Source organism: Cryobacterium sp. Y50, assembly GCF_002929805.1.
Lineage (GTDB): Bacteria > Actinomycetota > Actinomycetes > Actinomycetales > Microbacteriaceae > Cryobacterium.
This window is the reverse complement of record NZ_PJJM01000082.1, coordinates 1-57,671: the sequence shown is the minus strand read 5'-3', so window position 1 is coordinate 57,671 and position 57,671 is coordinate 1. Positions and strand designations below refer to the sequence as shown.

Annotated in this window: 53 protein-coding genes and 2 pseudogenes (1 of these 55 running past the window's edge); 42 read left to right on the top strand and 13 right to left on the bottom strand. The window is 63.7% G+C overall.

All coding sequences use genetic code 11. The annotated features are described in order from the left end of the window. From CXY73_RS07240 to prfA, 7 genes are all read left to right on the top strand, one after another. Nucleotides 1–178: the 3' end of a DUF2993 domain-containing protein gene (locus tag CXY73_RS07240; RefSeq protein ID WP_104139978.1), read on the top strand. Its footprint begins 605 nt before the window's first position; only the last 178 of its 783 coding nucleotides appear in the window; the start codon falls outside the window, past its left edge; its stop codon occupies nt 176–178. A gap of 138 nt (nt 179–316) precedes the next feature. Then, nucleotides 317–1,744: a diaminopimelate decarboxylase gene (lysA, locus tag CXY73_RS07235; RefSeq protein ID WP_233198194.1), complete on the top strand. Its 1,428-nt coding sequence runs from the start codon at nt 317–319 to the stop codon at nt 1,742–1,744. Continuing rightward, nucleotides 1,741–3,078, top strand: coding sequence for a homoserine dehydrogenase (locus tag CXY73_RS07230; protein ID WP_233198193.1), 1,338 nt, complete (start codon nt 1,741–1,743; stop codon nt 3,076–3,078). Before lysA ends, CXY73_RS07230 begins: the two co-directional genes overlap by 4 nt. Nucleotides 3,079–3,128: 50 nt before the next feature. Next, nucleotides 3,129–4,205, top strand: a complete 1,077-nt coding sequence (gene thrC, locus CXY73_RS07225) for a threonine synthase (protein WP_104177308.1) — start codon at nt 3,129–3,131, stop codon at nt 4,203–4,205. Beyond that, nucleotides 4,202–5,161: a homoserine kinase gene (gene thrB / locus CXY73_RS07220; RefSeq protein WP_104177299.1), complete on the top strand. Its 960-nt coding sequence runs from the start codon at nt 4,202–4,204 to the stop codon at nt 5,159–5,161. The genes thrC and thrB overlap by 4 nt, the downstream gene beginning before the upstream one ends. Nucleotides 5,162–5,443: 282 nt before the next feature. Further along, complete coding sequence (gene rho / locus CXY73_RS07215) at nt 5,444–7,924, top strand: transcription termination factor Rho (RefSeq protein WP_104177298.1); 2,481 nt, start codon at nt 5,444–5,446, stop codon at nt 7,922–7,924. Beyond that, a complete protein-coding gene (gene prfA / locus CXY73_RS07210) occupies nt 7,924–9,003 on the top strand; it encodes a peptide chain release factor 1 (RefSeq protein ID WP_104139966.1) in 1,080 nt (359 codons plus the stop codon). The genes rho and prfA overlap by 1 nt, the downstream gene beginning before the upstream one ends. Nucleotides 9,004–9,050: 47 nt before the next feature. Here prfA and epsC read toward each other — a convergent pair whose 3' ends face one another. Both epsC and cysK read right to left on the bottom strand, forming a co-directional pair. Next, nucleotides 9,051–9,638 carry a serine O-acetyltransferase EpsC gene (epsC, locus tag CXY73_RS07205; protein WP_104139963.1) on the bottom strand — a complete coding sequence of 196 codons (588 nt, stop codon included), beginning with the start codon at nt 9,636–9,638 and terminating at the stop codon, nt 9,051–9,053. 33 nt (nt 9,639–9,671) lie between these two features. Beyond that, entirely contained in the window at nt 9,672–10,607 is a 936-nt protein-coding gene (gene cysK / locus CXY73_RS07200) for a cysteine synthase A (RefSeq protein ID WP_104177297.1), read from the bottom strand. A gap of 105 nt (nt 10,608–10,712) precedes the next feature. On the opposite strand from cysK, the gene prmC reads away from it, so the two are divergent. From prmC to CXY73_RS07135, 13 genes are all read left to right on the top strand, one after another. Next, nucleotides 10,713–11,597 carry a peptide chain release factor N(5)-glutamine methyltransferase gene (gene prmC / locus CXY73_RS07195; RefSeq protein ID WP_369831223.1) on the top strand — a complete coding sequence of 295 codons (885 nt, stop codon included), beginning with the start codon at nt 10,713–10,715 and terminating at the stop codon, nt 11,595–11,597. Between the two features lie 88 nt (nt 11,598–11,685). Continuing rightward, entirely contained in the window at nt 11,686–12,507 is an 822-nt protein-coding gene (locus CXY73_RS07190) for an L-threonylcarbamoyladenylate synthase (RefSeq protein WP_104177295.1), read from the top strand. Nucleotides 12,508–12,510: 3 nt separating this feature from the next. Beyond that, entirely contained in the window at nt 12,511–13,872 is a 1,362-nt protein-coding gene (locus CXY73_RS07185; protein WP_104139951.1) for an MraY family glycosyltransferase, read from the top strand. After that, on the top strand, nt 13,869–14,345 hold the full coding sequence (locus tag CXY73_RS07180) for a hypothetical protein (protein ID WP_104139948.1): 477 nt from the start codon (nt 13,869–13,871) through the stop codon (nt 14,343–14,345). Before CXY73_RS07185 ends, CXY73_RS07180 begins: the two co-directional genes overlap by 4 nt. A 195-nt stretch (nt 14,346–14,540) precedes the next feature. Beyond that, nucleotides 14,541–15,329, top strand: a complete 789-nt coding sequence (atpB, locus tag CXY73_RS07175; RefSeq protein ID WP_233198197.1) for a F0F1 ATP synthase subunit A — start codon at nt 14,541–14,543, stop codon at nt 15,327–15,329. Nucleotides 15,330–15,382: 53 nt separating this feature from the next. Then, nucleotides 15,383–15,619: an ATP synthase F0 subunit C gene (gene atpE, locus CXY73_RS07170; protein ID WP_104126466.1), complete on the top strand. Its 237-nt coding sequence runs from the start codon at nt 15,383–15,385 to the stop codon at nt 15,617–15,619. A gap of 29 nt (nt 15,620–15,648) precedes the next feature. Further along, nucleotides 15,649–16,209: a F0F1 ATP synthase subunit B gene (locus CXY73_RS07165; protein ID WP_104140062.1), complete on the top strand. Its 561-nt coding sequence runs from the start codon at nt 15,649–15,651 to the stop codon at nt 16,207–16,209. A 3-nt stretch (nt 16,210–16,212) separates the two neighbouring features. Then, on the top strand, nt 16,213–17,010 hold the full coding sequence (locus CXY73_RS07160) for a F0F1 ATP synthase subunit delta (RefSeq protein WP_104177293.1): 798 nt from the start codon (nt 16,213–16,215) through the stop codon (nt 17,008–17,010). Nucleotides 17,011–17,123: 113 nt separating this feature from the next. Further along, complete coding sequence (atpA, locus tag CXY73_RS07155; protein WP_104140059.1) at nt 17,124–18,761, top strand: F0F1 ATP synthase subunit alpha; 1,638 nt, start codon at nt 17,124–17,126, stop codon at nt 18,759–18,761. A gap of 61 nt (nt 18,762–18,822) precedes the next feature. Further along, nucleotides 18,823–19,725, top strand: coding sequence for a F0F1 ATP synthase subunit gamma (locus CXY73_RS07150; protein WP_104139939.1), 903 nt, complete (start codon nt 18,823–18,825; stop codon nt 19,723–19,725). 17 nt (nt 19,726–19,742) lie between these two features. Further along, nucleotides 19,743–21,206, top strand: a complete 1,464-nt coding sequence (gene atpD, locus CXY73_RS07145) for a F0F1 ATP synthase subunit beta (RefSeq protein ID WP_104177292.1) — start codon at nt 19,743–19,745, stop codon at nt 21,204–21,206. A 2-nt stretch (nt 21,207–21,208) separates the two neighbouring features. Then, nucleotides 21,209–21,478 carry a F0F1 ATP synthase subunit epsilon gene (locus CXY73_RS07140; protein ID WP_104177291.1) on the top strand — a complete coding sequence of 90 codons (270 nt, stop codon included), beginning with the start codon at nt 21,209–21,211 and terminating at the stop codon, nt 21,476–21,478. 17 nt (nt 21,479–21,495) lie between these two features. Continuing rightward, a complete protein-coding gene (locus CXY73_RS07135) occupies nt 21,496–22,311 on the top strand; it encodes a YaaA family protein (protein ID WP_104177290.1) in 816 nt (271 codons plus the stop codon). A gap of 24 nt (nt 22,312–22,335) precedes the next feature. On the opposite strand, the gene CXY73_RS07130 is transcribed toward CXY73_RS07135, so the two are convergent. Beyond that, entirely contained in the window at nt 22,336–22,833 is a 498-nt protein-coding gene (locus tag CXY73_RS07130; RefSeq protein WP_104139927.1) for a methylated-DNA--[protein]-cysteine S-methyltransferase, read from the bottom strand. Between the two features lie 134 nt (nt 22,834–22,967). Between CXY73_RS07130 and CXY73_RS07125 the strand changes: the two genes are divergently transcribed. The 4 genes and pseudogenes from CXY73_RS07125 (at nt 22,968) to CXY73_RS07110 (ending at nt 28,958) form a co-directional block, all read left to right on the top strand. Continuing rightward, nucleotides 22,968–23,930 carry an aldo/keto reductase gene (locus tag CXY73_RS07125; protein ID WP_104139925.1) on the top strand — a complete coding sequence of 321 codons (963 nt, stop codon included), beginning with the start codon at nt 22,968–22,970 and terminating at the stop codon, nt 23,928–23,930. A 188-nt stretch (nt 23,931–24,118) separates the two neighbouring features. Continuing rightward, a pseudogene (locus CXY73_RS07120) lies at nt 24,119–25,697 on the top strand (ABC transporter ATP-binding protein). Nucleotides 25,698–25,762: 65 nt separating this feature from the next. Continuing rightward, nucleotides 25,763–27,554 (top strand): annotated as a pseudogene (locus CXY73_RS07115) (ABC transporter ATP-binding protein). Between the two features lie 93 nt (nt 27,555–27,647). Beyond that, on the top strand, nt 27,648–28,958 hold the full coding sequence (locus CXY73_RS07110; protein WP_104177289.1) for a DUF4192 domain-containing protein: 1,311 nt from the start codon (nt 27,648–27,650) through the stop codon (nt 28,956–28,958). A 70-nt stretch (nt 28,959–29,028) separates the two neighbouring features. Here CXY73_RS07110 and CXY73_RS07105 read toward each other — a convergent pair whose 3' ends face one another. Together CXY73_RS07105 and CXY73_RS07100 are read right to left on the bottom strand one after the other, a co-directional pair. Next, a complete protein-coding gene (locus CXY73_RS07105; RefSeq protein WP_104139919.1) occupies nt 29,029–30,459 on the bottom strand; it encodes an aspartate aminotransferase family protein in 1,431 nt (476 codons plus the stop codon). A gap of 5 nt (nt 30,460–30,464) precedes the next feature. Then, on the bottom strand, nt 30,465–30,947 hold the full coding sequence (locus CXY73_RS07100) for an Lrp/AsnC family transcriptional regulator (protein ID WP_092448738.1): 483 nt from the start codon (nt 30,945–30,947) through the stop codon (nt 30,465–30,467). Between the two features lie 123 nt (nt 30,948–31,070). On the opposite strand from CXY73_RS07100, the gene CXY73_RS07095 reads away from it, so the two are divergent. Together CXY73_RS07095 and CXY73_RS07090 are read left to right on the top strand one after the other, a co-directional pair. Beyond that, complete coding sequence (locus CXY73_RS07095) at nt 31,071–32,507, top strand: gamma-aminobutyraldehyde dehydrogenase (protein WP_104139916.1); 1,437 nt, start codon at nt 31,071–31,073, stop codon at nt 32,505–32,507. 106 nt (nt 32,508–32,613) lie between these two features. Continuing rightward, nucleotides 32,614–33,417 (top strand): protein phosphatase 2C domain-containing protein, encoded by an 804-nt coding sequence (locus tag CXY73_RS07090; RefSeq protein ID WP_104177288.1) that lies wholly within the window; start codon nt 32,614–32,616, stop codon nt 33,415–33,417. A 25-nt stretch (nt 33,418–33,442) separates the two neighbouring features. On the opposite strand, the gene CXY73_RS07085 is transcribed toward CXY73_RS07090, so the two are convergent. Continuing rightward, nucleotides 33,443–34,300, bottom strand: coding sequence for a PhzF family phenazine biosynthesis protein (locus CXY73_RS07085; protein ID WP_104139911.1), 858 nt, complete (start codon nt 34,298–34,300; stop codon nt 33,443–33,445). Between the two features lie 342 nt (nt 34,301–34,642). Here CXY73_RS07085 and CXY73_RS07080 point away from each other — a divergent pair, with 342 nt between their 5' ends. The 6 genes from CXY73_RS07080 to CXY73_RS07055 all read left to right on the top strand — a co-directional run bounded on the left by CXY73_RS07080 (nt 34,643) and on the right by CXY73_RS07055 (nt 39,524). Further along, nucleotides 34,643–35,041, top strand: coding sequence for a PadR family transcriptional regulator (locus tag CXY73_RS07080; RefSeq protein WP_104139908.1), 399 nt, complete (start codon nt 34,643–34,645; stop codon nt 35,039–35,041). Next, on the top strand, nt 35,038–35,478 hold the full coding sequence (locus CXY73_RS22660; protein WP_104139905.1) for a hypothetical protein: 441 nt from the start codon (nt 35,038–35,040) through the stop codon (nt 35,476–35,478). Before CXY73_RS07080 ends, CXY73_RS22660 begins: the two co-directional genes overlap by 4 nt. A 31-nt stretch (nt 35,479–35,509) precedes the next feature. Continuing rightward, nucleotides 35,510–35,854: a zinc ribbon domain-containing protein YjdM gene (locus CXY73_RS22655; RefSeq protein ID WP_104139902.1), complete on the top strand. Its 345-nt coding sequence runs from the start codon at nt 35,510–35,512 to the stop codon at nt 35,852–35,854. Nucleotides 35,855–35,946: 92 nt separating this feature from the next. Further along, nucleotides 35,947–36,444 carry an FHA domain-containing protein gene (locus CXY73_RS07065; RefSeq protein WP_233198192.1) on the top strand — a complete coding sequence of 166 codons (498 nt, stop codon included), beginning with the start codon at nt 35,947–35,949 and terminating at the stop codon, nt 36,442–36,444. 108 nt (nt 36,445–36,552) lie between these two features. After that, the gene (locus CXY73_RS07060; RefSeq protein WP_104177287.1) at nt 36,553–38,199 is read left to right on the top strand and encodes an FtsK/SpoIIIE domain-containing protein; all 1,647 of its coding nucleotides are present in this window, start codon (nt 36,553–36,555) and stop codon (nt 38,197–38,199) included. Next, nucleotides 38,196–39,524: a hypothetical protein gene (locus CXY73_RS07055; protein WP_104177286.1), complete on the top strand. Its 1,329-nt coding sequence runs from the start codon at nt 38,196–38,198 to the stop codon at nt 39,522–39,524. The genes CXY73_RS07060 and CXY73_RS07055 overlap by 4 nt, the downstream gene beginning before the upstream one ends. On the opposite strand, the gene ald is transcribed toward CXY73_RS07055, so the two are convergent. After that, nucleotides 39,521–40,636, bottom strand: a complete 1,116-nt coding sequence (gene ald, locus CXY73_RS07050; RefSeq protein ID WP_104177285.1) for an alanine dehydrogenase — start codon at nt 40,634–40,636, stop codon at nt 39,521–39,523. The two genes, CXY73_RS07055 and ald, sit on opposite strands and share 4 nt — an antisense overlap. A gap of 220 nt (nt 40,637–40,856) precedes the next feature. Here ald and CXY73_RS07045 point away from each other — a divergent pair, with 220 nt between their 5' ends. The 4 genes from CXY73_RS07045 to CXY73_RS07030 are packed head-to-tail and all read left to right on the top strand — an operon-like array spanning nt 40,857 to nt 45,025. Further along, a complete protein-coding gene (locus CXY73_RS07045; RefSeq protein ID WP_104139894.1) occupies nt 40,857–42,071 on the top strand; it encodes a PotD/PotF family extracellular solute-binding protein in 1,215 nt (404 codons plus the stop codon). Next, nucleotides 42,071–43,270, top strand: a complete 1,200-nt coding sequence (locus CXY73_RS07040; RefSeq protein ID WP_104177284.1) for an ABC transporter ATP-binding protein — start codon at nt 42,071–42,073, stop codon at nt 43,268–43,270. Before CXY73_RS07045 ends, CXY73_RS07040 begins: the two co-directional genes overlap by 1 nt. Nucleotide 43,271: 1 nt before the next feature. Beyond that, a complete protein-coding gene (locus tag CXY73_RS07035) occupies nt 43,272–44,222 on the top strand; it encodes an ABC transporter permease (RefSeq protein ID WP_104177283.1) in 951 nt (316 codons plus the stop codon). After that, entirely contained in the window at nt 44,219–45,025 is an 807-nt protein-coding gene (locus CXY73_RS07030) for an ABC transporter permease (RefSeq protein WP_233198191.1), read from the top strand. The genes CXY73_RS07035 and CXY73_RS07030 overlap by 4 nt, the downstream gene beginning before the upstream one ends. Before the next feature lie 283 nt (nt 45,026–45,308). Here the strand turns inward: CXY73_RS07030 and CXY73_RS07025 are convergent, their stop codons facing one another. Both CXY73_RS07025 and gabT read right to left on the bottom strand, forming a co-directional pair. Further along, complete coding sequence (locus CXY73_RS07025; RefSeq protein WP_104177282.1) at nt 45,309–46,301, bottom strand: asparaginase; 993 nt, start codon at nt 46,299–46,301, stop codon at nt 45,309–45,311. Between the two features lie 4 nt (nt 46,302–46,305). Next, a complete protein-coding gene (gabT, locus tag CXY73_RS07020) occupies nt 46,306–47,694 on the bottom strand; it encodes a 4-aminobutyrate--2-oxoglutarate transaminase (protein WP_104177281.1) in 1,389 nt (462 codons plus the stop codon). Between the two features lie 107 nt (nt 47,695–47,801). On the opposite strand from gabT, the gene CXY73_RS07015 reads away from it, so the two are divergent. The 4 genes from CXY73_RS07015 to CXY73_RS07000 all read left to right on the top strand — a co-directional run bounded on the left by CXY73_RS07015 (nt 47,802) and on the right by CXY73_RS07000 (nt 50,869). After that, nucleotides 47,802–48,284 carry an OsmC family protein gene (locus CXY73_RS07015; RefSeq protein ID WP_104139879.1) on the top strand — a complete coding sequence of 161 codons (483 nt, stop codon included), beginning with the start codon at nt 47,802–47,804 and terminating at the stop codon, nt 48,282–48,284. Nucleotides 48,285–48,399: 115 nt separating this feature from the next. Continuing rightward, nucleotides 48,400–48,759: a PadR family transcriptional regulator gene (locus CXY73_RS07010; protein ID WP_104177280.1), complete on the top strand. Its 360-nt coding sequence runs from the start codon at nt 48,400–48,402 to the stop codon at nt 48,757–48,759. Continuing rightward, on the top strand, nt 48,756–49,898 hold the full coding sequence (locus CXY73_RS07005) for a hypothetical protein (RefSeq protein WP_104177279.1): 1,143 nt from the start codon (nt 48,756–48,758) through the stop codon (nt 49,896–49,898). The genes CXY73_RS07010 and CXY73_RS07005 overlap by 4 nt, the downstream gene beginning before the upstream one ends. Before the next feature lie 164 nt (nt 49,899–50,062). Continuing rightward, nucleotides 50,063–50,869: a hypothetical protein gene (locus tag CXY73_RS07000; protein ID WP_146071673.1), complete on the top strand. Its 807-nt coding sequence runs from the start codon at nt 50,063–50,065 to the stop codon at nt 50,867–50,869. A 117-nt stretch (nt 50,870–50,986) separates the two neighbouring features. Here the strand turns inward: CXY73_RS07000 and CXY73_RS06995 are convergent, their stop codons facing one another. Together CXY73_RS06995 and CXY73_RS06990 are read right to left on the bottom strand one after the other, a co-directional pair. Next, on the bottom strand, nt 50,987–52,333 hold the full coding sequence (locus CXY73_RS06995) for an aminotransferase class III-fold pyridoxal phosphate-dependent enzyme (protein ID WP_104177277.1): 1,347 nt from the start codon (nt 52,331–52,333) through the stop codon (nt 50,987–50,989). 41 nt (nt 52,334–52,374) lie between these two features. After that, nucleotides 52,375–53,202 carry a lysophospholipid acyltransferase family protein gene (locus tag CXY73_RS06990; protein ID WP_369831222.1) on the bottom strand — a complete coding sequence of 276 codons (828 nt, stop codon included), beginning with the start codon at nt 53,200–53,202 and terminating at the stop codon, nt 52,375–52,377. Nucleotides 53,203–53,269: 67 nt separating this feature from the next. Between CXY73_RS06990 and dxr the strand changes: the two genes are divergently transcribed. Beyond that, nucleotides 53,270–54,352, top strand: coding sequence for a 1-deoxy-D-xylulose-5-phosphate reductoisomerase (gene dxr / locus CXY73_RS06985; protein ID WP_104177276.1), 1,083 nt, complete (start codon nt 53,270–53,272; stop codon nt 54,350–54,352). A gap of 8 nt (nt 54,353–54,360) precedes the next feature. Here the strand turns inward: dxr and CXY73_RS21915 are convergent, their stop codons facing one another. Next, on the bottom strand, nt 54,361–54,828 hold the full coding sequence (locus CXY73_RS21915) for a mucin-associated surface protein (RefSeq protein ID WP_158254059.1): 468 nt from the start codon (nt 54,826–54,828) through the stop codon (nt 54,361–54,363). Then, nucleotides 54,825–56,105, bottom strand: coding sequence for a serine/threonine-protein kinase (locus CXY73_RS06975; protein WP_233198190.1), 1,281 nt, complete (start codon nt 56,103–56,105; stop codon nt 54,825–54,827). The genes CXY73_RS21915 and CXY73_RS06975 overlap by 4 nt, the downstream gene beginning before the upstream one ends. Before the next feature lie 110 nt (nt 56,106–56,215). On the opposite strand from CXY73_RS06975, the gene CXY73_RS06970 reads away from it, so the two are divergent. Next, nucleotides 56,216–57,595 carry an RIP metalloprotease gene (locus CXY73_RS06970; RefSeq protein ID WP_104177274.1) on the top strand — a complete coding sequence of 460 codons (1,380 nt, stop codon included), beginning with the start codon at nt 56,216–56,218 and terminating at the stop codon, nt 57,593–57,595. Nucleotides 57,596–57,671: the final 76 nt, after the last annotated feature.

The window sequence follows — 57,671 nt, the reverse complement described above, 5'->3', positions numbered from 1 at the left end:
CGTCAATCTCATCTTGCAACAGGCCCCGATTGGAGTTTGCGTGGCCAGTTATCTGCCCGAGGGAGTCGAGCTGAGCGATGTCGACATTTCACCAGAGCGGGCACGGGTTACGCTGGAGTCGAGCACTTTACGGCTCACAGTGCAGTCGCTGACCACCCTTGGCAGCTGCTCCAGTTAATTCGAACGTCGCCACCCGCGACGGTAGAATACGCGTCAGGCACGCCCGCTCCCTGTGGGCTGACCAATTTTCCGGCTTCAGGGACCAATCCGGGTTCGCTCGCTGAGATTCCCCTTCGACTCTCGTGAGGTACTTCCCGTGACGACACGCTCCTTAGAAGGCTTGCCCAACCCCCTGGCCCCCGACTGGCTGTGCGTCCCCGCCGACGCCAACGCGCTCGCACCTGGGCTCTGGCCGACTTCAGCGACCCGCAGCCCTGGCGGAGAATTGTCCATCGGCGGTGTCACCGCAGCGGCCCTCGCCGCCGAATTCGGCACTCCTCTGTATGTCATCGATGAAGCGGATGCCCGAGCTCGCGCCGCCGAGCTGCTCACCGTGTTCCAGGCCGAGTTCGCCCGTATCGGCACGAGCGTCAAGGTGTACTACGCCGGCAAGGCTTTTCTCTCGACCGAGGTCGTGCGCTGGGTCAGCGACGCCGGCCTGAACATCGACGTCTGCAGCGGCGGAGAACTCGCCGTCGCGCTGGCGGGCGGTGCCGACCCGGCAAGGCTCGGCTTTCACGGCAACAACAAATCACTCGCCGAACTCGACCAGGCCACGCGGGTGGGCGTCGGTACGATCGTCATCGACAGCGAGGTTGAAATCGGTCGCGTCGCCGAAGCCGCCGCGCGCCACGGACGCGCGCAGAACGTGCGCCTGCGTGTGAACAGCGGAGTGCACGCCCATACCCACGAATTTCTGGCAACCTCGCACGAAGACCAGAAGTTCGGCATCGTGCTCACCGACGCGCCGAGGCTGGTCGCGCTGATTCGGGCCGAGCCCGCGCTCAACTTCGTTGGTCTGCACTGCCACATCGGCTCTCAGATCTTTGGTGCAGACGGATTCGCCGAGTCGGCCGCCCGGTTGCTCGACCTGCACGCCGTCCTGCTCGCCGGCGGCCCGGTCCCCGAACTCAACCTCGGCGGTGGCTTCGGCATCGCCTACACGAGCGCCGACGAACCCACGCCGATTCGCGAGCTCGCCGTGGCCCTGGCCGACATCGTCGCCACCGAGTGCGCCCGACTGAACATTCCGCTGCCGGTCGTCGCGTTCGAACCGGGCCGCGTCATCATCGGTCGGGCCGGCGTGAGTCTCTACCGTGTCGGCACCACCAAAGCCGTCGATGTGTCGGGCAGGCAGCGCCTCTACGTCAGCGTCGATGGCGGCATGAGCGACAACGTTCGCCCGGCCCTGTACGGCGCCGATTATGCGGTGCGCCTCGCCGATCGCACGTCGACCGCCGAGCCCGCGCTCGTTCGCATCGCCGGCAAGCACTGCGAGAGCGGCGACATCGTCGTCGACGCCGACTATCTGCCGAGTGATGTGACCCCCGGCGACCTGCTCGCCGTGCCGGCTACCGGAGCGTACTGCTGGGCGCTGTCCAATAACTACAACTACCAGGGCCGCGCGCCCGTCGTTGCCGTATTGAATGGTTCCGCGCGCGTGCTCGTGCGCGGCGAAACGATTGCGGACCTGCTCGCGCGGGATGCCGGGGCACAGCAGCCCTTCAATGGAGGAGAATCTTGAAGATCGAATACCGCAATCTGCGCGTCGCGCTCCTCGGCGGTGGCAACGTGGGCGCCCAGGTGGCCCGCCTCTTGCTGGAACAGGGCCTTGAACTGGCCAACCGCGTCGGCGCCACCCTCGAACTGGTCGGCATTGCGGTGCGCGACGTGAACGCGGAGCGCACGGTCGACCTGCCCCGCGAACTGTTCACGACCAACGCCGAAGAGCTCATTCTCGGCGCCGACATCGTGATCGAGCTGATGGGTGGCATCGAGCCGGCTCGCAGCCACATTCTGCTGGCGATCAATAGTGGAGCGGATGTTGTCACCGCCAACAAGGCGCTCCTCGCCCAAGCCGGACCCGAGTTGTTTGCGGCCGCCGATCAGGTCGGTGCCCAAATCAACTACGAGGCCGCGGTTGCCGGGGCCATCCCCATCGTGCGCCCGCTGCGCGAAAGCCTCGCTGGCGACCAGGTCAAGCGCATTCTCGGCATCGTCAACGGCACCACGAACTTCATTCTCGACCGGATGGATATCGACGGGTCCAGTCTCAAAGACGCGCTGGCCGAGGCGACCGCGCTGGGTTACGCCGAGGCTGATCCGACCGCAGACATAGGCGGATACGACGCGGCGCAGAAGGCGGCCATTCTGGCGAGTCTGGCGTTTCATACGACGGTGCCGCTGGCATCCGTTTATCGCGAGGGCATTGAATCAGTCACACCGGCGCAGATCGAATCGGCCCGCAAGGCAGGCTACGTCGTGAAGCTGCTCGCCATTTGTGAGCGGGTCATCGATGAGAATGGTGTCGACGGTGTGTCGGCGCGGGTCTACCCGGCAATGGTGCCGCGCAGCCATCCGCTGGCCGCGGTACACGGCGCCAACAATGCAGTCTTCGTCGAGGCGGAATCCGCTGGCAGTCTCATGTTCTACGGCGCCGGAGCCGGGGGAGTGGAGACGGCCTCCGCTGTGCTCGGCGACGTTGTTTCTATTGCGCGTCGTCACGTCGCCGGTGGGCCAGGCGTCGCCGCCTCGACCTACGCCGAACTGCCCATCTTTGATATCGGCCGGGTCACCACCCGGTACGCAGTGACTCTCGAGGTCACCGACGAACCCGGCGTGCTCGCGACCATCGCGAGCGTCTTCGGCCAACGCAACGTGTCGCTCGCGCTCGTGGAACAGTCCATGACGCCGGCCGTGATGGCAACGAAGAGTCGTGCAGCCCGTTCGGCCACGGCTACCCTAGTGATCGGGACCCATGACGCAACGGAGGCCGCACTCGCCGCCACCGTGCGAGACCTGGCCACCAACAGTGTTGTTACCGAAGTCGCATCCGTTTTGAGAGTTGAAGGAGTCTGATGTTTAGCCCAAGCGAGACCAGTACCAACCTGACCAAGCCCGGCGCGATCATTAGCCGCCAGTGGCGCGGGGTGCTGAACGAATACTCCGATCGACTGAATATCTCCGAGAAGACTCCGATCATCACCCTCGGTGAGGGCGGCACGCCGCTCATTCCGGCCGCTGCGCTCTCCGCGCGCACCGGCGCCAAGGTGTGGATCAAGTTCGAGGGCATGAACCCGACCGGTTCGTTCAAGGACCGCGGCATGACGATGGCCATCTCCAAGGCCATGGAAGACGGCGCCAAGGCCGTCATCTGCGCCTCGACCGGAAACACGAGTGCTTCCGCCGCCGCCTACGCGACTCACGCCGGCATCACCGCCGCCGTGCTCGTGCCCGAGGGCAAGATCGCCATGGGCAAGCTCAGCCAGGCCGTCGCCCACAACGCGCAGCTGCTGCAGGTGCAGGGCAACTTCGACGACTGCCTCGACATCGCCCGTGACCTCGCCACCAACTACCCGGTGCACCTGGTCAACTCGGTCAATCCTGACCGCATCGAAGGCCAGAAGACCGCCGCCTTCGAGGTCGTCGAGGTGCTCGGCGACGCCCCGGACTTTCAGTTCGTTCCGGTCGGTAACGCCGGCAACTACACCGCCTATTTTCGCGGTTACAGCGAAGAGGTCGCCCGCGGCGCCACCACGAAACTGCCGCGCATGTTCGGTTTCCAGGCCTCCGGCAGCGCCCCGATCGTGCTCGGCCACCGGGTCGAGAACCCCGACACCATCGCAAGCGCTATCCGCATCGGCAACCCGGCCTCGTGGGACCTTGCGCTGAACGCGCGTGAGCAGAGCGATGGCTATTTCGGTGCCATCACAGATGCGAAAATTCTTGAAGCGCACCGCATTCTTTCGGCCGAGGTCGGGATTTTCGTGGAACCGGCATCCGCTATTGGAGTGGCTGGTCTGCTCGAGCGCGCCGAGGCCGGATTCATTCCCAAGGGCTCGACCGTCGTGATCACCGTCACCGGCCACGGTCTGAAGGACCCGAACTGGGCGCTGCGCACCGCCGACGGTTCCGACGTCGTGCCCACCATCGTTCCGGTCGACACCGCCGAAATCGCCAGCGTGCTCGGCCTGGGCAAGGCATGACCAGTCCTGTCTCGCTGATCGGGCGCGCCGTCTCGGTGCAGGTTCCGGCCACCACGGCCAACCTCGGCCCAGGTTTCGACACGCTCGGCCTCGCGCTGGCCAAGTACGACCAGCTCGAAGTCACCGTGCGCAGCGAACCCGGCGTCTTCGTCGAGGTGCACGGAGTGGGTGCCGGTGAGGTACCCACCGACGAGAGTAATCTCGTCGTGCGTGCGATCATTCATACCTTCGAGGCAGTGGGTCAGCCCATGCCCGGGCTCAACATCGTCGCGCATAACGTCATTCCGCACGGGCGCGGCCTCGGCTCCTCCGGTGCGGCCATCGTGTCGGGCATTATGGCGGCCAAGGGACTGCTCGAGGGCGTGGTCGACATCGACGCCGAAATGCTGCTCGTACTCGCCACCGAGATGGAAGGGCACCCGGACAATGTCGCCCCCGCTCTGTTTGGCGGCTTGACCATCGCCTGGACCACCCCTGAAGGCCCGCGTCACAAAAAGCTCGTGGTACACCGCGGCGTCAAACCGCTCGTGTTCGTTCCGGAGCAGGAGATGTCCACCGCGCTCGCGCGCAGCCTGCAACCCGCTTCCGTACCGCACGAGGACGCCGTTTTCAACCTGTCTCGCTCAGCGCTGCTGATTGCCGCGCTGATTCAGAGCCCGGAACTGCTGCTGGCCGCGACCGAGGACAAGCTGCACCAGAGCTACCGCGCCGCCGCCATGCCGGAGACGAACAAGCTCATCACCCTGCTGCGCGAAGCCGGCTTCGCGGCAGTCGTGTCCGGTGCCGGGCCCTCCATTCTGGTGCTGGCGAGCGACCCGGGCCAGCGTCTGGTCGCAGCCGAACTCGTAGCGAGCCAGTCAGACACCCCGTGGCGGGCGCTCATGCTCGCCGTTGACGTGCAGGGAGCCACCGTGCATTCGCTCGCTACCGTGAGCACGGCTGAGAGCGCCGCGTAACGCGCGTCTGATCGGGTTGACGTGCCTCGTGCGCGTCGGCCCGCCTGTCGATTCGACCGTCGGTGGAGTGCTATGATTAACCCGCACCCGATAGAAACCGCCCATGGCGAAATCTTCTCCGATGCATTCCCTGTACCTCACTGCTATTGCGATTTCGTGCGTAGCTGTGTGTGTTTACACCAATCCCCTCCATTTGTCGGATTGGATCACCCGCAGCGCACTCGTCGCTGCATACATCTCCTGGCCTGAATTTTTGTTCGGCAGGGGAAAGGAACCCCCTTCGTGACTGATGTCAACCTCCGTGCCACTGGCTCGGATCTTCCCCGTCTGAGTACCCTTCGCGTGTCCGAGCTTCAGGCTCTGGCCCTCGAACTGAAAATCCCCGGCGCTTCCAAACTTCGTAAAGGAGAACTCGTGGAAGCAATCGAAACGGCTCGATCCAGCACCGAACAGGCCGACACCTTGCAGACCAGCACCGCACAGGTCAGCAACCCTGCTCCGGCCCTGACCGTTGCTTCCCTCGACGTTGCTCCCGTAGTTGAGACGGCGCCGGCCGAGTCCGCATCGATCGAGAGCCTCGCTGAGGCCATCGAGACCGCTCCGCGCAAGCGTGCACCACGTCGTGCCAGCACCAGCACCGCGGCTCCCGCCAAGTCCCACGTCAATGCCGACGCCAGCACCGGTTTCGGCATCATCCTGCCCGACGCTCCCGCCGCCGGTTCTCGTATTGCACGCAACGCCCGCGGCGCTGCGGCTGCCACGAGCGCGCCGATAACGGATGCTTCGGCATCCGTTTCTGAAAACACCGGCGAGAACACGGAACCGGTCACCGACAAGCCAGTTCGCCAGGCACGCAAGCGCGTGCAGGTTGCACCGGTTCACCAGGGCGGTGCGGCGTCCGTTGTCATCAAATCCGCCGACAGCGCCCAGATCGAAAGCGAAGCCACCGACAGCGTCGAGGCCGAGAATGCACCGGCCGAGACGGCACCGGCAGCCCGTCGTCCGTCCCGTCGGGCGTCGTCGCAGCGGAACGTTCCCGCGGCCGACGCCGACACCGACGCCGCCGCGCCGGTCGAGGCGCCCGGCGATACAGCGGACTCACAGGTCGAAGCAGCAGACGAATCAAACGAGTCGACCGACGACTCCAACGAGTCGAACGCGCCGCGTCAGGGCCGCAGCCGCAGCCGTAGCCGTGGTGGCGACCGGGTGCAGGGCACCGACCGCAACCAAGTTGATCAGAACAACCAGAACGACCGCAACCAAAACGGCTCAAACGACGAGGGTATGACCCGCGCGCAGAGCCAGCGTCAGGCGCGCAATGAGCGCAACCAGGAACGCAATCAGGAGCGCGCGCAGGCGCAGGCCGACCGTAACCAGGACCGTAACCAGGACCGTAACCAGGACCGTAACCAGGACCGTAACCAGGACCGCAACCAGGGCCAGGACCGCAACCAGGGCCAGGACCGCAACCAGGGCCAGGATCGTAACCAGGGTCCCGACCGTCTCGACGACGACATGAATAGCCGCGGCAACCGCAACCGCTATCGTGACCGCAAGCGTCGCGGCCCGAACCAGGGCGATGACTTCGAACCGGAGGTCAACGACGACGACGTGCTCATTCCTGTCGCCGGAATCCTTGACGTGCTCGACAACTACGCGTTCGTTCGCACCTCCGGCTACCTGCCCGGTGCGAGCGACGTCTACGTCTCGCTCGGCCAGGTCAAGAAGTACAACCTGCGTAAGGGCGATGCCGTCGTCGGCTCCATTCGCCAGCCGCACGAGGGCGACCAGTCCGGCCGCCAGAAGTACAACGCCATCGTCAAGGTCGACTCGATCAACGGCCAGACCGTTGAAGAAGCCGCGTCCCGCGTCGACTTCCACAAGCTCACGCCGCTGTACCCGACGGAGCGCCTGCGCCTCGAAACCGAGCCGGGCAAGCTTACCCAGCGCATCATCGACCTCGTCGCTCCGATCGGCAAGGGCCAGCGTGGCCTGATCGTTGCACCGCCCAAGGCCGGCAAGACCATCGTCATGCAGCAGATCGCGAACGCCATTGCCACCAACAACCCCGAGGTTCACCTCATGGTCGTTCTAGTTGATGAACGTCCCGAAGAGGTCACCGACATGCAGCGCACGGTGAAAGGTGAGGTCATCGCCTCCACCTTCGACCGTCCGGCCGAAGACCACACCACGGTCGCCGAGCTCGCCATTGAGCGTGCCAAGCGTCTGGTCGAGCTCGGCCATGACGTTGTCGTGTTACTCGACTCGATCACCCGTCTGGGCCGCGCCTACAACCTGGTGGCGCCGGCCTCCGGTCGCATCCTCTCGGGCGGCGTCGACGCATCCGCTCTGTATCCGCCGAAGCGTTTCTTCGGCGCGGCCCGCAACATTGAGAACGGTGGCTCGCTCACTATTCTCGCCTCCGCGCTCGTGGAGACGGGCTCCAAGATGGACGAGGTCATCTTTGAGGAGTTCAAGGGCACCGGCAACATGGAACTGCGCCTGTCCCGCCAGTTGGCCGACAAGCGCATCTTCCCTGCCGTCGACGTAAACGCATCGGGCACCCGCCGCGAAGAAATGCTGATGAGCGCGGATGAAGTGAAGGTCACCTGGAAGCTGCGTCGCGCCCTTGCTGGGCTCGAGCAGCAGCAGGCGCTCGAACTCATCCTCGGCCGTCTCAAGGAGACCTCGTCGAACGTGGAATTCCTCATGCAGGTTCAGAAGTCGATGCCGACCCTGAACGGGTCAGACAAGGACAAGTAATGTTCGAATCCGTCCTTACGCTGCTGGCAGAGCACGACGACCTGCAGTCGCAGTTGGCGGATCCGGAACTGCACTCGAATCCGGCCCGTTCGAAGAAGGTAAACCGGCGCTATGCCGAGTTAAGTCGCATCATCGCGGCGTACCACGAGTGGAAAGCGGTTGATGACAACCTCGAAGCCGCTCGTGAACTCGCCGACGAAGATGCTGCCTTCGCCGACGAGATTCCTGATCTGGCCGAGCAGCTGGAGGTCACGGCCGAAAAGTTGCGGCGCCTGCTGATTCCTCGCGACGAACTCGACGCCCGCGACGTGATCATGGAGATCAAGATGGGGGAGGGCGGTGCCGAATCGGCACTGTTCGCCGCCGATCTGCTGCGCATGTACCTGCACTACGCCGAGTCGAATCGCTGGAAAACCGAGATCATCGAGCAGACTTCGAGCGACCTCGGCGGCATCAAAGACATTCAGCTCGCCATCAAGGGCAACTCAAGCGACCCCGCCGAGGGTGTGTGGGCGCACCTAAAGTACGAGGGCGGCGTGCATCGCGTACAGCGCGTGCCGGCGACCGAGTCGCAGGGACGCATTCACACCTCAGCGGCCGGTGTGCTCGTGTTCCCCGAGGTCGACGAGCCCGAAGAGGTCGAATTGCACCCGAACGACCTCAAGATCGACGTGTATCGCTCGAGCGGGCCCGGTGGCCAGTCGGTCAACACCACCGACTCCGCCGTGCGCATCACTCACCTTCCGACCGGAATCGTGGTGGCGATGCAGAACGAGAAGTCGCAGCTGCAGAACAAGGAAGCCGGGATGCGCGTGCTGCGGGCCCGGGTTCTGGCGCGTCAGCAGGAAGAAATCGACGCGGCGGCCTCGCTCGTGCGCAAGGGACAGATTCGTACCATGGATCGCTCCGAGCGCATTCGCACGTACAACTTTCCCGAAAACCGCATCGCCGATCACCGCACCGGCTACAAGGCCTACAACCTCGACGCCGTCATGAACGGAGCCCTCGGCCCCGTGATCGATTCCTGCATCCACGCCGACGAGGAAACTCGCCTGGCCGAGCTCGGCGACCCCGAGTAGCACCCGCCTCAACCGACCGGGCTCGGAAAGCGGGCCCGGTCGCAGTACTAGAGGTAGTACTCGGGCTCGAGCGTGCCGCCGCGGGCCGACTCGACGGTCGCTGGAGTTTGCGGGCGAACCGTCGCGGGAATGCCGACCAGCAGTGACCGCGGCGGGGCATCTTTGGTCACGACCGCGTTCGAGCCGATTGTGCTCCAGGCCCCGATGGTGATCGGGCCGAGGACCTTGGCGCCAGCTCCCACGGTTACTCCATCGTCGAGAAACGGATGCCGCCGCACGCCGCGTGAATGCCCGTGCCGGCTTTTGCCGCCCAGCGTCACCGCGTGGTACAGCATCACGTCATTGCCCAGCACAGCCGTTTCGCCGATCACAACGCCCATGCCGTGGTCGATGAACAGGCGGCGCCCGATGGTCGCCCCCGGATGAATCTCAATTCCGGTCAGAAACCGGGTCACCTGAGACAGCAGGCGAGCGGGTAGGTATAATCCTCGCCGCCACAGACAGTTCGCGATCCGATACGACCAGACCGCGTGCAGCCCACTGTAGGCAAGGAACACCTCGGTGTTGCTGCGCGCGGCTGGGTCGTGGGTGCGCGCTGTCACAATGTCTTCGCGGATGCGTCCGAAAACGCTCACTGACTCTGGGGGATTCATTGAGAGGCAGGCAGCCTAGTCGAGCAGGTCTTCGTACAGCACGGTCGAGATGTAACGTTCGCCGAAGCCGGGAACGATGACGACGATGGTCTTGCCCGCGTTCTCGGGCAGTTTCGCCTGCTCCAGTGCGGCCCAGACGGCCGCACCGCCGGAGATGCCGCCGAGGATGCCCTCATCGGTGCCGAGCTTGCGTGCCGTGGCGAGAGAGTCGGCCAGGGTCACATCGGTGATCGAGTCGTAGACCTGGCGGTCCAGGGTTTCCGGCACGAAGTTCGCGCCGAGGCCCTGAATCTTGTGCGGGCCGGGCTTGCCGCCGGTGAGAATGGGGGAGTCGATTGGCTCAACGCCGACGACCTTGAGGCCTGGCTTCTGCTCCTTGAGATAGCCGCCCGCGCCGGAGAGTGTGCCGCCGGTGCCGATGCCTGCCACGAGAATATCGACGGTGCCCTCGGTGTCGTTCCAGATCTCCACGCCGGTCGTCGCGCGGTGGATGGCCGGGTTGGCCGGGTTGGTGAACTGACTGGCCAGCACGGCACCCGGAGTGTTCGCAACGATTTCGGCGGCCTTCTCGACAGCTCCGCGCATGCCATCGGCACCAGCCGTCAGTACGATCTCGGCGCCGTACGCCCGCATCATGACGCGGCGTTCCTTGCTCATTGTTTCGGGCATGGCCAGAATGACCGCATAACCGCGGGCGGCGCCGACCATGGCGAGGGCGATGCCTGTGTTGCCGCTGGTCGCTTCGACGATGGTTCCGCCGGGCTTGAGCGAGCCATCCTGCTCGGCCGCGTTGATCATAGCGACGCCGATGCGGTCCTTCACGCTGCTGGAGGGGTTGTAGAACTCGAGCTTTGCGAGCACGGTGGCACCGAGGCCTTCGGTCAAACGGTTCAGCTTGACGAGGGGGGTCCCACCAACGGCTTCGGTGATGTCGGAATAGATCTTGGGCACGAGAGCAACTTTCGTTCGGTGAAATTCAATTAAATTCGATGGGTAGGGCCGTCTCCACCCTATGGCCCACGGCCGTCAATGGCCGGGTGCGTTACATTTCACTACGTGCCTTCTTCAGATTCCGCTCTGCCCTCCACCATCACGTCCCTGCGAAACCAGGCGATTGCCCGCCTCAGTGCTGCCGGAATCACCGACCCGGAAGTCGACGCCGACCTGCTGATCGGCCATGTGCTCGGTCAAAGCCGCGGCGAAGTGCAGGCCGCCAGCATCATGGCCAAACCCGTCAGCAAAGCGGATGCCGCCGACATTGACCTCCTGCTGGCCCGCCGCAGCGCCCGCGAACCCCTGCAGCACATAACGGGGCGCGCCCCCTTTCGGACGTTGGCCCTCAACGTTGGACCGGGCGTCTTCGTGCCTCGCCCCGAAACCGAGCAGGTCGCCCAGTTCGCCATCGACGCGCTGCGCTCGATGCCCGACGCTGAGCCGATCGGCGTCGACCTCGGCACCGGCAGTGGCGCCATCGCCCTGGCTCTGGCCACCGAGGTGCCGCACGCCCGCATTTTCGCCGTCGAGAACTCGGCGGAAGCGTACCCGTGGACCTCGCGCAACTTCGCCGAGGTCGCTGCCCCCAATGCCACCCTCGCCTTCGGCGATCTCGCCGACGCCTTCGTCGAACTCAATGGCACGGTCGCCGTCGTCATTTCCAACCCCCCATACATTCCAGCGAATGCAATTCCCCGCGACCCAGAGGTACGCCTGTTCGATCCGGCCCACGCCCTGTTCGGTGGCCCGGACGGCCTCGACGTGGTGCGAAGCGTGTCGGCGACCGGCTTGCGCCTGCTGCGAGCGGGCGGTGTGCTCGTGATCGAGCACGGCGAGCTGCAGGGAGCGGCCATTCGGGCTCTGCTGGCCGCGGACGGCTGGCGCACCCCGGCCACCCACCGCGATTACACGAGTCGCGACCGGGCGACCACGGCGGTGCACCCCTGATTGACTCTGCACCTCTGATCGACGCTTATGTGTGGCAGCAGCCGTGGCATCCGCTTCTCACAACCGCGCGGGGTTAGAATTGCCGGAAATGACACGTATCTACGACTGCACGAGCGACTCGGACACGGGCGAATCCGACACGAGCCAATCGAAATACCAGGCGGCCATCGCGCTGGCGCGCTCGGCGATCGGCCGCGGGGCCCTCGTCGTCATCCCCACCGACACCGTCTACGGGGTTGCCGCCGACGCGTTCAATGCCGAAGCCGTGCAGCTGCTTCTAGACGCAAAGGGGCGCGGGCGCCAATCGCCGCCTCCCGTGCTTATTCCCGCCGTCAGTACCCTCGATGCCCTCGCCGTCGACGTACCGCAGCCGGTACGCGACCTGATCGCGGCGTTCTGGCCGGGCGGATTGACCGTCATCGTCAATGCCCAGCCGTCACTGGTCTGGGATCTTGGCGAAACCCGCGGTACCGTCGCCCTGCGCATGCCGAGCAATCAGGTTGCGCTCGACCTGCTCGCCGCAACTGGCCCGCTCGCGGTGTCCAGCGCAAACCTTAGCGGCGCGCCCGCCGCCCTCGACGCGCTTTCCGCCGAAGCCGCCCTCGGCGAGAGCGTTGAGGTCTATCTCGACGGCGGCACAGCCGGCAACACGTATGAAAGCGCCTTCGGACTGGCCGGTGAGGGCTCCTCGACCATCGTCGACGCGACCGGCTTTGATACCAATGGCGGCCTGCTGCACATCGTGCGCTCCGGGGTCATCTCCCGAGACGCGATCTCAAACGTCATCGGCGCACTGCTGGCCCCGGAGAAAATGCCCGACGCAGCGGTCGACCCGACCGATCCAGTCGAAACGGATGCAACACCCACACTCTCCGCACCCTCTCAGGATGATACGGATACCAGCCGGTAGCCCATGACAGTATTTATTCTGCTCGCGCTCGTATCGGCGATCGTCACCTTCGCGCTGTCGATCGTCGTTTACAAGGTCAGCCACAAGTACCGGCTGTACCCGAAGATTCGTGAACGCGACGTGCACACCCGCCCGACACCACGCCTCGGCGGAATCGCCATGTTTCTCGGCATCCTGGTCGCATTCGGTATCGCCTACCTCACAGCCGGAGCATTCGCGCCGCTGCGCCTGGTCTTTGCCGATCCGCAGCAGATCCTCGCGATTCTCGGCGCGGCGCTGCTGATCGTGCTTGTCGGGGTGGCCGACGATATCTGGGACCTTGACTGGATGACGAAGCTGGCCGGCCAATTCATCGCCGCCGGGCTTGTAGCCTGGCAGGGCGTGCAAATCTACTCCCTGCCGATCGGCGGATTGACGGTCTGGAGCGGCTGGACGTCGATCGTCGTCACGGTTGTCGCCATCGTCGTTGTCATGAACATGATCAACTTCATCGATGGCCTCGACGGTCTCGTCACCGGCGTCGCCCTCATCGCCAACGGCGTGTTCTTTCTGTACAGCTACCTGCTCGTACGTGATACCTCGCCGACCAACTACTTTAACCTCGCGTCGCTTATTGCTGCCATCCTCGTCGGCGCCTGTGTGGGGTTCCTGCCGTTGAACTGGCATCCAGCGAAGATGTTCATGGGCGACGCCGGTGCGCTCCTGGTGGGTCTGCTCATGGCCACGAGTGCGATAGCCATCACCGGGCAGATCGACCTGACCTCCCTCAACCGTTCACAGCTGTTCCCGGCCTTCATTCCCCTCTTGCTGCCTCTGGCGATCATGATCATCCCGCTGCTGGACTTCGGGCTCGCCGTCCTCCGTCGCGTACACGCTGGCAAGTCACCCTTCAGCGCCGACCGAAAACACCTGCACCACCGCTTGCTTGATATGGGACATTCCCACCTGCATGCCGTGCTGATCTTCTATGGATGGACAGCAGCAGCATCCATCGGATGCCTGCTCTACTACATCCTGCCGGTTTACCTCGGTCTTCCCACCGGCTACGCCACCATCTTCCTGGTCGTGTCCCTGCTTGTCTGCACGATCGTCACCCTCGCCCCGCTCGGCCGCCGCAAGACCGGCGAGTTTGCCAGCCAGTCGGCGCCGTTGCCGGTGATCGTGCTGAATCAGCTCGATCCGCTCGACGTCGCGGCCCAGGGTGCAATCAGCGACACGGCACTATCAGACACAGCACCATCAGATTCTGTACCATCAGGCCCGGAACCATCAGAACCAACGCCATCAGACCGCCCACCATCAGACCCCGTAACGACACGAGCGAACGCCCCGGTGGCGACGCCTGCCGAGGAGAACGCATCATGACCAGCACCAGCCAGCCAGCCTCCACCCAGCCCACCTCGATCCCCGTGCTGCGTCGTATCCTGATCTACGGGGTGTATGTCGCCCTGGCCATCGCCGTGGTCGGGTCCATCGTCGGCTTTGCAGTTGACGGCGGTACCGGAGTGCTCAGTGCCCTGATCGGTACGGCCATGTCGGTCGCTTTTATGGGGATCACGGCCGGCAGCATCCTTCTGGCCAACCGCGTGGCCGGAAGCGAATCCGCCATCGGTGGATTCTTCGGCATCATCATGGGGGGCTGGCTGCTTAAATTCGTCGTTTTCCTGGTGCTTTTGGTGCTGCTGCAGGACCGCGCCTGGATCCAGCCGATGGTGCTGTTTTTCTGCATCATTGCTGGAGTGATCGGCTCCCTCGTGGTCGATGCGGTCGTGGTATTGAAGAGCCGAATGCCCTATACGAGTGACGTTATGTTGCCCCCGGCACCCGGCGACGACTGACCCAGGCACCCAAGCCTCAGCCCATCCGGCTCTCGATTCGGCCCAGCGCCTGATCTTTGCTAGAGTAAACACCGATCCAACCCCGGTTTGCACATGCTTTACAGCGTCGTAAACCTGCCCATATTCGTCGATGCGCGAGCAGAGCTCACCGCCCCGAAACAGGAGAAAGCGCTGCTAAAAATCGCCGTAAACCTGATGGTCCCGTCCGCCACCGGCGACGGTGAATTCCACGGTCCCTCCATCAATGAGTTCTTCCCCGATGTAATCTTCTTCGCCGATACTCCGTTCGAGATCAACCGCATTATTTTGATTCGTTTCCTCGCGGTTGCGGTTCTGATGCTGGTCTTCTGGCTTGGTACACGTCGTATGAAAATCATTCCGACCCGCGGTCAAAGCCTGGCCGAAATGGGGCTCGACTTCGTTCGCGTCAATATCGCCGAAGACTTGCTCGGAAAGAAAGACGGCAAGCGTTTTTTGCCGCTTCTGACCACCATCTTCTTCATGGTGTTGTTCATGAACCTCACGGGAATTATTCCATTCCTTAACATTGCCGGCACCTCGGTGGTTGGGGTTCCGCTGCTACTCGGTGTCATCGCCTACGTGACGTTCATCTATGCCGGCGTGAAGAAGAGCCCGGGAAATTTCTTCCGCAACTCGCTTTTCCCGCCCGGCGTGCCGGTCTTTCTCTACATCATCGTGACGCCGATCGAGTTCATCTCGACGTTCCTGGTGCGACCGTTCACCCTCACACTCCGATTGATGATGAACATGATCGTCGGACACCTTCTGCTGGTGCTGTTTTTCAGCGCAACGCAGTTCTTTTTCTTCACCGCGGATGGCGGGTTCAAGCTCTTCGGCGTTGGTACCCTCGCTTTCGGCTTCGCCTTTACCCTGTTCGAAGTGCTGATTGCCCTCCTCCAGGCTTATATTTTTGCCCTACTCACCGCCGTCTACATCCAGCTTGCGCTGGCTGAGGAACACTAGACACTTTAGGAATCCGGCACTCGCCGAATTCACCATCACGGAAGGAAACATACGTGGACGCAACAACCGTTCTCGCGGAAATCAACGGAAACATCGCTACCGTCGGTTATGGCCTCGCAGCCATCGGCCCGGCAATTGGTATCGGTATCGTCGTTGGCAAGACCATCGAAGGTGTCGCTCGTCAGCCTGAACTGGCCGGCCGTCTGCAGGTGCTGATGTACATCGGTATCGCCTTCACCGAGGCGCTCGCCTTCATCGGTATCGCCACCTACTTCATCTTCACAAACTAGTCCTCTTTACTACTCAGTTAGGAGGCATGATGCTTCACGCAGTAATTGCAGCCGCGACGGAAGAAGTGGCTAAAAACCCGCTCATCCCGGAGATCTACGACATCATTTGGTCGGCGGTCTGCTTTGTCGTGATTTTGTTCTTCTTCTTGAAGGTTGCGCTGCCCAAGATGCAGAAGCTTCTTGACGATCGTGCAGAAGCCATCGAGGGCAACATCGCCAAAGCCGACGACGCCCAGCGCAAGGCCGAAGCTGCGCTCGTGCAGTACACGGCCCAGCTTGCTGACGCTCGCGCCGAAGCCGGTCAGATTCGTGACCAGGCCCGCACCGACGGCCAGCGCATCATCGCTGAGCACAAGGAAGTGGCAACGGCCGAGGCCGGTCGCATCACGTCCAGCGCGAAGACGCAGATCGAAGCCGAACGTCAGGCCGCCGTCGTGTCGCTTCGAAGTGAGGTCGGTACCCTCGCCATTGACCTAGCCTCGGGTGTCATCGGTGAAAGCCTGTCCGACGACGCCAAGGCCAGCGCCATTGTCGATCGTTTCTTGGCCGAACTTGAAGCCAGCGAAGCACCAGTAGCAGGAAAGAACTAGCGAATGGGAAGCGCCACCAGAGAAGCACTCGCCACGTCGAGGGCGGCACTGTTCGTTCCCGGCGGTACGACCGATCTGGCGACGGGCGAGAGCCTGTTCGGCGCCGGTCGCGTGATCGGTTCATCGTCGCAGGTCTTGTCTGCGCTTGGCGACGCATCAGCGGATGCTGCGGCCAAGGTCACCCTCGTTCGTGCCGTCTTCGGCACCAGCGTGACGCCTCGCGCGTTGGACCTGCTCGCGGCCGTCGTCTCCGAACGTTGGTCCAGCCACGACGACCTGCTCGCCGGGATCGAAGAACTGGGCCTTCGGGCATCCGCCCTGTCTGCTTCGGCCGGCATGTCGATCGAGGGCGAACTGTTCGCCTTTGGTAAGACCGTCTCCTCTGACGCGGAGCTCGAACTGGCCCTCGCCAGCAAACTTGGTAAAATCGATGCCAAAGCAGCCCTGGTTGAAAAGCTTCTAGCCGGCAAGGTGTCCGGTCAGACGCTCGCAATCGTTCGCCACTTGGTGCAGCAGCCTCGCGGCCGTCGCATCGGCGAATTGCTGCGACAGGCCGCATCCGTTGTCGCCGATCAAGCCGGAACGTCGATTGCCACCATCACTTCGGCGAGCGTTTTGACGCCCGCCCAGCTTGACCGTCTGCTGAAGAGCCTCCAGGAACGCCATGGCCGCGCACTCACCATCAACCAGGTCGTTGACCCGGCTCTGGTCGGGGGAGTACGCGTACAGATCGGCGATCTGGTCATCGACGGCAGCATTGCAACCCGCCTGGCCGATTTGAGACTCCAGCTCACCAGCTGATTTTTGCGCAGTTTGACAAGACCGGCAGCACCGTAAACCACGCAGTACCAGATTCAGGGCGGCAGCGTCCTGAACAGACAGAACCTGTACAGCCGTACAGAAAAGGGAAGATGATGGCAGAACTAACGATCAGCCCCGATGAGATCCGTGGCGCTCTCCAGGACTTCGTGAAGTCCTATGAGCCGAACAAGACATCGACGACCGAGGTCGGCTACGTCACCACGGCCGGTGACGGTATCGCCCACGTTGAGGGTTTGCCCGGCGTGATGGCCAACGAGCTCATCAAGTTCGCCGACGGCACCCTGGGCTTGGCCCAGAACCTCGACGAAGATGAGATCGGTGTTGTTGTGCTCGGCGAGTTCGCCAGCGTTGTCGAGGGCATGGAGGTTCACCGCACCGGTGAGGTTCTCTCCGTTCCCGTCGGTGACGCCTTCCTGGGCCGCGTCGTCGACCCGCTTGGCGCCCCGATCGATGGTCTCGGCGAGATTGTCAGCGAGGCTCGCCGTGCCCTCGAGCTGCAGGCTCCCGGTGTCATGCACCGTAAGAGCGTGCATGAGCCGATGCAGACCGGTATCAAGGCCATTGACGCCATGATCCCGATCGGCCGTGGCCAGCGCCAGCTCATCATCGGTGACCGCCAGACCGGCAAAACCGCCATCGCGATCGACACCATCATCAACCAGAAAGCCAACTGGGAGTCCGGCGACACGACGAAGCAGGTTCGCTGCATCTATGTCGCCATCGGTCAGAAGGGCTCCACCATCGCTTCGGTGAAGGGTGCGCTCGAGGATGCCGGAGCGATGGAGTACACTACCATCGTCGCCGCTCCCGCCTCTGACCCGGCCGGCTTCAAGTACCTCGCGCCGTACACTGGTTCGGCTATCGGCCAGCACTGGATGTACGCAGGCAAGCACGTTCTCATCGTCTTCGACGACCTGTCCAAGCAGGCCGAGGCCTACCGTGCCGTGTCGCTGCTGCTGCGTCGCCCGCCGGGACGCGAAGCGTACCCCGGAGACGTGTTTTACCTGCATTCTCGTCTGCTCGAACGTTGCGCCAAGCTGTCCGACGCCCTCGGCGCCGGGTCGATGACCGGTCTTCCGATCATCGAGACCAAGGCCAATGACGTTGCCGCCTACATTCCGACCAACGTGATCTCGATCACCGACGGCCAGATCTTTCTGCAGTCCGACCTGTTCAACGCCAACCAGCGTCCTGCTGTCGACGTGGGTATCTCGGTCTCCCGCGTCGGTGGCGATGCGCAGGTCAAGTCGATCAAGAAGGTGTCGGGAACGCTCAAACTTGAGCTGGCTCAGTACCGCTCGCTCGAAGCCTTCGCGATGTTCGCCTCCGACCTCGACGCGGCCAGCCGTCGCCAGCTCGCCCGTGGTGCTCGTCTGACCGAACTGCTGCGTCAGCCTCAGTATTCGCCGTACCCCGTTGAGGATCAGGTCGTCTCGATCTGGGCCGGCATCAACGGCAAGCTGGACGAGGTGCCCGTTCCCGATGTGCTGCGTTTCGAGCGCGAGCTGCTTGACTTCCTTGGGCGCAACACTGAGATCTTGAAGAATCTGCGCGAGACCAACGTTCTCTCCGACGAGACCGTTGCCGCTCTGACCGCTGGTGTCGACAAGTTCAAGCTCGAGTTTCAGACCGGCGAGGGCAAGCCGCTCGCCTCGGTCGGCAAAGAGAAGTTTGAGGCCATTGCCGCCGAAGACGTCAACCAGGAAAAGATCGTCAAGCACCGCCGCTAGTCGCTGATCCGACTTACGGCGCCACTGATCTCATCAAACTGAAAGACAAGGAAGCAGACACATGGGAGCGCAACTTCGCGTCTACCGGCAGAAGATCAAGTCTGCCCAGACGACCAAGAAGATCACTCGGGCCATGGAGCTGATCTCCGCCTCGCGCATCCAGAAAGCGCAGGCGCGAGTCGCTGCGTCAACCCCGTATTCGCGTGCAGTGACACGTGCCGTTTCGGCCGTGGCGACGTACTCGAACGTCGAGCACGTGCTCACCACCGAGCCGGAGAAGATCGAGCGCGCAGCGGTCGTCATTTTCGCCTCCGATCGCGGCCTGGCCGGTGCGTTCAGCTCGCAGGTTCTGCGTGAAGCGGAGTCGCTCAGTGAGCTGCTGCGCGGCCAGGGCAAGGACGTCGTCTACTTCTTGGTTGGCCGCAAGGCCATCGCGTACTTCACCTTTCGGGGCCGCACGTCTGAGCGAGTCTGGACCGGCGGCACCGATCAGCCACAGTTCGAAACGGCCAAGGAAATCGGCGAAGCCCTGCTCGAGTCGTTCCTGACGGACTACGCCGATGGCGGCGTCGATGAGATTCACATCGTCTACAACCGATTCGTGAGCATGGTCACCCAGGTTCCAGAAGTCATTCGGCTGCTTCCGCTCGAGGTCGTTGAGGGTGTTGAAGAACCGGGTAACAGCACGGTTCTTCCGCTCTATGAGTTCGAGCCCGACGTGGAAACGGTTCTGGACAGCCTCCTCCCGGTCTACATCGAGAGTCGCCTGTACAACGCCATGTTGCAGTCGGCGGCTTCCGAGCACGCGAGCCGTCAGAAGGCGATGAAGTCGGCCAGCGACAACGCCGACAAGCTGATCACGGACTACACACGGTTGTCGAACAATGCGCGTCAGTCCGAGATTACCCAGCAGATTTCCGAGATCGTGGGTGGAGCCGATGCGCTCTCATCCGCCAAGAAGTAACCAGAGAAGAGAGAGCAATGACTGACACCGCAACCGCGCCAGTCCGCGCGGAGGATACGGCCGGCTCTGTTGGCCGCATCGCCCGTGTCACGGGCCCCGTGGTCGACATCGAGTTTCCGCATGACTCGATCCCCGGCATCTACAACGCCCTGAAGACCACGATCACCATCGGCGATGAGTCGAACGAGATCACCCTCGAGGTTGCTCTGCACCTCGGCGACGACCTGGTTCGTGCCATCGCGCTCAACCCGACCGACGGACTCGTCCGCGGCCAGGAAGTGCGAGACACCGGCAGCCCGATCACGGTTCCGGTCGGAAACGTCACCAAGGGCAAGGTCTTTAACGTCATCGGCGATGTGCTGAACGCCAAGCCGGGCGAGAAGATCGAGATCACGGAGCGCTGGCCGATCCACCGCAAGCCGCCGCCCTTCGACCAGCTCGAGTCCAAGACTCAGTTGTTCGAAACCGGCATCAAGGTCATCGACCTCCTGACGCCGTATGTTCTCGGTGGAAAGATCGGTTTGTTCGGTGGTGCCGGAGTCGGCAAGACCGTCCTCATCCAGGAAATGATCCAGCGCGTTGCGCAGGACCACGGTGGAGTGTCGGTGTTCGCCGGTGTCGGCGAGCGTACCCGTGAGGGCAACGACCTCATCGCCGAGATGGAAGAAGCCGGCGTCTTTGACAAGACCGCTTTGGTTTTCGGTCAGATGGACGAGCCGCCGGGAACGCGTCTGCGCGTGGCCCTCTCTGCCCTCACCATGGCTGAGTACTTCCGCGACGTGGAGAAGCAGGACGTCTTGCTCTTCATCGACAATATCTTCCGTTTCACGCAGGCCGGGTCAGAGGTGTCGACCCTCCTGGGCCGTATGCCTTCCGCCGTGGGCTACCAGCCCAACCTGGCCGACGAGATGGGCATCCTGCAGGAGCGCATCACGTCGACCCGTGGCCACTCGATCACGTCCCTTCAGGCGATCTACGTTCCCGCCGACGACTACACTGACCCGGCTCCGGCGACCACGTTCGCGCACCTCGACGCCACGACCGAGCTGTCGCGTGAAATCGCGTCGAAGGGCCTCTACCCGGCCGTCGATCCGCTCACTTCGACCAGCCGTATTCTCGACCCCCGCTATCTGGGTTCCGATCACTACAACACGGCCGTTCGCGTCAAGGCCATTCTGCAGAAGAATAAGGAACTCCAGGAGATCATCGCGATCCTCGGTGTTGACGAGCTCTCTGAAGAAGACAAGGTCACGGTTTCTCGTGCGCGTCGCATTCAGCAGTTCCTCTCTCAGAACACCTACATGGCGAAGAAGTTCACCGGTGTTGAGGGCTCCACGGTTCCGCTGAAGGACACCATTGAGTCCTTCACGGCGATCGCCAATGGTGACTTCGACCACGTGGCCGAGCAGGCTTTCTTCAACGTCGGTGGCATCAACGACGTTGAAGAGAAGTGGGCTCAGATTCAGAAAGAGAACGACTAAACATGGCAAAGTCGCTGTCCGTCAGCGTGGTGTCGGCCGACCAACAGGTTTGGACCGGCGAAGCGACGATGGTTGTCGCCAAAACCGTCGAAGGCGAGATCGGTATTCTTGCCGGTCACGAACCGATGTTGGCGATTCTGGCCGTTGGCGATGTTCGCCTCACTCTGACCGATGGTTCCAAGGTCGTTGCGAAGGCTGAAGATGGCTTTCTGTCCGTCGACAACGACATTGTGACCGTCGTGGCTCGCAAGGCTGAACTCGTCAGTTCCTAGCAACGTACAGAACACCTTTGCTGATACTGCTTCCGCCGTCGGAGACGAAACGCTCCGGCGGCGAAGCTGTACCCCTGGACTGGTCGCTCCTGGCTTATCCGGTACTGAGCGTCAAGCGCCGGTCCCTCGCACGGTCACTGGTGAGCCTGTCCCGGCATCCGGAAGCGGCGATGGCCGCCCTGAAACTCGGTCGTACGCAGCTGTTCGAACTAGACCGCAACCGCGAGCTTCTGCGGTCGCCGACCATGCCCGTCATTGATCGTTACACGGGGGTGCTCTTTGATGGGTTGGACGCTGCCACTCTGACGGCCCTGCAGCGCGAGTTCGCGCATGCCCACCTTGTGGTGCATTCCGCGCTTCTCGGGCCGATCACCGCCTTGGACCCGATTCCGGCCTACCGTCTGTCGCACGACTCGCGGGTGCCGGATCTGACTTTGAACAAGCATTCGCTCAAACAACACTGGTCGGCTGACGTGCAGAAGCTCCTCGGCCATACCGAGGGCCTGCTGCTCGATCTGCGCTCGGAGGCCTACGTCGCCCTCGGCGCCCGACCGGTGCGGCCCGACTCGATTTACCTACGGGTTGTCGCCGACGCCGGCGACGGCCAGAGACGTGCCCTCAACCACTTCAACAAAAAGTCCAAGGGGGAATTCGCGCGGGCCCTGATCGACAACGGGCAGGACTTTGGGGCTGTTGCTGAGCTGATCGACTGGGCCCGATCGGTCGGTATCAGCCTGACACCCGGTGCGCCCGGCGAACTTCAGCTGCTCGTCGAGCAGCACTTGGCCAGCAATGGCCGGCCGGCGACGTCGACGATCTACACGGCACGGTAACGCAGAAGCATCCTCGGGAGCGGGCTAGCGATGCATGATGCTCTCGTGATCGAGTAGCCAGGCTTTGGTAGGGATTCCCTGACCAGCGCTGTAACCGGTGATGCGGCCCGTGGTCGCGAGCACGCGGTGGCAGCCGATGATGATCGGCACCGGGTTGGCGCCGACGGCTCCGCCGATGGCGCGGCCCGACCCGAACCGCCCGATGTCGCTGCCGAGCGCACCGTATGAGATGACCTCGCCGAAGCCCAGAGTTGAGAGGCGAGCCCACACGCTGCGTTGAAAATCGGTGCCGCGGGTCAGGTGCACCGGAAGATCGAAGGAGTGTCGGGTGCCGGCGAAATACTCATCCAGCTGCTTGGCCGCCCGTTGGAGTACCGGGGAGGGGTTCTCGGCGGATTCTTCGAGCGGAAGGTGACCGTCGGTTTCGATCGAGAGTGAGAGGATGCCGTCATCATCGGCGGTTAGTTCAAGCCGCCCGAGGGGGCTCGGTAACCGAAGAAGCGCGGGAGGCGTGGTGGTCATATTTCGACTGTAGCCGCACCCGCATGAGCGCCCTCGCGGGTTTCGGACTTCGATGCCGAACGTCGGCAACGGTGCAGCTGTGCAGGAGACGGTCGGTTTGCGCCGAGCCGCCCGAACGGTCCTAGTCTAAAGGGGTGGCTCAGATTGAATATCGCAGACTTGGCTCCTCCGGACTGACCGTTTCAACGATCGGACTGGGTTGCAACAACTTCGGCCGCAGGGGTACGGCGTCGGAGGGACAGGATGGCACGACCGCCGTCATTGATGCGGCCTTCGAGGCCGGGGTCACTCTCTTTGACACGGCAGACATCTATGGCGCCGAGCGAGGGCTGAGTGAGACCCTGATGGGTCACTCGCTGCGCGGCAAACGCGATCAGATCGTGCTCGCGTCCAAGTTCGGCATGGACATGGGCGGGCTGAACGGTCCGGACTGGGGTGCGCGTGGCTCGCGCCGGTACATCCGTTTGGCTGTTGAGGCATCCCTTCGACGCCTGCAGACCGACTGGATCGACCTGTATCAGCTGCACGTGGCCGATTCATTGACACCGATCGAGGAAACGCTTTCCACGCTCGATGATCTCATTACCGAGGGTAAGATTCGTTACATCGGCCACTCCAATCTGGCCGGCTGGCAGATCGCGGAGGCGGAGTTCACTGCGCGAATGAACGGGCATCCCAAGTTCATCTCGAGCCAAAACGAGTACAGCCTGCTGGTGCGCGATGTCGAAGAAGAGGTCCTTCCGGCCGTCACTGCTTACGGCCTGGGTTTTCTACCGTTCTTCCCCCTCTATAACGGGCTGTTAACCGGCAAGTTCTCCCGCGCGGGCGGACCAGCCGACAGCCGCATCATGATGATCCGGCGTCACCTCGCTGACCATGCTCCGTGGGACGTGATCGAGCAGTACCAGCAGTGGTGCGACGCGCGTGGCGTGAGCATGCTCGTAGCGACGTTTGCCTGGCTGCTCGCCCAGCCCGGACTCACGAGTGTGATCGCCGGCGCGACCAAACCCGAACAGATCCGTCAAAATGCCAGCGCCGCCGCTGCATGGCAGCCGAGCGCCGACGAGGTGGCCTACATTTCGGAGCTCTTTGCCTGAACGCCTCATGTGAAGTTTTGCAATAAATCGTTGATTTTTGCGCACGGCGCAATACTTCGGACGGCGCAATACTTCGCACGTCGACGCATCGGAAAGAGTGCACTATTGCATCGAAGGTAGCTGTGCCGACCCATCCGGTCTGGGGCGGTGTTTATGCACGCATCCAGACGGTTCAGTAGGAGAGTTTCGTGCTTTGGTCCTTGCTCGTGAGCTATCTGCGGCCGTACTTGCAACTGCTCACCGGGGTGTTCGTCTTTCAATTGGCCTAGTCGATCGCGTCCCTCTTTCTACCCACTCTGAACGCCGACATCATCGACGAGGGCGTCGCTACCGGCGACACCGGCTACATTCTGCGTGTTGGCGGCTTGATATTGCTCATCACCCTCGCCCAGATCGGGTGCGCGATCGTCGCCGTGTACTTTGGTGCCAAGGTGGCGACGAAAGTCGGCCGGGACCTGCGCGGGGCGGTCTTCAGCCGGGTGGGCGAGTTCTCCGAGCAGGAGGTCACCCGGTTCGGCGCGCCATCGCTGATCACTCGCTCCACCAATGACGTGCAGCAGGTACAGATGCTCGTGCTCACAACCTGCACGTTGCTCGTCTCCGCGCCCATTCTCAGCATCGGCGGCGTGATCATGGCGATCCGTCAGGATGTACAACTGTCTTGGTTGATCGCGGTGAGCGTGCCCATATTGCGCATCGCGGTGGGACTCATCGTCGTAAGAATGGTTCCGCTGTTTCGCAAGATGCAGACTCGCATCGACATCGTGGGCCGGGTGCTGCGGGAACAGCTCACGGGCATCCGCGTCGTGCGGGCGTTTGTGCGGGAAGACGTGGAAATCGCCCGTTTCGCCAAGGCCAACCAGGACGTTACCGACGTGGCCCTGAGCTCGGGCCGGCTGATGGCGCTCATGATGGCCACGTTCATGGCCGTGATGATTCCGCGTTCCGCCGTCTCGGCCGACCGCATCGGCGAAGTGCTGGCCACCGCGTCGAGTGTCGTGCCGCCGGCGAACCCGATAAACGTGCCAGTCGGCCACGGCGAGCTCGAACTGCTCGACGTGGGCTTCGCCTATCCCGGCGCCGAACAGCCGGTGCTGCGTAACGTGAGCTTCATCGCTCGCCACGGCGATCATCGGCAGCACGGGGAGTGGCAAAACCACCCTAGTGAACCTGTTGCCGCGGCTGTTCGACGCCACAAGCGGTTCCGTTCTGGTAGACGGCGTGAATGTGCGCGAGTTGAACCCCGAACTGCTCTGGGGCAATATCGGTCTCGTACCGCAAAAGCCGTACCTGTTCTCCGGCACCGTGCGTAGCAACCTGCTCCACAGCAAACCGGATGCGACAGAAGAGGAACTTTGGCAGGCGCTCACCATCGCCCAGGCCCGCGACTTCGTCACAGAGATGGACGGCGCACTCGATGCCCCGATCACGCAGGGCTGCACCAATGTGTCTGGCGGCCAGCGACAGCGCCTCGCCATTGATTGGGACCTGGTGAAACGACCGAACCTCTACATTTTCGACGACTCGTTCTCGGCGCTCGACCTCACGACGGATGCCCGGCTGCGGCTCGCGCTCAAACAGAGCACCGACGGAGCCACCATGGTCATAGTCGCCCAGCGGGTATCGAGCATCATCGACGCCGACCAGATCCTGGTCCTTGAAGACGGCCGTATCGTCGGCCGAGGAACTCACGAACAGCTGCTCGAGTCCAACACGACCTACCAGGAAATTGTGTCATCCCAGCTCGCCGCGGAGGAAGCAGCGTGAGCGAGACGCGCGCTGATGACAAGCCGTTGCCGCGCCCACAGCGCGGCGGCGGGCCCTTCGGAGGGATGAATCTGCCGGCCGAGAAATCCCTGAATTTCACGGTCTCGGGCAAACGACTGCTGGGCCAGCTGCGACCGGAACACCTGTGGCTCGCGCTCGTGTTCGCCCTCGCTGTGATCAGCGTGACCTTCTCGGTGCTTAGGCCGCGCCTGCTGGGCGAGGGCACCAACCTGATCTTTTCCGGCGTGGTGTCGAAATCGCTGCCGAGCGGCAGCAGTCAAGCCGACGCGATCGCAGGGCTGCGGGCATCCGGTGACAGCACGCAGGCCGACATGCTCAGCGGCATGACGCTCACGCCTGGGCTCGGCATCGACTTCGACTTCGACTTCGACTTCGCCATGCTCTCCGCCTTCCTGTTCTGGGCGCTCGCACTCTACATACTCTCGAGCGTGTTCAGTTGGATGCAGGCCTACGTGCTCAACGGAGTCGTGCAGCGCACCGTCTACCGGCTGCGCGAAGAGATCGAGGCGAAAATCAATCGCCTGCCGCTGAGCTATTTCGATAAGAAACCGCGCGGTGAACTGCTCAGCCGGGTCACCAACGACGTCGACAATATCTCGCAGAGCCTTCAGCAGGCGCTTAGCCAGGTAGTCACAAGCCTGCTCACAGTGATCGGTGTCATCGTGATGATGCTCATCCTCTCGCCCCTGCTCGCCCTGATTGCGCTCGTCACCGTGCAGCTCACCCTCGTGATCACCGCCTTCATCGCCAAGCGTTCGCAGAAACTGTTCGTCGCCCAGTGGGCGAACACCGGGGAGCTGAACGGTCAGATCGAGGAGACCTTCACCGGCAATGACCTTCATTGGCTACCTCGTCTACGTAGCCATCGCGGTCGTCGGTGGCCTGCAGGTCGCCTCCGGTGCCATGCAGCTCGGTGACGTGCAGGCGTTCATTCAATACTCCCGCCAGTTCACCCAGCCACTCGCGCAGCTCGGGTCGATGGCCAACCTGCTGCAGTCGGGCGTGGCCTCCGCTGAACGAATATTTGACCTGCTCGATGCCGCGGAGCAGAGCGAAGACGCGGACTCGGTGGAGGCCCCCGCTGAGGTACACGGCCGTCTGGTCTTCGAAAACGTCTCGTTTCGATACACCGAGGACAAACCGCTGATCGAACAACTCAGCCTCGTTGCCGAACCCGGGCAGACTATCGCGATCGTCGGCCTGACCGGGGCCGGCAAGACCACCCTCGTGAACCTCATGATGCGGTTCTACGAGATCAACTCCGGGCGCATCCTGCTCGACGGCGTTGACGTAGCGACCATGACCCGGCACGACCTGCGCAGCCGCATAGGAATGGTGCTGCAGGACACCTGGGTGTTTGGCGGCACCATCCGCGACAACATCGCCTACGGCCGACCGGATGCGACGGAGCAGGATATTCGCGCTGCCGCCGCCGCCACCTACGTGGATCGATTCGTGCACTCGCTTCCGGACGGATATGACACCGTGCTCGACGACGAGGGAGGCAACGTTAGCGCGGGGGAGATACAGCTGCTCACCATTGCCCGAGCATTCTTGGCCAAGCCGAGCGTGCTCATCCTCGACGAGGCAACGAGTTCGGTCGACACGCGCACCGAGGTGCACGTGCAAAAGGCGATGAGCGCGTTGCGGGCCGAACGCACCATCTTTGTCATCGCACACCGGCTGTCGACCATTCACGACGCCGACCTGATTCTCGTGATGGAGTCTGGCCGCATCGTGGAGCAGGGCAAGCATGTGCACTTGCTCACCGCGAACGGTGCCTACCAGGCGCTGTATGCGGCGCAGTTCGCGGCCCCGGTCGCCGACGAGGTGTAAAGCGTCTCCTCTACAGGGGGCCTGCCGCCGAGGTGATCCCCAGATACGCGCTCAGCAGCGGCGGGTTTGCGCGCGACCGGGCACAGTGGCGGCATGCAACCAACCCGTGTTAAAGCCCAGAAGACCCAGGACTTTCTGGCACTTGTTCCCCAGCTGCTCGGGTTTCTGCCCGAGACCAGCGCGGTTCTCGTCGCGTTTCGCGGCAATCGCACCTGCGGCGCCTTGCGCTTCAACCTGCCCGAGGATGGCGCATCGCAGAAGGTGTACAAACGCATCGCCACGACACTGGCCGGGATGCTCTGCAAAATTCCCGGCGTCGACGCTGTCGTTCCCGTCATCTACACGGAAGACTCCTTCGTCGAAGCTCGCGGAATCCCACGTGAGGGTTTTGCGGAGATATTGAACCGGCGGCTCGAGCTCAGCGGTTTTCTGTTGCGTGATTCTCTCTGCGTGTCAGTGGATGCCTGGGGCAGCTATCTCGATCCGCAGTGCCCGGCGGGCGGACATCCGCTCAGCGATATTGCCGAGTCTCCACTGAACCACGAGGTGGCCGACCAGGCTGAGCGACCGCTCGGCACGCTGCAGAACGGCGCGGAACCGGTCGGCGTTAATCTGGCCACCAAAGAACGCCTCGCCAGGGTCTACCGGCGTTACCACCGCCTGATCGCGCGGGCCGAAAATGCCCCGGAGTTGTTTCCTACCCTCGGCGCGCTGCTCGACCCGGTCGCGATCGCGGAGGAAGCGCTGACCTGGAGCAACCCGCCCACCGAGGACGACGCAGCAGCGCTGCTCGTGCTCGTGCAGTCGCCGCCTAATCGCGACCAGATCATGGTGCAGTTCGCCTTCGGCCGCGAGGAAGGCGTGCGCGCCCATGCGGTGAACCAGCACTATGCCCGGCTGCAGCAGAAAACTGGGCGCAGCCTCGACGATATCGTCGCGGAAGAGATGGACTCCGGGGATGCGAGCGCCCAGCATACCGGGGACATTATGCTCGGGCTGCAGCAGGAACGACCGGATGTCGACCGGATCCGGATGGCCATCACCTTGCTGCGCACCGTGGTTGCGATGGCGCCGCATTCGGCCAGGCCGGCGCCGCTTTGCATGCTGGCTTGGCTATCCTGGGCTCTCGGCAGTGGCTCGGTGGCCGGAATCTTTGTAGACCAGGCGCTCGGCATCGACCCTCAATACAGTACGGCGAACCTGCTGGAAGTGCTGCTCGAATCGGGACACCTGCCGGAGTGGGCGTTCGCGATGCCGCGCCAGGACGACGAGACGAGCGACGATCTCGGCTACGAAAACGACGAAGACTTTGGCGAAGACGCCACGCTCAGCGACGACGCTCTGTGGGCTTTCGAGAGCGAGCACAACGAAGACGACGACGAGGTGCGGGCCGCCGGCGGTTGAGGCGGGTGCGGCCAGACGGCGACCCGATCGCGCATCCAATTGGAGGCGAGACCGGGTCGCAGTGAATGAACTACATGTGCTTCGGTGCCTCCGAGAGCACGCCGCGCAGAATCTCGCCGATCTCGGCGAATTCCTTCGGGCCCATGGTCAGCGGGGGTGCGAGCTGGATGACCGGGTCGCCCCGGTCATCGGCGCGGCAGTACAGGCCGGCTTCATACAGCGCCTTAGATAGGTAGCCGCGCAGCAGGCGTTCAGACTCTTCGTCGTTGAACGTCTCCTTGGTGCCCTTGTCCTTGACCAGCTCGATGCCGAAGAAATAGCCGGCACCGCGCACGTCACCGACGATCGGCAGGTCGAGCAGCTTCTCGAGCTCTTTGCGGAACAACGGCGAGTTCTCGCGCACGTTCTCATTGAGCTTTTCCTCCTCGAAGATGTCGAGGTTAGCCAGGGCGACGGCCGAAGAGACGGGGTGGCCGCCAAAAGTATAGCCGTGATAAAACGTCGTATCGCCGTGCTTGAACGGTTCGTAAATACGGTCGCTGATGATGGTCGCGCCGATCGGTGAGTATCCGCTCGTCATGCCCTTAGCACAGGTGATCATGTCGGGCTGAATGTCATAGGTCGTTGAGGCGAACATGTTGCCGATGCGACCGAAAGCTGTGATGACCTCATCGGCGACCAGGAGCACGTCGTACTTGTCACAGATCTCCCGCACGCGCTTGAAATAGCCGGGAGGCGGCGGGAAGCAGCCGCCGGAGTTCTGGACCGGTTCGAGGAACACGGCGGCTACGGTCTCTGGTCCTTCGAACTCGATCATCTCTTCGATGCGGTTGGCGGCCCACTGACCGAACATCTCGAGGTTGTCGCCGAGGCCAAGGCCCGGGCTCATTTCGTCGGCTCGGTAGAAGTTGGTGTTGGGAACACGGAAGCCGCCGGGGGTGACCGGCTCGAACATTTCCTTCATTGCCGGAATGCCGGTGATGGCCAGCGCACCCTGCGGGGTGCCGTGATAGGCGACGTTGCGGGAGATGACCTTGTGCTTGGTCGGTCGCCCCATCAGCTTCCAGTAGTACTTGGCGAGCTTGAACGCGGTTTCGACGGCTTCGCCGCCGCCGGTCGAGTAGAACACGCGGTTGAGGTCGCCGGGCGCGTAAGAGGCGAGGCGGTCAGCGAGCTCGATCGCGTTCGGGTGGGCGTACGACCAGATCGGAAAGAATGCGAGTTCTTCGGCCTGCTTAGCGGCGACCTCGGCCAGACGCTTGCGTCCGTGTCCGGCGTTGACGGTAAACAATCCGCTCAAGCCGTCGATGTACTGCTTGCCCTGGGAATCCCAGATGTGGTGGCCCTGGCCCTTGACGATGATGGGCACTCCAGCGCCGGATTCCATCACGGACTGACGGGAGAAGTGCATCCAGAGGTGATCCTTGGCCTTTTGCTGCAACTCGGCGTTGTGTGCGTCGCTGAAGGCAACTGGTGAATCGATGGGTGTGGTGAGTGTCATTTTCTTTACCGTGTTCCCCAGTTATAGAACTGTTTGTGGAGTTTGAGATAAACGAAGGTCTCGGTGGAAAGAACCCCATCGAGATTGCGGATCTTGGAGTTGAGCAGTTCAAGTAATTCGTCGTCGTCTTCGCAGACGACTTCGGCGAGAATGTCAAAGGTGCCGGCCGTGAGTACGACGTAGTCGACGGCATCAATCGCTGCGAGCTGTTCGGCGAGAATCCGGGTGTCGGCCGAGGCTCGAATGCCGATCATCGCCTGGCGAAAGAAGCCCAGCTGCATCGGGTCGGTGACGGCGACAACCTGCATGACGCCGGAATCGGTGAGCTTTTGCACTCGCTGCCGCACGGCCGCCTCGCTGAGGCCGACAGCTTTGCCGATCTCCGCGTACGACCGACGTCCGTCGACCTGCAGTTGTTCGATGATCTTCTTCGACACATCGTCGAGCTGGGCCGGCTTGGGCGGGTGACCACGCCTTTGTCCATTCATGCATCGATTGTGTCAGTCAAAATGCACTTCAGCAAGTGAATCCGTAGCAGTCTTCGCAAAACACTGCGGATTTCATTTGTGAATCTGGGTGCGTATTAAACCGAAATAGATACACTGGGCCGCATGAGCGCCCCCGAACTACGCAACTTCATCAATGGCCAATACTCTGATTCGACGTCGACGGAACGGTTCGACCTGATCGATCCGGCGACCGAAACGGTCTATGCCAGCAGCCCGGTCTCGAACACGACCGACGTCGATGCTGCATACCGAGCCGCGGCATCCGCTTTTGAAATTTGGGGAGAAACAACCCCGGCGGTACGGCAGCTCGCGCTGTTTCGCATAGCGGATGCCATGGAGACGCGTGCCGAGGAATTCGCAGACGCCGAGTCGCTCGACACCGGCAAGCCGCGCTCGACCCTCGTTGACGACGAGATTCTGCTCTCGGTCGACCAGATTCGTTTCTTCGCCGGAGCAGCCCGCAATCTGGAGGGCCGCGCGGCCGGTGAGTATCTGACCGACCACACCTCGTTCATTCGCCGCGAACCGATCGGTGTCGTCGGTCAGGTCACGCCCTGGAACTACCCGCTGAACATGGCGGTCTGGAAATTCGCACCCGCGCTCGCCGCGGGCAATACGACCGTGCTCAAGCCCTCCGACACGACGCCGAGCGCGACGCTCCTGCTCGCCGAGATCGCCGCGGAGTTTCTGCCGAAGGGCGTGCTCAACGTGATCACCGGTGACCGCACGACCGGTGCGGCCATGATCGACCACAAGACTCCCCAGCTGGTATCGATCACCGGATCGGTGCGGGCCGGTATGGCCGTCGCTGAAGCCGCCTCACATGATCTCAAACGAGTGCACCTCGAACTTGGTGGCAAGGCACCGGTGATCGTTTTCGACGACGCAGATATCGAGCTCGCCGTGGCCGGCATCGTTGCCGCCGGCTTCTTCAACGCCGGCCAGGACTGCACCGCTGCGACCCGGCTGCTCGTGCAGGCCGGAATTCACGACGAATTCGTCGCCGCGCTAGCCCTCTACGCTCGGGAGAACGCGCGCACTGGAGCTCCCAGCGAGCAGGGAGTCTTGTTCGGCCCGGTCAACAACGCCAACCAGCTCGCTCAGGTCTCCGGTTTCGTCGACCGGCTGCCCGACCACGCAGTGCTCGAACTCGGCGGTCATCGTGTCGGCCAGGCCGGCTATTTTCACGAAGCGACCATCGTCAGCGGACTGCTGCAGACCGACGAGGCCGTGCAGCACGAGATTTTCGGCCCGATGATGACCGTGCAGTGTTTCACCGACGAGGCCGAGGCGCTGCGCTGGGCGAACGACGTGCAGTATGGTCTTGCGTCGTCGGTGTGGACGCAAGATCACGGTCGGGCGATGCGCTTTGCCAAGCACCTCGACTTCGGGTGCGTCTGGATCAACACCCACATACCGATCGTTGCCGAGATGCCGCACGGCGGTTTCAAGCACTCCGGGTACGGCAAGGACCTCTCGATGTATGGCTTCGAGGATTACACCCGGATCAAGCATGTGATGAGCTACATCGGACACTAGGCCGGTACGGTGTCAACGGACGGTGACGTTATTATGGTTCGAGTCCTTCGGTGAACGTTGGAACGGCGGGGCCGGCTTCGCGCCCCACACTCGGAAGGCACTACCCGTGACCCAGATTGGTCAAGGTTCGACCGAATTTCGTGTCGAACTGCCCAGCGTTGGAACGACGCTAACGCTGGCGTGGGCTGCCCTGACCGACGTTGGTCATCGCCGAGAGGTCAACGAAGACAGCCTGCTCGCCGCGCCGCCGCTGTTCGCCGTCGCTGACGGTATGGGTGGGCATTCGGCCGGCGATGTCGCCAGTGCCGCCGTCGTCAACCGGCTGGCCGAGCTATCCGGAACGCTCGTTGCCGAGGCCGGTTCGATTGACCGGGCCCTCGTGCTCGCCGTCGACGATATGGCGCAGGGTGTCGGAGTCACCGACCAGGGCACCGGAACAACGGTGACCGGGGTTGCACTGGCCCTGGTCTCGGATGCCGTCAGTTGGATCGTCTTCAACATCGGCGACTCCCGGGTTTATCAGTTGTTCAACGGTGTACTCGAGCAGGTCACCAACGACCACTCGGTCGTGCAGGAACTCGTCGATGCCGGGCGCATTACCCGCGAAGAGGCCGACGTACACCCGCACAGCAACATCATCACCCGGGCAGTCGGCTTTCACGAACCGCCCATTCCTGACTATCGCATTCTGCCGATTCAGGCCAGCACGCGCATCCTGGTTTGCTCAGACGGGCTCACCAAGGAACTGACCTCGTACGGTATCCGTCATTTTTTACTCGAGAAGAAGCTGGCAGCGGACGCCGTCTCCGCGATGGTCGAGGCGGCCCTCGAAAACGGTGGTCGCGACAACGTCACCGCGATCGTGGTTGACGTGCTCGCAGTCGAACCCTACGAGGCGCCGGAAGCCTGATCGCACTGGGCGCGGAGTCGAACGCTTACGTGATCGTGATGGCCGAACCGCTCACGATGATTCCGCCGGTTCGCGGGATATCGACGGTGAGCAGGCTCGGCCGCCCGATATGACTGCCCTGGTGGACCAGCACGCGCGTTGGCCCGTCGACGAGTGCCAGTTCGCGCAGATACCCGCCCAGCGCGGCCGCGGCCGAGCCGGTAGCGGGGTCTTCGAGTATTGTACCAACGGGAAACAGGTTGCGGGCGGCGAATATATTCGGGGCCAGTGCGAAGAGCGTGGTGACCGTGCCGGTCCAGTTCTGCTCTTCGATCAGGCTGGCCATCGGTTCGACGTCGAACTGGAACGTGTCGAACGTCGTCTGGTTGGCGAAAACCAGAATCGGATGCCAATTTCCCGCAAAGGCAACCTGCGGCGCATACTGGGGATCCAAGTCGCCCCGGCCGATGCCGAGCAGATCCAGCAGTCGATCAAGGACTCCGTCGGAAAAATCGGCCAACCGCGGTTCCACACTCGTGAACGACGCGATGATGGCACCCTCGTTTAGTGTGGTCGTGATGACGATGACACCAACTGCCGTCTCGAACCGGAGAGTTCCCACGCCGTCGCGGGTCGCCAGGGCGATCGCTGTGGCGATAGTGGCGTGACCGCAGAAGGGCACCTCGGCGAGTGGGGAAAAGTACTTGATGCGGGCGTGTCGTTGGTCGCCGTCGATGGCAGGTTCGGTCAGAAATGCTGTTTCGGCATACCCGACTTCCGTGGCAATGTCCTGCATCTGCCCATCATCGAGATTCCGAGCGTCGAGGAGCACGCCGGCCGGGTTGCCGCCGCCGGGCTCGGCCGCGAATGCGGCGAGGCGCAGCAGGGATGGCGGAAGAGTCATGCCTTCAATCTAGGGCAGTGTCTTCCTCACATCGTGGTGCGAGAACCGGATCGCCAAGGAATGGCACGTTCGGGTCCGCTCACCCTACGCCACCGACTCCACCAGTCCCACCCATGAGTATTCCGTGGAACTCCGTCTGGAATATTGACAACCCCCACTTCCCAACCGTTCTGATTACCGGGTGAAGTGATTGATCAGATCATGCCATCAGTACACGCAGCGCCAGTGTAGACCAAGCGGTGAACTGGCCTGCATTGCGCTGCGGTTCGGTGGGGGCATTTTTTGCTAGATGGCATGCACAGCTATTAGGTCTCGCCGACTACCTGCTCGATGTTGATAGTCATGACGCAACCACCGAGTGTTCCGGCAGTGCAGCAAGACGCGCAGTCCTTACGCGGTGTGCTGCCCATGCTGATCCTGAGCCAATTGCACCGCGCCGAATCGTACGGCTACGAACTCGTTGTGCGGCTGCAAGACATTGGTCTCAGTGACCTCGCGACCGGCACCGTCTACCCGGTGTTGTCACGGCTGGAGCAGGACGGCTCGCTCACGAGCCGCCTGGTCGCGTCGACAGCGGGACCCGCCCGCAAATACTACACACTCAGCCCGGCGGGAAAGGAAGCCCTCAAGCTTTCGACTGCTCGATGGCGCTACCTGGTTGCGATCGTGCACATGGGCCTCGGTCCCATCCCGACAGATGAACCAGACCAGCCAGAATCACTCCGGGAGGAACCGAAATGAAAACCCAAACCACCCAGACCCGATCCGCGTTCGGAGTCTGGCGTCGCCGGGAGTCCTACCTGTTTCGGCTCGACCTCTGGCTCGAAGAATTGGTGTCGATGCGCGAACGCCGATCGATCCTGCGTGAGATTCGCGGCAACATCAAAGTGGATGCCGCCGCCCGCGACATCGACACCACCCTCGACTCGCTCGGCCCACCGCGCACCCTGGCCCGAAGTTTCGCCGAAACCAACCGCAGCAACCGGCCATTCTGGAATCGGGCTATCTACTGGTTCACCGGCCTCCTGCTTCTCTGGTTCACCCTGTCCTTCTTCTACACGGCCGGCATGTTGTCGGCACTGCTGTCCTCCGGAGCGCATTCGGCCGAGTCTTACTTCCTCGGGCTGCCGGTCTCGGCGTTCAACCGCGAGTCCGGAATCGGGATCGGTCGCCGATAGCCGGCGCAGGCAATCGCGTATTATAGAACGAGTGAATGAGACCTTGCCCCCGTGCCCTGAATGCTCCAGCGACCTGACCTACGAAATGGGCGCGCTGCTGGTTTGCCCGCTCTGCGCCCACGAATGGTCGAACGAACCGGTTGAAGAAGAGCAGGAAGCCGTCGTCAAAGACGCCTTCGGCACCATCCTGATCGACGGCGACACCGTGTCGATCATCAAGGACCTCAAGGTCAAGGGTCAGGCCCTGTCGATCAAGGTCGGCACTAAGGTGCGCAACATTCGATTGGTCGACCCGGTTGACGGACACGACATCGACTGCAAGGTCGATGGTTTTGGTTTCATGCAGCTCAAGTCCAGCTTGGTCAAGAAGGTTTAAGTGAGCCGGTCGTGACGTGTCAGATTTGCGGTGCCTGGCTGCCGGTTGGTGCCATGTTTTGCGGCGAGTGCGGTAGCTCTCGATCGGCTACCGTGGAATCGCGTAAGCGCCCGGATCCGCGCCCGAACGACACGACCATCATCGCGCGCCTTCCGCGAAAGGCAGCGATCATCTCCGTTCCGATTCCCGCACTCGTGCCCGTTCCGGTGCGCGCGGCCGCCGCCGTTACGAACGATCCCCCCGCAGCATCGACGCTGCCGAGCAGCAGGACCTTCGTTTTGACCTTCAGCACCGGTCAGAAAGTGACCGTCCAGGGGTCGGGCCTGATCGGGCGCAAGCCTCTGCCGCAACCTGACGAGATCTTCGACGACCTTATTCGGGTAGTGGATGCCGACCGCTCGGTCTCCAAGACTCACCTCGAGTTCGGCCAGCACGACGGCGAGTTCTGGGTCAGTGACCGGGTCTCCGGCAATGGCACCGTAATTCGCCGGCCCGGCGAAACGGCCGAGCCGCTCGAACCGGGACGACGCTACGTGCTACCGCACGGTACGCGGGTCGAAATCGCCGACCACTCGTTCACCGTCGCCTGAGCCGTTTGCCGTGGCGGGTTGCTCCTCCACCAGGCACCCAAACGCGGATTACGCACGGATAGCTCTCGCCCGCCCCACGCGGAGCCGATCCTCTGGTCTGCTGGTGCTGTGTCGACCGTTGACGAGAACCTCAGCCTGCCGCCGGCGTCCTCCGCGGCGCCACCGGCCGGATTTCCGCTTCTCGCCACTGTGGCACCACTGGCTGCCGCCGGCCTGATCTGGTCGATCACCGGGTCAGCGTTCGCACTGATCTTCGCCGTGCTCAGCCCGCTCATCGCGGTGGCCAGCATGGTCGACTCGCGGCGCGCCGGGCGCAAACGCCGCCGGACCGAAACTGCCGCACAGGCCGACGCCGTCGCGGTGCTTCGGGTGGCGATCACCGAACGCCAGGCCCGCTGGAGGGAGGACGCCTGGCAGCAGACTCCCTCGGCCAGGGACATCGTGCTCGGCCGTGCCTCCGCCGCGCGCTGGCGGCAAACGGATGCCACGCTCGTCACCCTGGGCTGTGGCCCGGCACCGAGTGGCATTCGGTTGGGCGGGGCGACAGCTCCGAACGACCATCGAGAACTTCGTGACTGGGCCGCGATCATCACCGACGCTCCGATCGTCGTCGACCTGACGCACGGACTCGGCATCGTCGGGGCTGCACCTCTTCCCGAAGCCCTGGCCCGGGCGGTGCTCGTGCAGCTGTGCTTCGCACTGCCCCCGACCGACGTCGGCCTGGACCTGGATACCGGCCCCGAGTGGGAGTGGGCAGCCGCGTTTCCACACGACGACGTGCGACCAGCAACTCGGCACATCGTGCTGCATCAGGCGACGTCGGGAACATCGGCACGCACCGCGCGCGACCGCGGCCAGGGGCGACTGTTGGTCGCCGTTGCGACCCGGCTCGACGATCTGCCGCCGGGGTGCGGAACCGTTGTGCGGGTGATCGGTCCCGGCCGAGCGCAGCTGGTCCGGTCGCCGAATCGGGCGCCGGCCATCGATTTCTTCCCGGAACTGCTGACCAGGGCCGCGGCCACCGACTTTGCAGCGGCGCTCACCCGCCAGGCCAGCGACGCCGGCCTCGTCACCTCGGCCGGGGCGATCCCGGTCGGCGTTACCCTGACAGACTTACTCACGGCAGGCGGCAGCGCAACCGCCGACCCGGCGTCGGTTGCCCCGACCGGCCTGGGTTGCGTGATCGGAGTCGGACCAGCTGGGCCGGTACTCATCGATCTAGTGCGAGCCGGACCGCACGCCATCGTGGGCGGCACGACCGGCAGCGGCAAGAGTGAGCTCTTGACGACCTGGGTGGCGTCCCTGGCCGCTGTGCATTCAGCGGAACAGGTGAATTTCTTACTCGTTGATTTCAAGGGCGGCGCCGCATTTGCGCCCCTCAGCCGGCTTCCGCACTGCGTCGGGCTCATCACCGATCTCGATTCCCAGACGGCTGCCCGCGCCCTGGCCAGTCTGGGGGCCGAACTGCGCTTCCGAGAGCGGATGCTCAGCACTGCTGGCGCGCGGAATCTGACCGAGCTGGAGCATCCGCTGCCCCGACTGGTCATCGTTGTCGATGAATTCGCGGCCATGCTCGGGGCCTTTCCGGAGCTGCACGCCCTGTTCGTCGACATTGCTGCGCGCGGGCGGTCGCTCGGCGTGCACCTGATCTTGTGCACTCAACGACCGGCCGGGGTGGTGCGCGATGCCCTGATGGCCAATGCAGCCTGCGCCTTTCGCTGCGGGTCAATAACCGGGCTGACAGCCAGGCCGTGATCGGAACGGATGCTGCGGCCACGCTGGATCCAAATCAACCCGGTCGGTGCGTGATCGCCACCGATACCGTCGAGCCGGTGCTCTGCCAGGTCGCCTCGACCGGGGAGAGCGACATTCTGGAGATTGCGGCGCGTTTCTCCGGCGGTACTGCACCGCGGCGCCCGTGGCTGAATGCGCTGCCGACGCTGGTGACCGAGGCCGATCTGCGCCGGTTCACCGTCGAGGGTGTCCCGGCTCCCGGCTACCCCCTCGGTGTGCTCGACGAGCCCGACAGCCAGCGGTACCGCGTGTTCGCCTACGCCCCCGAGATTGACGGTCACCTGCTCGTCGTGGGCGGGTCCGGCTCGGGCAAGTCCACGCTGCTGTGCACCATCGCCCGGGTGGCCGAACGCGAGCGTGGTGCCCAAATCGCCATTGAATTAGTGAACGCCGACGTCGAGTCGACCTGGGACGCATTGGAACGGGTGAGCATGCGCATTGAAAGCGGACAGCAGACCACAGCGCTGCCGCGACTGTTGCTGCTCGACGACTTCGATTCGGTTTCGGCGCGCTGGCAGCCGGATCATCGACTAGCCGCCGCCGATCTGCTCACTGGATTACTGCGCGATGGCCCTGCCGCCGGCGTGCACCTCGTCGTCGCCGTGCAGCGGCTGACCAGCGCGGTTCCCGGACTCGCTTCCCTCTGCCCGAGCACCCTGTTGCTCAAACTTTCCAGCGTGCAGGATCATCTCGCCGCCGGCGGGCTGTCGGCCAACTACCACGCCTCCCTGCCGGCCGGTGGGGGAGTCTGGCACAACACCTGCGTGCAACTGCTGGCTCCGGTGCCCGTGCAGGTGCAACTCACCCCGCTCGCCCGATCGACTCCGCAGCTGCCCGACCACGGCCCGCTGCTTGTCGTATCGTCGTCACCGGCGCGCACCGCCGCGCGACTGCGCGCTGTGCTGAGGGTGCCGGTGGTGGAGCTGGCGGGAACGACCGGGCCGACAGCATCCGCCCTGATCAGCGTCGAAACCGGTCAAACGGATGCTCCCGGCCGGCTGGTCGTCGTCGGTGACGCCGAAACCTGGCAGGCACACTGGACCCTGCTGACTCGGCTGCGTGGCCAGATTACAAGTGGGCAGACTGCACGCGGTCGGCTCAACGGCGGGCCGGCCAGCATCGTATTCGATCGGTGTGGCCTGTCCGATTTTCGGATGGTCAGTCACCGCCGTCAGTTGCCGCCACCGCTGGCTCCCGGGCGCGGCCGAGTCTGGGTGCTGCACCCCGATGGCGACGTGACTCGGGCGGTCCTGCCGGAACCGGACGGCAGCTTGGCGAGCGGCTAGGCCAGCACCTCGGCGAGCTGCCGGTGCGTCATCCCGTGGGCGAGCGCGACCGGGGGACTGATCAGGCGGCCGCCGAACACGTTGAGTCCCTGCGCCAGCGCGGCATCGGCGCGCAGTGCATTCACCCAGCCGAACGTGGCGAGGGCGCGCACGTACGGCAGGGTCGCATTCGTCAAGGCATAGGTCGAGGTGTGCGGCACAGCGCCGGGCATATTGGCGACACAGTAGAACAAGGATCGGTGCACGGTGAAGGTGGGGTCGGCGTGAGTGGTCGGATGGCTGTCAGCAAAGCAGCCGCCCTGGTCAACGGCGATGTCCACGAGCACGCTGCCCGATTTCATGCGCGACACCAGCTCGTTGCTGACCAGCTTGGGTGCCTTGGCACCAGGAATCAGCACCGAACCGATGACCATATCGGCCTCCATGACGGCTTTGTCGATCTCGAAGCTATTCGAGGCGATGGTCTTGACCCGACCGAAGTGCAGGGCGTCGATCTCACGCAGCCGAAACAGATTCGTGTCGAGCACGGTCACCTCCGCGCCGAGGCCGAGCGACACCTGCATCGCAGCGGTTCCGGCGACACCGCCGCCAAGCACGGCGATCTTGGCCGGATGCGTGCCGGGAACGCCGGGCACCAGCAGACCCGGGCCACCGTTCGGTTTGAGCATGGCATTGGCACCCACGATCGGTGCGAGGCGACCGGCGACATCGCTCATGGGCGCGAGCAGCGGAAGCGCACGGGAGGGTAACTGCACGGTTTCGTAGGCGATCGCGGTGACCTGACTCACAAGCAGCGCCCTCGTCAGGTCGGGTTCGGCGGCGAGGTGCAAATAGGTGAACAGCACCAGATCGTCCCGAAAATAGCCGTACTCGCTCGCTATCGGTTCTTTCACCTTGAGCAGGAGGTCGGCGGCCGCCCAGACGCTCGCGGCGTCCGGCAGAATCGTCGCACCGGCCGAGCGATACTGCTCATCGCTGATCGAGGAACCCGCCCCAGCCCCGGCCTGCACGACCACATCGTGACCGTGCAACACAAGATCGTGCACCCCCGCCGGGGTGATCGCGACCCGAAATTCATTATTCTTGGTCTCGGTGGGAACTGCGATTCTCATGGTGTCCCTCTCTCGCTCCTGGCCACCACCCTAGTCTCGGTGAAGCGACGATTTCACGGGCGAATGTTGCAAGTATGTGCTGATTTCGTGACAAATCGGTTCCAAGATCAATGTTTTGAACACTTTTAAGTGTAATTTCCACCGATATGTGCAACTATCGACCAACTCGCAACGTCGTTAGCCCTGACCGTCTGCGTGCTCAGAATGCTAGGAGAACCAGATGAAGTCCAAGCCGCTGCCTGCTGATCCCATGATCCGCCAGCTCATTCGTCGGGCGCAGAACTCGCAAATGGGCCGTCGTACACTGCTGGCCGGCGCCGGTGCCGGCGCTACCGCGCTCGCGCTCGCCGCGTGCTCCTCCGGCGCCACGGCCAAACCCACCGCCGCGGCCGATACCTCGGCCACTGACAAGTCCATCCGCTGGGACAACTGGGCGCTCTACATCGACGTGGATGATGCCGGCAGCTATCCGACCCTCGACGCGTTCAAGGCACAGACCGGCATTTCGGTCAAGTACACCGAAGCCGTCGACGATAACAACTCCTATTACGGCAAGGTCAAGGACCAGCTCGCCCTTGGCCAGGACATCGGTGCCGATGTCGCCTGTCTGACCGACTGGATGGTCAGCCGCATGATTCGATTCGGCTACACCCAGGAACTCGATCACGCCAACATTCCCAACCTCGCCAATCTGCTGCCGTCGCTGCAGGACGTCGACTTCGACCCGGGGCGGGCCATGAGCGTGCCGTGGCAGGGTGGCTTCGCGGGTCTGGCTTGGAACAAGGAGAAGTATCCCCAGGGGTTGGCCTCGGTCGAAGACCTTTGGGCTGCCGACCTGAAGGGCCGCGTCGGTGTGCTCTCCGAAATGCGCGACACGATGGGCCTGATCATGCTCGATCAAGGCGTCGACATCTCCGGCGACTGGGGCGAAGATGAGTTCACCGCGGCTATCGACGAATTCGAGAAGCAGGTCTCTGACGGCCAGATCCGAAACATCAAGGGCAACTCCTATAAGGAAGACCTCGCCAACGAAGACACCCTCGCCGCCATCGTCTGGTCCGGCGACATCGTGCAGCTCAACGCCGAAAACGGCGACAAGTGGGGCTTCATCGTTCCCGAGAGGGGTGGCACCCTCTGGAACGACAACTTCGTGGTGCCGATCGGCTCGCCCGGTAAGAAGAATGTCGAGGAGCTCATCAACTACTACTACGACCCGGCCGTCGCTGCCGAGGTCGCCGCCTATGTCAACTACATCACCCCGGTCGTCGGGGCCAAGGAAGCCATGATGGCCATCGACCCGGCGTTGGCCGAAGACCCGCTGATCTTTCCCGACGATGCCACTCTCGCCAACGCCTACGTCTTTCGCGGTCTCGACGGCACCGAAGAGCAGACGTTCAATAACCAGTTCCAGGCGATCCTGCTGGGCGCAGCCTGATGGCCGTCGGTGCGTTCGCCGATCGTGGTGCTGACCTGGAACTGGTCGGCATCGAAAAACGTTTCCCCGGGTTCACCGCCATTGAAAACCTCAACCTCACCATTCCGGCCGGATCGTTCTTCGCGCTGCTGGGCCCCTCGGGCTGCGGAAAAACGACGACCCTCCGCCTCGTCGCCGGACTGGAAGAACCGACCAGCGGCCGCATCCTGATCGCGGGAGCGGATGTGACGAATCGGAAATCCTTTCAACGTCCGGTCAACACCGTGTTCCAGAGCTACGCACTGTTTCCGCACATGACCGTGCTGGAGAACGTCGCCTTCGGGCTGCGCCGACGCAAAATCGCAGGCCCGGTGGCCAAGGCGCACGAGGCGCTTCTCCTGGTGGAGCTCGACCACCTCGCCCACCGTAAACCGCAGCAACTATCCGGCGGCCAGCAACAACGCGTTGCCCTCGCTCGCGCCATCGTCAATCGGCCGGCGCTGCTGCTGCTCGATGAGCCGCTCGGCGCCCTCGACCTCAAACTGCGGCGTCAGATGCAGCTCGAACTGAAAACCATCCAGGAGGAGGTGGGCCTGACCTTTCTGCACGTGACCCACGACCAGGAGGAAGCCATGACCATGGCCGACACCATCGCGGTCATGAACAAGGGCCGAATCGAGCAGATGGGTGAGCCGCAGCAGCTTTACGAACTACCCAAGACCTCGTTCGTCGCAAACTTTCTGGGCCAGTCCAACCTGTTCACCGGTCCGGTCGTGTCCACCACGAGCACCGCCATCGCCGTCGACGTTTCTGGCCAGAAGATCGTGGTGCCGCTGGAGCGAGCCCACCGAGTGTCGGGCGAAGTCACCATCGGTGTGCGTCCCGAGAAGGTCATCCTGCACGCTGAAGCACCGGTCCAGGACACCGGCCGCAACGTGCTGGGCCCGGGCCGGGTCATCGATGTGTCGTTCAGCGGGGTCAGCACGCAATACCTCGTCGACGTGCCGGGCGTCGGCACCCTGGTGGTATTCGCCCAGAACATGGTCTTCGGCCCGGCCGCGCACGTCGGCGCCTCTTGTTGGCTCAGCTGGAATGTCGTCCACGGCTTCGGTCTCGACGACGATCCCGCCCAGAGTCCGAGATTCGAAGCCGACCTCGACACCAAGACAATCGCCCAGCAGCGTCGGTCATCGCTGCTCACGGAGCTCGAGGAGGCCTGAGATGGCCTTCGCCGCATTTTCCTCGACCGCGCCGCCACCCACGACCGCGCCGCCACCCACGACCGCGCCGTCGACCGATCCGGCCGCCAGGCGCCGCAGCCCGGTGGCCTTGTTTCTGCTGCTGCCGGGCATCCTGTATCTGGTGCTGTTCTTTCTCACCCCGCTGGTGTCGCTTTTGCTGACCTCGTTCCAGGCGCCGCGGGAGTTCGGGGATATCGGTCAGTACGATTACGCCTTCCGCTGGCAGAACTACGTCGAAGTTGTCACGACTTACTGGCCGCACATCGTGCGTTCGTTCAGTTATGCGCTCGCGGCGACGTTCTTCGCTCTGCTGATCAGCTACCCGTTGGCCTACTTCATCGGGGTGAAGGCGCGAAAGTGGCCGCTACTGCAGAGCCTCATGCTCGTGCTCGTGATCGCGCCGTTCTTCATCAGCTTTCTGCTGCGCACCCTGGCCTGGAAGCAACTGTTCTCCGATGAGTCCTTCGTGGTGCAGACGCTCAAGGCACTGTCGCTGATGGCGCCGGAAGCGCACGTGACCGGCACCGCGTTCTCGGTGATCTTCGGTCTCACCTATAACTTCATTCCGTTCATGACCCTGCCGCTCTACACGACCCTTGAGCGGCTCGACGTGCGCTACCTCGAGGCGGGCAGCGACCTGTACGCGAGCCCGTTCCACGTGTTCCGCAAGGTCACCATTCCGCTGTCGATGCCCGGTATCGTCGCGGGCACGTTGCTCACCTTCATTCCCGCGGCGGGCGACTATATCAATGCCAGCCGGGACTTTCTCGGCGGTACCGGCACCCAGATGATGGGTAACGTGATTGAAACCAACTTTCTGGTGCTGCAGAACTTTCCGGCAGCCGCTGCCCTGTCGATCATTCTGATGACCGTGATCCTGGTGATCGTCAGCATCTACGTCAAACGATCCGGAACGGAGGAGCTGCTGTGAAACTCTCCCTCGGCAAATGGTTGCTGCCGGCTTACAGTGCCTTGGCCCTGCTGTTCCTGATGATTCCGATCGGGTACACCTTCGTCTACTCCTTCAACGACTCGCTCAAGTCGAACATCACCTGGCAGGGCTTCACCTTAGATAAATGGCGGGGCGTCTGCAATGTGCAGAACGGAGCCGTCTGTCAAGCCTTCGGCAACAGCCTGTTCATCGGGGTTGTCGCCACCGTTATTGCGACGACCTTCGGCACCATGATCGCGATCGCCATCGTGCGCTACCGGTTCAAGTTTCGGTCGCAGACCAGCCTGCTGCTGTTTCTGCCGATGGCGACCCCGGAGGTCGTGCTCGGTGCCGGCCTGGCTGCACAGTTTTTGTCGGTCGGGGTGCCGAAAGACATGCTGACGATCATTCTCGCTCACACCATGTTCTGCATCAGTTTCGTGGTGGTCACGGTCAAGGCCCGGGTCGCGAGCCTCGACCCGGCGCTCGAAGAGGCTGGTCGTGACCTCTACGGTTCTGCCGCGCAAGTGTTCGCCCGCATCACCTTTCCGTTGTTGTTGCCGGGGATCCTCGCAGCCGCTCTGCTGTCGTTCGCCCTGTCCTTCGATGACTTCATCATCACGAACTTCAACTCCGGCGCGGTGTCGACATTCCCAAAATATATCTATATTTCGGCGGCCCGCGGCATTCCGGCTGAGGCCAACGTGCTCGCCTCGGCCGTGTTCATTATTGCCATCATCGTGGTCGTGACGGTGCAGGTGGCGGGAGCGGCCAAGGCGCGACGCCTGGCCAGGCTCAGCTAGACGCGAGGAGCGACGAGCCGGTCCGCCGGGACCCGCCCGATTCGGGCAAGCCGGTCGCGCAGATCGTCGAGATCGAGGGCGCCCTTGCACCACCACGTAATCGCACGCGATCACAAACCGTGGCTGGCCGCCGACATCGGCGGTCAGATCGCGGTGGGCAGCGTCTATGCAGGCATTGATTCGCTCACCTCAGCGGTGGTCAACCGGGTGCACCGCCTGGTGGCAAAGTTGCAATTACCCGAAGTCACCGTGCAGATTGCACGGGCCGTCGCCATCGACTCGGTTAGACGTAGCTGGCGCGAATTTCCCCCACCGGCCGGCCACCGCCGGTCACGGTGAGGCCGAGCTCAGGCAGTAACTCTTCGACATCCAGTCGCTTGATCGCACCGGCGTCGGCGAGCAGACCCACGGCAACCGCCGCTGCGGCGCGCAGGTTGCCGTCCAGAATCTTCAGCGCCACGGTGGTGCCGTTTTCGGCGGCGGCCACCATGATGCCCTCGGCGCCGCCCTTCACGAACAGGCCGAGCCGGTCGATGACGATGCTGTCGGAGTGACCTGAGCCGGCCACGACCCAGCCGTTGGCACGAACAGCTTCGGCCAGAAAACCGGCTTCACGGTAGATCGCGAACGGCGAGTTGGACTTGCTCGTGGCGATGCGGGCGATGCCGCGGGCCAGGCCGATGAGCGAAATGGCGTGCACGGGAGCGCCGCAACCATCAATGCCCGAGGCCAGCGGACGTTCGCCGGTGAACCGCTCGAGCACGTCGAGAATACGTTTTTGCAGCGGATGCTCCGGCTCCAGATAACCCTCGATCGCCCAGCCGTTCTGCTGGCAGGCGACGAGCATTGCCGCGTGCTTGCCCGAGCACTCCATGTACACCGGAGCTTTGCCGGCCCCGCGTTTCACCAGCGCATCCCGCGCGGCGGAGTCGATCGGCCACGCCGCCGGGCAGGCGAGTGCCGTTTCGGGCACTCCGGCCCGGGCGAGCAGCCCGCGAACCAGTGCGATGTGTTCCGCGGTACCGATGTGACTCGCGGTGGCGATGGCAGCATCCGCTCCCCGTAGGGCGACGCCACTCGCCATGACCGCGACAGCCTGGAACGGTTTCATGGCCGAGCGCGGAAAGACGGCGCTGGTGACATCGCCGAGGGCACGCAGCACTTCGCCGTTGGTACCGAGCACGACAGCCGAACCAGCGTGCCGGGATTCGATGAACCCGCTGCGTTCGACGACGGCGAGCTCGACGGAACCGTCAACCGTGAAAGTTTCAGTCACGGCGTCAGCGGGTGGGCGCGGTCAGTGCAGCGATAGCATCGTCGATCACCGAGAGGGCGTCGATGATGAGCGCATCGGAGAGCGCGAGGCTCGGCAGGAACCGCAGCACGTTGCCGTAGGTGCCGGCGGTGAGCAGCAGCACGCCGTTCTGGCTGGCGTATGCGGAGATGGCGGTCACCGCAGCGGCGTTCGGGGCCTTCGTCGTGTAGCCGGTACCGGGCTGCACGAGTTCGATCGCCATCATGGCGCCGCGGCCGCGAATCTCACCGATGATGTCGTACTTGTTCTTCAGAGCGGTCAGACCCGCGGTGAGGGACTTCTCGATGCGCTGCGCCTGAGCGAGCAGGTTGTTGGCCTCGATCGCGTCGAACACGGCGATCGCCGCGGCGCAGGAGACGGGGTTGCCGCCGAAGGTGCCGCCGAGGCCGCCGGCCTGGGAGGCGTCCATGATCTCGGCGCGGCCGGTGACGGCCGCGAGCGGGAAGCCGCCGGCGATGCCCTTGGCGGTGAGGACGAGGTCGGGGATCCAACCGAAGTGCTCGCTTGCGTAGTACTTTCCGGTGCGGGCCATTCCACTCTGAATTTCGTCGGCGATCATGACGACACCGTTTTTGGTGCACCATTTCTGCAGGGCGGGCAGGTAGCCATCCGCCGGCACCATGAAACCACCCTCACCCTGAATGGGTTCGACGACGAGGCAGGCCAGGTCGGATGCCCCGATTACCTTGTCGAGGTAGGCAACGGTGCGCGCGGCCGCTTCGGCCCCGGTGAGACCGTCGTGATACGGGTAGGAGCTCGGTGCGTGGTAGACGTCGCTGGCGAGCGGGCCGTAACCGGTGGCGTAGGGCATGGCCTTGTAATTCATGGCCATGGTCAGCACGGTACGGCCGTGGTAGGCGTGGTCGAGCACCGCGACGGCTCGACGGCCGGTGTACTTGCGGGCGATCTTCACGCCGTTCTCGACGGCTTCGGCGCCGGAGTTGATGAGTACGCTTTTCTTGGCAAAGTCACCGGGGGTGTGCTCGGCGAGCAGCTCGGCGACCCGAACGTATTCTTCGTAGGGGGTCACTGTGAACAGGGTGTGGAGGAAGTCCTGGGACTGTTCGACGGCGGCCGCGACGACGCTCGTTTCGGTGTGTCCGATCGTGGTGACGCCGATGCCGGCACCGAGGTCGATGAACTGGTTGCCGTCCACGTCGACCAGGATCGCTCCGTTGGCCTTGGCAATGTAGACGGGCAGCATGGAACTGACTCCGTCGGAGACGACTGCCCGACGTCGCTCGTGCAGTGCCGCCGAGATCGGACCGGGAATGGCCGTGACGATCTTTCGTTCCTGCGCTACAGAGTAAGTGGTGGCGGCAACGGTGGCAGAGTTCGTGAGAGTGTCAGTCATGATGATCCAACTGTACCCAATTGTGCTGGACCGACCGAGGGCGCGGTGTTCCTGAGCAGCCTGCAAGAATCTTGTAAAGCAGAATCTTGCATAGATAGAGGAGAAATATGAACGGAGTGCACGAATATGCGGTGCGGGTCGAGTGGACCGGCAATCGCGGCACCGGAACAAGCCATTACCGTGCCTATGGGCGCGACCATCTGATTTCGCCGGCCGGGCGGGCTTCCGCTGAGAAGTTACCGATCAGCGGCTCGTCGGACCCGACTTTTCACGGCGACAACGACCGCTGGAACCCTGAGGAACTGCTGCTCGCCGCGCTCAGCCAGTGCCACCTGCTGTCGTATCTGCACGTGGCGGCCCGAAACGGGGTCACGGTGACGGCGTATACGGATACCCCGGTCGGCACGATGGAACAGGTGTCGGGAGGTGGCGGCCACTTCACGACGGTGACCTTGCGGCCACGGGTCACGATTACCGACCCCGAGCAGATTGAGTTCGCGCAGTCCCTGCACGCTGAGGCCGCCCGCGAATGCTTTATCGCGGCCTCGGTGAACTTTCCGGTCGGTCACGAGCCGGTCACGGTCACCTGAGATGTAGCGGAAACTCAAGGCTCGGCGCGAGGGTTCAGATTGCGCATGGCACGGTAGCGCGGATTGCGTAGTAGTGTGGGGTGCGTTGAGGGTCAGGCCGATCGAAGGGAAGCCGATGGATACCACCCAGTTACTCAAGGGGGTGCTCGACATGGCCGTCCTGGCCGTGATCGTCGAAGATGACGGCTACGGCTATGACATCGTGCGCCGGTTGCGCGCCGCCGGGCTCGATGAGGTCGGTGACGCGTCGGTCTACGGCACCCTGCGCCGGCTGTACAGCGCGGGGGCGCTGTCGAGCTATGTCGTGCCGTCCGACGGCGGTCCGCACCGCAAGTATTACGGAATGAACGAGAACGGCAGGGCCATGCTCGCCGAACAACGCGTGAACTGGACCGCCTTCGCCGATACCCTCACCCAGCTGCTCGAAAAGCCGCAACCCACAGCCCACCTACGTACGATCGGTGACAAGTCATGAGCCAAACCGCCACCACCCATTCCATTCACGACTTCGCCTTGGCAGTGCGGGCGGCCCTGAGCGACCTTCCGGCTGATGAAATCGATGACCTCACCGACGGCCTTGAAGCCGACCTGACCGAGCAGGCCGCTGACTTCGATGATGCCGGCGCCCCTGCCGATGCGCCAGACTTCGACCTCGGCGATCCGGTCGCCTACGCCGACGAGCTGCGCAGCGCGGCCGGGCTCCCCGTGCGGGGAACGGCACCCACCGTTCGGGTGTCGGGGCTGCGCCGGCTGCGAATTCGGGTCGGAGGCATTCGGGTGAACGTGACTCGGTGCATCCGCTCGACTGCGGCCGGTGCAGCGGTCCTCGACTTTCTGCTCGTCTTGCGCCCGCTGTGGTGGGTGTTGCGCGGCTGGGTGGTCTACGCGGTCGCGGAGATCTTTGTGGGCGGCGCGATCGGCACCATGCCGACCAACCCGGTGCGCGCTCTCGCGCTCGGGACCTTCGTGGTTCTGAGCGTGCAATGGGGGCGCAGCCGATGGCTGCCCTGGCGCTGGCTGCCGCGCTTTCGCACCGTGGTCAGCGTGTGCGCGGTCCTGGCGCTGCCGTGGGTGCTTATTCTTACGGCGCACCAGGCGGCGAATGCGCAGGCCGGCGGGTATGTGGAGTACGACCCGTACAGCATGCCGGGACTGATGCAGAACGGCCAGGAAGTGACCAACGTGTTCGCCTACGACGCCGACGGCCAGCCACTCACCGACGTGCAGCTGTTCGACCAAGACGGCCGCGCGCTCAACGTGGTCAACGACCCGGCCAATACGCACTACCTGCCCCAACTTCTTGATGCGACCGGCGAGCAGGACATAGTGGTGCCGAGCCTGTTAGTGCCGGGCGGCAGCGGCTGGAACGTGTACCCGCTGCGTCTGGTGAGGTCAGCGGATGTCGACTCCACCTACGACTATCTCGGGCAGGCTTACCAAGCGGATGCCGCGCCGTCGCCGTTCCCGTTCGCCCAGGTCCGGCCGCTCATCGTGGTGCCGGCGGCGGGGGAGCCATCGCCCACGCCTACGCCCACGCCGTCGCCGACGCCGTCACCCGCGCCCACGCTATCGCCGGAACCGAGAGTACTCGGTGCGCCAGTGGCCGAACAATGACGCGCCCGTCCGACGTGCCGACCGTCATCAGCCCGTCTGCACTCGACCTGCCGCCGCCCTAGTCTCTTGACATCACCGACTGGGTTGCCGCGGGCGACTACGCGGGGTAGGCGCGAACCTCGACCCGAAGGATTGCACGGGTTAAGGTAGCACGAGGGGGAACCATGAGTCGAAACACCGCCAGAGGGCCGCGCAATCTGTCGGTTGCGCGAACACGATGGCTTGGCGCGGGTGCTGCGGCGACCGTTGCAGTGCTTGCACTGACCGGCTGCGCTACCGGTGAGAGCGTCGCTGCCGACATGGTCGACCACATCGCTGCGGAGCTCACCGACGACCTGGACTCGCCGGTGTCGCGGGTACGCGATGCGGAGTGGTTTGCGGCCACCTACATCACTCCGCTGAATTCCGCGGCAGGCGCCCGCGGATCCACGGTCTACGCGGACACACTCGCCTGGAGCGGGAGCTCTGGTGACGAGTCCGGCGCCCGCATCGAAGTGCGCATCCGGGTAGATGTGGAGCAGAAGAATGCGGGCGGGATCGGCGATTCCTCGTACGGCGAGGGCAGCGCCACGAAATGTTTTCGCTACGAGGTCTTTCGTCTGCCGCATCCGGTCACGCGAAAGGGCATCAACTGCCCGGACAACCCTGCTATCACGACCCCGACCGCGGCGCCGCTCCCGGCCTTACCCGACGACGCCGAGGCCGTGCTCGCGGCGGTTCTCGGTGCCGCGTCGAGCGGGAGCCTCCAGTACGACGTGGAAGCGGCGTTCCACGAGGACTTCATGACCGTCGACACTGCTGTCGTAGATGGCGAGTTCCTCGCCGCCGTCGGTGTTCCGGGCGAACGCGAGTGCATCGTCGCGGTGCGCGGTGCGGACGGCGTCGTGGAATTTTGGGGCTTCGATCGTGCCTGGATCGAGCCTGGCGAGCTGGGGTGTACGACGCGCATAGTGACGAGCCCACCGCTGTAGTAGTTACCCGTCGCCGAGCCGGGGGTTTGAGGCCATTTCAGCGTTGAACTGGCCTCACACTCACGGCTCGCTGGCCGAAACTCACGGCTCGGCGAGGGGGCGGGACGCGGCCTCGGGTTACGCGGGGTAGGCGGCGACCAGGGCGGTGATAGCCTCTTCGAGCACGGTCGCCGCGTCGTCGATGAGCTCGTCGGAGATCACGACACTCGGCATGATGCGCAGCACGGAATCCCAGCTTCCGGCATCCAGCGCGATGACGCCGTTCGTCGTGGCGTGCTTGATCACGGCGGTGAGCGCCTCGGGGTACGGCTTCTTGGTGCCGGGGTGCACGAGCTCGACGCCGAACATGGCGCCCTTGCCGCGCACCTCGCCAACGATGGAGAACTTCTGCGCCCAGTCGCCGATGCGCGCCCAGAGCGCGGCCTCGACGCGTTTCGCTTCGTCGAGCAGGTTGTCGCGCTCGATCAGGTTAAACACCGTGAGGGCGGCTGCGGTCGAGACCGGGTTGCCGCCGAAGGTGCCGCCGATGCCGCCGGGCTGCACTGAATCCATGATGTCGGCACGTCCCGTGACGGCGGCGAGCGGAAAGCCGCCGGCGATGCCCTTGGCCGTGGTGACCAGGTCGGGCACGACGTCGTGGTGCTCGATCGAGTACCAGACCCCGGTGCGGGCCAGGCCAGCCTGAATCTCATCGGCCACGAAGACGATGCCGTTCTCGGTGCAGAATTCGCGAATGCGCTTGAAGTAACCGGGCGCGGGAATGACGATGCCACCGTCGCCCTGGATCGGCTCGACGAAGAACGCCGCGATCTCGGTCGCGCCGATGTGGGTCGTGATGTAATCGATGGTCTTCTCGGCCGCTTCGAGCCCGCTCAGGCCATCGCGGAACGGGTAACTCGTCGGCACACTGTAGATTTCTCCGGGGAACGGGCCCATGCCGGCCCGTTCCGGCCAGGGCCGGTACGTCATCGCCATGGTTAGGTTGGTGCGTCCGTGGAAGGCGTGGTCGAGTGCCACGATGGCGCGGCGACCGGTGAACTTGCGGGCGATCTTCACCGCGTTCTCCACGGCCTCTGCGCCGGTGTTGACCAGAATCGAGTGCTTCTCAAAGTCGCCGGGAGTGATGTCGGCGAGCTTCTCAGCCACGGCCACATAGTTCTCGTACGGCGTCACAGTGAATAGGGTGTGGGTCAACTTCGCTGCCTGAGCGGATGCTGCCGCCGCGACATCCGGATGCGCATGACCGATCGTGGTCACGCCGATACCGCAGCCGAGGTCGATGATCTGGTTACCGTCGACGTCGACCAGAATGGCCCCAGCGCCGTGATCCATGTAGATGTTGGCGAGGGTTCCGGCGCCGCGGGCGACCGTCTTCTCACGCCTGGCCTGAAGTTCAACCGACTTGGGGCCGGGAAGAGCCGTCACGAGTTTGCGTTGCTGGGGCACCGAATACGTTGCAGTCATTCATCCAGCCTATGACCGTCAGCGCGTCAGGCAGACCGCCGCTATAGGCGTTCGCGCGGAAACACCCGGTGAGCGAGGCGATTTAGGGTGCCGACCGGCGGGGATTCGTTGTAGGCGTTGGCCAATTCCTGACCGGACAGCTGATGAATAGCCGCCATGATCTCATCCGTTGCCTGCCGGCGGGCCTTGCCGGAGGTGGCCGGGCCGTGGTGGCCGAGGTCGAGCGGTTCGCCGAAGGTGACGGTGACCTTGCGGATGCGGGGCACCTTGGTACCGACCGGCTGAATCTCCTGGGTACCGATCAGTCCGACCGGAACGACGACGGCTCCGGTGGCGAGTGCCAGCCAGGCGACGCCGGTGCGGCCCTTGTAGAGGCGTCCGTCGAGGGAGCGGGTTCCCTCCGGGTAAATAGCGAAGGCGCCCTCGGCGTCGAGCACGCAGCGGCCGGCGTCGAGCGCGACCTGCGCGGCCTGTCCGGCTCCGCGTTCCACTCCGATGGCGCCGATCGCGGTGAAGAAGGTGCGGGACACCCAGCCGTTGAAACCGGTTCCGGTGAAGTAGGTCGATTTCGCCAGAAACTGCACGCGGCGGGTGGCGACAAGCGGAATGACGATGCTGTCGATGAACGAGAGGTGGTTGCTCGCGAGAATGACACGGCCGGTCGCCGGGATGTTCTCGCGGCCCACGATATTCGGTCGAAAAACGATTCGAGCGACGGGCGCCATGATGCCATAACCGAGAAAATAGACGAATCCCGGGCGCTTGACCCGCTCCGGTTCGTCCTGCACATCGTCAGGGGCGACTGGCTCTGAAGTGTCGATCGTGATGGTTTTAGCGTTGTCTTTGAGTTCTGCATCGGCACCAGTCACCCGTTGACACTACGCCAAGACTGGCCAGCATCGAACATACGCCGCGCCCGGCACCTAGCATGGAGGTATGCGCAGAGTTATCATTCTCGGGTCTACTGGCTCGATCGGAACCCAGGCCCTGGACGTCGTTCGCGCCAACCCAGAGCGGTTCGAGGTGGTGGGTCTGTCGGCCGGGCGCAATCGCGAATTGCTTGAGCAGCAGGCGGCTGACTTCGCTGTCGACGACACCGCGCTTGGCGCAGACGAGGCCGAGCAGCTCGTTCGGGACGTCGACGCCGATGTTGTGCTGAATGGCATCACCGGCTCGGTCGGCCTCGGTCCGACCCTGGCCGCGCTGAAGGCCGGGCGCACCCTGGCCCTGGCCAACAAGGAGTCGCTGATTGTCGGCGGCGACCTCGTGAAGAGTCTTGCTGCGCCGGGGCAGATCGTGCCGGTGGACTCCGAACATTCGGCGATCGCGCAGGCGTTACTCGCGGGGACCCAGGGTGAGGTGCGTCGGCTCGTGCTGACGGCATCCGGTGGGCCCTTTCGCGGTTTCAGTTTGGACGAGCTCGCTCGAGTGACCCCGGCGCAGGCGCTCGCACACCCGACCTGGAACATGGGGCTTGTGGTGACCACGAACTCGGCGACCCTGGTCAACAAGGGCTTAGAAATCATCGAAGCGCACCTGCTGTTCGACGTGGAGTACGACCGCATCGACGCCGTCGTACACCCGCAATCCGTGGTGCATTCCATGGTTGAATTCGTCGATGGTTCGACGATCGCTCAGGCCTCGCCCCCGGACATGCGGCTGCCGATTTCGCTTGGGCTGGATTGGCCGAACCGGGTCGCCGCCGTCGGCGCCCCGATCGACTGGACCGTGCCGCATAGCTGGACCTTCGAACCGCTCGACGATGCCGCTTTTCCGGCGGTCGAGCTGGCCAAGAGGGTCGGCCGCAAGGGCGGCACCTATCCCGCGGTGTTCAACGCGGCCAATGAGCAGGCCGTGGCAGCTTTTCACGCCGGACGCATCGGCTTTCTCGATATCATCGACACGGTGCTGCGCGTGGTCGAATCCCACGAACAGGGCGGCGAGCTCAGCCGGGAGTCGCTGGCCGAGGCCGAACGCTGGGCGCGTACCGCCGCCGACAAGCTCATCGCAGTTCAGTAACGCGCCGGTCAGTCGTCGCGGTCTTCTTTAGCTTTCTCAGCGTCTTTCTTGGCGTTTTCCGCGTTTTCCTTGGCCTGCTCGGCGCGATCCTTAGCATTTTCGTCGTTCTGCTGCTGGGCAGCAGCTGCAGCCTCCGCTGCTGCCTGAGCTGCCGCCTCGGCGGCAACCACAGCGGCATCGATCTCAACGGTCAAGTCGCCGCGCACCGAATTGATCGCGGACTGAATCGACGCTGAGCGCTCGGTGCTGACCTGGCCGGAAGCAGCCGCCGTGCGCAGATTCGCCTGTAAAGCGGTGAGCAGCGACTGGGCGTTGCTGAAGTCGCCGGCGGCGGAAGCCTCGGTGATCGCCAGAATCTCTGTCTGCAAATTCGCGGCCGTGGCGGCCTGCAGGTCGACCGGGTCGGCCGTGCAACCGGACAGCGGCAGTAGCAGCCCGACGGCCAGAACGAGGGTCAATCGCTTGCGTCGATTCATGGGTTCACGCTTTCCTGAAGCTCCTGAAGGTGGGTGCCGAGCGTGCCGTCGACGGTCGGGTAGCTCGGTGGCAGCACGGCGGGTGCCTCGGCCGGGTTGAGCAGGAACAGAGCTACGACGGCGAGGGCGATGAGGAGGAGTCCACTTACGACCACGGCCAGCATTCGCCGGTGCGCCGGGCGGCGCGGCTTGGCCGGGCGCGCCGCCGCAGTGTTGGCGGCTGGAACGCTGGCGGGAGCATCCGCTTTCAGAATCTCGGTCGGAGCCGCATCGGCCGGCAGTAGCAAGGTGGCTGCGGGAGTCACGGCCGGTAGTACCAGGGTGGGGTCGGGCGCGGCAGCCGGTACCGCCGGCAGCAGCAGCACGGTAGGTACATCCGTGCTGCTGCTGCCGGCGGCGAGCGCACGTAGCACCTCGGCGGCCTCGGCAGCAGTGGGGCGGTCGGCGGGGTCGCGGGCGGTCATCGTGCGCAGAACTTCGGTCCATTCAGTGCCGAGAGCGCTTGGGATCTCCGGCTGACGCTGCAACCGGGCCATGGCCGATTCCACGGCGGTACCGGGATAGGCGCGCATTCCGGTGAGGCATTCGAGCAGCACCAGGCCGAGCGAGTAGACATCCGTTGGCGCACCGATAGCGCCACCGAGCGCCTGCTCCGGGCTGAGATAGCTGGCGGTGCCAAGCAGCGACCCGGTCGCCGTCAGCCTGGTTTCGTCGAGCAGCCTGGCGATGCCGAAGTCGGCGAGCTTGGCGTGCATGCCGCGGCCCGGAAAACCGGAGGGTGCCAGTAGCACGTTGGCCGGCTTGACATCCCGGTGGATGATGCCCCGCTCGTGCACGTAGTGCAGCGCCTCGGCGAGGTCGGCGCCCATGCCGGCCACGTCGACGCTCGGCACCGGGCCGTCTTCGATACGGGTGCGCAGGTCGGGGCCGTCGACGAGTTCCATCACGATGAAGGTGCGCGGAGCGCCGTCGACCGTGGTAGTTCCGGCATCGAACAGGGTGACCAGCGCGAAATGGTTCAGACTCGCGAGCAGGGCGATCTCGCCGCTCTGGCGTTCGGGCTCAGTGCCACCGCCGTCGGCACGAAACAGCTTGACGGCGACGGTACGGCCCAAGGCGGTGTCGGTGGCCCGATAAACGGATGCCATCCCCCCGGTGCCGATCAGATTCTCGATGCTGAAACGGTCGGCCAATAGACTGCCGACGGGGCCGAGAGTCGGCGGCACGGCTGGAGCGGGTGCTGGAAGCTTCTGCGTAGGCATGGTTTCGTGAGACAAGGGGACCTCCTAGTGCGTCCGACCTCTAGCCAACCACATGCGTCCCCTCCTGGGGGAGGTTGGTCGGCATAACCAGCCGCTTTGCAGCTTGATGCGGTTACTCTACGACAGTGGAAACCGTACTGCTGTTCATACTGGGCGTCGCCATTGTCGTCGTTGGCCTCGCCCTCTCTATTGGCCTGCATGAAATCGGCCATCTGGTGCCCGCAAAGCTGTTTGGCGTCAAGGTCACCCAGTACATGATCGGCTTCGGCCCGACACTCTGGTCGCGCACCAAGGGCGAAACCGAGTACGGAGTCAAGGCCATCCCCATGGGCGGCTATATCGCCATGATCGGTATGTTCCCGCCGTCGAAGAAGGGTGGAGCGCCGCGGAGCACGACTACCGGGTTCTTCGATCAAATGGTGCAGGAGGGCACGCCGGAGAAGAAGATGAGCGCCCTGTCGACCCTGGCCGACGACGCCCGCGAGGCGAGTGCCGAGACCATCGGCGAGGGTGAAGACCACCGCGCCTTCTACCAGCTGCCGGTCTACCAGCGTGTGATCATCATGCTCGGCGGGCCGACCATGAACCTGCTCATCGCGATCGTTATGTTCTCGATTCTACTGATGGGATTCGGCTCCCCGCAGATCAGCACCACCGTCGGCAGCGTGAGCGAGTGCGTGCTGCCAGCATCGAGCGATCGCCAGACCTGCACGGCAAGCGACGAAGCCTCACCCGGAGCCGCCGCCGGCCTGCAACCGGGTGACCGCCTGGTCAGCATCGGCGGAACCGCCATCTCGACCTGGGAACAGTCCACTGACATAATTCGTGCTTCAGCCGGGCGCACCGTCGCGGTCGTGGTCGAACGTGACGGTGCCGAGCTTGACCTCTCGCTGGCCCCCAAATTGACCGAACGCTACGTCTATACCGACGAAAACGAAATCAAAACGGAGGCCTCCGGCACCGCGGTCACCGAGGAGGTCGGGTTCGTCGGCATCGGAGCAGCCGCCGAAATGGTGCCTCAGCCAGCAACCGCCGTGCTGCCCATGGTCGGCGACAACATTGCCAATGTTGCTCACCTGATTCTCAACCTGCCCGACCGGCTCGTGGCCGTGGCCAACGCGGCGTTCGGGCCGGGGGAGCGTGACCTAAACGGCCCGATCAGCGTGGTCGGCGTCGGCCGAGTGGCCGGCGAGCTCGCCAGCATCGACACCATTCCGGTCGCCGACAAGGTCGCGAGCATGCTCGGCCTGCTCGGATCCCTCAATATCGCCCTGTTCGTGTTCAACCTGGTGCCCCTGCTTCCGCTGGACGGCGGCCACGTGGTCGGCGCGCTGTGGGAAGGCATCCGTCGATTCTTCGCAAAGCTCTTCGAACGGCCAGACCCAGGGCCGGTCGACATGGCCAAGCTCATGCCGCTCACCCTCGTGGTCATCATTCTGCTCGGCGGCATGAGTCTGCTGCTGATCTACGCTGACATCGTCAAGCCGATCAACTTCTTCGGCTAGTGTCTTGCGTCGTAAATTCATTGGTTAAGTGTTATGATGAGTCATGTCGCGAACTGGACGCCCAAAGACTGAGCTG

Excerpts from the sequence above, each read along its gene's own strand:
- CXY73_RS22660 (WP_104139905.1), top strand. The coding sequence starts at position 35,038 with ATGAAAACCCAAACCACCCAGACCCGATCCGCGTTCGGAGTCTGGCGT.
- gabT (WP_104177281.1), bottom strand. The coding sequence starts at position 47,694 with ATGACTGACACTCTCACGAACTCTGCCACCGTTGCCGCCACCACTTAC.
- CXY73_RS06995 (WP_104177277.1), bottom strand. The coding sequence starts at position 52,333 with ATGACTGCAACGTATTCGGTGCCCCAGCAACGCAAACTCGTGACGGCT.
- CXY73_RS07040 (WP_104177284.1), top strand. The coding sequence starts at position 42,071 with ATGGCCGTCGGTGCGTTCGCCGATCGTGGTGCTGACCTGGAACTGGTC.
- CXY73_RS07165 (WP_104140062.1), top strand. The coding sequence starts at position 15,649 with ATGCTTCACGCAGTAATTGCAGCCGCGACGGAAGAAGTGGCTAAAAAC.
- CXY73_RS07190 (WP_104177295.1), top strand. The coding sequence starts at position 11,686 with ATGACACGTATCTACGACTGCACGAGCGACTCGGACACGGGCGAATCC.
- CXY73_RS07045 (WP_104139894.1), top strand. The coding sequence starts at position 40,857 with ATGAAGTCCAAGCCGCTGCCTGCTGATCCCATGATCCGCCAGCTCATT.
- atpD (WP_104177292.1), top strand. The coding sequence starts at position 19,743 with ATGACTGACACCGCAACCGCGCCAGTCCGCGCGGAGGATACGGCCGGC.
- CXY73_RS07185 (WP_104139951.1), top strand. The coding sequence starts at position 12,511 with ATGACAGTATTTATTCTGCTCGCGCTCGTATCGGCGATCGTCACCTTC.
- CXY73_RS07110 (WP_104177289.1), top strand. The coding sequence starts at position 27,648 with ATGCAACCAACCCGTGTTAAAGCCCAGAAGACCCAGGACTTTCTGGCA.
- CXY73_RS07105 (WP_104139919.1), bottom strand. The coding sequence starts at position 30,459 with ATGACACTCACCACACCCATCGATTCACCAGTTGCCTTCAGCGACGCA.
- prfA (WP_104139966.1), top strand. The coding sequence starts at position 7,924 with ATGTTCGAATCCGTCCTTACGCTGCTGGCAGAGCACGACGACCTGCAG.
- CXY73_RS07005 (WP_104177279.1), top strand. The coding sequence starts at position 48,756 with ATGAGCCAAACCGCCACCACCCATTCCATTCACGACTTCGCCTTGGCA.
- CXY73_RS07095 (WP_104139916.1), top strand. The coding sequence starts at position 31,071 with ATGAGCGCCCCCGAACTACGCAACTTCATCAATGGCCAATACTCTGAT.
- CXY73_RS07015 (WP_104139879.1), top strand. The coding sequence starts at position 47,802 with ATGAACGGAGTGCACGAATATGCGGTGCGGGTCGAGTGGACCGGCAAT.
- CXY73_RS07000 (WP_146071673.1), top strand. The coding sequence starts at position 50,063 with ATGAGTCGAAACACCGCCAGAGGGCCGCGCAATCTGTCGGTTGCGCGA.
- CXY73_RS07140 (WP_104177291.1), top strand. The coding sequence starts at position 21,209 with ATGGCAAAGTCGCTGTCCGTCAGCGTGGTGTCGGCCGACCAACAGGTT.
- thrB (WP_104177299.1), top strand. The coding sequence starts at position 4,202 with ATGACCAGTCCTGTCTCGCTGATCGGGCGCGCCGTCTCGGTGCAGGTT.
- CXY73_RS07180 (WP_104139948.1), top strand. The coding sequence starts at position 13,869 with ATGACCAGCACCAGCCAGCCAGCCTCCACCCAGCCCACCTCGATCCCC.
- CXY73_RS21915 (WP_158254059.1), bottom strand. The coding sequence starts at position 54,828 with ATGAATCGACGCAAGCGATTGACCCTCGTTCTGGCCGTCGGGCTGCTA.
- atpB (WP_233198197.1), top strand. The coding sequence starts at position 14,541 with ATGGTCCCGTCCGCCACCGGCGACGGTGAATTCCACGGTCCCTCCATC.
- atpA (WP_104140059.1), top strand. The coding sequence starts at position 17,124 with ATGGCAGAACTAACGATCAGCCCCGATGAGATCCGTGGCGCTCTCCAG.
- CXY73_RS07080 (WP_104139908.1), top strand. The coding sequence starts at position 34,643 with ATGACGCAACCACCGAGTGTTCCGGCAGTGCAGCAAGACGCGCAGTCC.
- CXY73_RS07085 (WP_104139911.1), bottom strand. The coding sequence starts at position 34,300 with ATGACTCTTCCGCCATCCCTGCTGCGCCTCGCCGCATTCGCGGCCGAG.
- CXY73_RS07150 (WP_104139939.1), top strand. The coding sequence starts at position 18,823 with ATGGGAGCGCAACTTCGCGTCTACCGGCAGAAGATCAAGTCTGCCCAG.
- CXY73_RS07010 (WP_104177280.1), top strand. The coding sequence starts at position 48,400 with ATGGATACCACCCAGTTACTCAAGGGGGTGCTCGACATGGCCGTCCTG.
- CXY73_RS07100 (WP_092448738.1), bottom strand. The coding sequence starts at position 30,947 with ATGAATGGACAAAGGCGTGGTCACCCGCCCAAGCCGGCCCAGCTCGAC.
- CXY73_RS07130 (WP_104139927.1), bottom strand. The coding sequence starts at position 22,833 with ATGACCACCACGCCTCCCGCGCTTCTTCGGTTACCGAGCCCCCTCGGG.
- ald (WP_104177285.1), bottom strand. The coding sequence starts at position 40,636 with ATGAGAATCGCAGTTCCCACCGAGACCAAGAATAATGAATTTCGGGTC.
- CXY73_RS07160 (WP_104177293.1), top strand. The coding sequence starts at position 16,213 with ATGGGAAGCGCCACCAGAGAAGCACTCGCCACGTCGAGGGCGGCACTG.
- dxr (WP_104177276.1), top strand. The coding sequence starts at position 53,270 with ATGCGCAGAGTTATCATTCTCGGGTCTACTGGCTCGATCGGAACCCAG.
- CXY73_RS07035 (WP_104177283.1), top strand. The coding sequence starts at position 43,272 with ATGGCCTTCGCCGCATTTTCCTCGACCGCGCCGCCACCCACGACCGCG.